Here is a 55,994-nt window from a genome sequence, read left to right as displayed (position 1 = left end):
CAACAGGGGGCTGCGTTTTTATTTCTTCACGGTCCAGTGAACGGTTTCACCCGCCAGGAAGGGCACCAGGGTGTCATTAGGCAGGGAAATGCTGTCCACAACGGTCGTCTCTTCACGCACCAGTTCAACGTAGCTCTCATTGACCGGCAGACCGTAGAAGCGCGGGCCGTTCAGCGAGCAGAAAGCCTCAAAGTGCTGCAGAGCGTTCATTTCTTCAAACACCGTGGCGTAGCTGCCGAGGGCGGTCGGGGCGTTAAAGCAGCCGGCGCAGCCACAGCTGGCTTCCTTACGGTGGCGCGCGTGCGGTGCGGAGTCGGTGCCGAGGAAGGCGCGGCTGAAGCCGCTGGCGACCAGCTCCCGCAGAGCCTGCTGATGAATATTGCGTTTAAGTACCGGCAGACAGTACAGGTGAGGGCGAATGCCGCCCACCAGCATATGGTTGCGGTTGAACATCAGATGCTGCGGGGTGATGGTAGCAGCCAGCAATTCATTACCGTCACGCACGTACTCGGCGGCGTCTTTGGTGGTGATATGTTCAAAAACCACTTTCAGGCCGGGCAGGCGCTGGCGCAGGGGCTCCATCACCGTCTCAATAAAGCGCGCTTCACGATCGAAAATATCAATCTCGGCGTGAGTGACTTCGCCGTGAACGAGCAACGGCATCCCCAGTTTTTCCATCCGCTCCAGCACTGGCATAATGGCGTCGGTGCTGGTGACGCCGTGGCTGGAGTTAGTAGTGGCATTGGCCGGGTAGAGCTTGGCGGCGGTGAACACCCCTTCGTTAAAGCCGCGTTCCAGCTCCGCTGGGTCGAGAGAGTCTGTCAGATAGCAGGTCATCAGCGGGGTAAAATCATGCCCGGCCGGCACGGCGTCCATAATGCGCTGGCGGTAAGCGATAGCCGCCGCGACGGTGGTGACAGGCGGCACCAGATTCGGCATCACGATCGCCCGGCCATAAAACTCACTGGTATAAGGCACGACGGTTTTCAGCATATCGTCATCGCGCAGATGGATATGCCAGTCGTCTGGGCGGCGGATTTTCAATACCTGGGATTGTGCTGTCATGGAAGGCTCCGGCTAATAGGTTCAGTCATCAGGGCTGTTTTTTGCCGGGCACTAAGGATAAGCGTAAACGTTTTCCTTTGCACTCATTTCCGTAAAAAATTCAGGGCGCCGTAGCGCCCTGGAGATTAATTGGTAAAGGGGATGACAATCTCGCCTGGCTTCACCTCTATACCTTTGGCGTATTTCTTCGCCAGCGCTTCGCCGGTGCTGGCGTCCTCACGCAGGACATAAGCCGGCTGCTGGCTGAAGTAGCTGCGCAGAGACTGATTCAGGTAGGGGAGCAGGGCCTGAATAACCGACTGCAGCTTCTCCGGCGCCACTTTGGCATCGACCACTTCCATTTCCTGCAGGAAGATGGCGCCTTTCTCTCGGTCAAAGGTTGGCAGCGCTTTGAGCTTCAGATCGATCGTCGCTTTCTGCGTGCCGAACAGGGAGTTAAGATCGACGTTGGCGATCCCACTCAGGGTGACTTTGCCCGGCTCCTCGCGCCCGATAGCGCTGGTCAGGTTCTGCAGTTCGATATGGGCGTCGGCAACGCCTTTCAGACCAATATCTTTGGCGAAATGGTTTCGCTTCTGCAGGGCCTGGTTAATCTCCTGCTCGCTTACCGTGTATTGGGTCAGCTGATTACAGCCACTCAGCAGGCCGCTGACAATTAGCGCGGCGGCGATCAATATCTTTTTCATGGGGTTCCTCAAGCTCATACCTTCCTTCATCCTGACACAAAGCATCATGACCTGTCAGCACCCATCGCGCCAGCAGAATAGGCTGAAAGCAGGAGAAACCGCCGCCGCGCGCATCAGGTGCGCGGCTCCAGCATACCGGAGGCAGAGCGTTTCGGACTGAATTGCCACCATAGCGCCAGGAAGGTGATAACCCCGATGGCGCCGAGCATCAGCCACGGCAGTTCGGGCTGGCCGACGGCTTTCCCGGCATCAAACAGCCAGCCGCCGCCCGCGTAACCCAGCGCGCCGCCGAAGGCGAGCCCCAGACGGCTGAAACCCATATAGCTGCCACGCGCCCGGGCGTCCGCCAGCGAAGCGCCCAGCGTCTCGCGGGCGGGTTCGGCAATGATAGAGCCGATGTAAAACAGGCAAATCAGGGTAAACAGCTGCTGTAAACTGCTGGTCATCCCGATGGGGAGCATGGCCAGGGTCATCACCAGCAGACCGGCCATCAGCCGGTGCTCAAGGCGGAAGCGTTTTTCGCTCCAACGGGCAATAGGATAGAGCAGGGTGAGCGAAATGGTGGCTTCGATGGCGTACATCCATTTCACGGCGGCCGGCGAGCCGGCGATGTCATTCACCATGATCGGCAGCATCAGCATCACCTGCACCGCCAGCATATAATAGCCGGTCAGCGTCAGGACATAGGTGACGAAGCGTTTGTCCCGCAGCACCCGGCCCAGACCCTCGCGAATCGGCGTTTTCACCGTCGAGAGCTTCCATGCCGGCAGATACCAGGCGTTAAACGCGGCGCAGGCGATAAATAGCGCGGCGCCGGCGCTGCACACCAGGCGAAAATTATACTGCAGCAGCCAGCTGCCCAGCAGCGCGCCAATCACCGCGCCGGCGCTATCCTGCATCATCAGGATGGAGAAAAAGCGGCCGCGCTGATGCGGACGCACCAGCTTAACCACCAGCGCCGCCCGCGGCGGATCGAACAGTGTACCGCCGAGTCCGGAGAGTATGCACGAGAACCACAGCACCCACGGCTCATGGGCGACGGCCATCGCCGCGAAACCGCCGGCACGCATCAGCATACCGGTGACGATCATCGGTTTCGCGCCGAAGCGGTCGGCGATGGCGCCGCCAAAGATGCCTAATCCCTGCTGTACCAGCTGGCGCAGGCCGAGCGCAATGCCGACCATCAGCGCTGCCCAGCCCATCTGATCGACAAAGCGGATGGAAATCAGCGGAAAAACGACAAAAAAGCCCAGCACGACCAGCATGTTATCGACTAACAGGAAATATTTACCCAGGCTCCTTGCCTGCGAGACGCGGGACATTTCCCCTCCAGGGAAAAATAGAGATAAGCGAGGATATTCTGCGGGCAATCTGCTGCTTTTCCCAGCACCCTTGCGACAATATTTTTTTATCAAAAAGCAAGATCGATTGAGCCTATTCATCGAAAAGAGGAGATGGCGCAGAAAATGGTATGTTGCTGTTTTCACACTATCGTGCAGGAAAGGTATAGTGATGAAAGCAAGAGTGAAGTCAGGGGGACTGAAAAAGGAAATGTTTGGCTATCGCAGTAACGTGCCGAAGGTGCGTTTGACGACGGACCGGCTGGTGGTGCGCCTGGTTCACGATCGTGACGCCTGGCGTCTGGCCGATTATTACGCCGAAAATAAAGCGTTCTTAAAACCCTGGGAGCCGGTTCGTGACGACAGCCACTGCTATCCCTCCGGATGGCAGGCGCGTCTGTCGATGATCGCTGAGTTTCATAAGCAGGGGTCAGCTTTTTATTTCGCGCTGCTCGACCCTGAGGAAAAAGAGATCATCGGTGTGGCGAATTTCTCCAACGTGGTGCGCGGATCTTTCCATGCCTGTTATCTTGGCTATTCCATTGGCGAGAAGTGGCAGGGGCAGGGGCTGATGTTTGAAGCGCTGACGTCGGCGATTCGCTATATGCAGCGCACGCAGCATATTCATCGCATTATGGCCAACTACATGCCGCATAATCAGCGCAGCGGCGCGCTGCTGGCGCGGTTGGGGTTTGAAAAAGAGGGTTACGCCAAAGATTATCTGCTGATTGACGGGCAGTGGCGTGACCATGTACTGACGGCGCTAACGACGCCGGACTGGTCTGCGGGACGTTAAGGAGAGAGGATGAAATATCAGTTAACTGCGCATGAAGCGCGCGTCATTGGCTGCCTGCTGGAAAAGCAGGTCACCACCCCCGAGCAGTATCCGCTGTCGGTAAATGCTGTGGTGACCGCCTGCAATCAGAAAACCAACCGCGAGCCAGTGATGTCGCTGAGCGAAAGCGAGGTCCAGGCCCTGCTGGATACGCTGGTGAAACGGCACTATCTGCGCACGGTCAGCGGATTCGGTAATCGCGTCACCAAGTATGAACAGCGCTTTTGCAACTCTGAATTTGGCGATCTGAAGCTTAGCGCCGGCGAGGTTGCGGTGGTCACGACGCTGCTGCTGCGCGGTGCTCAGACGCCGGGCGAACTACGCAGCCGGGCGCAGCGGATGTATGAGTTCAGCGATATGGCGGAAGTGGAAAGCGTGCTGGAAGGGCTGGCGACGCGCGAAGATGGCCCCTTCGTCGCCCGGCTGCCCCGGGAGCCGGGAAAACGGGAAAGCCGCTATATGCATCTGTTTTGCGACGATATGGACACGCTGATCACCACAGTGGAAGCTCTCGCGCCGCTGGACGATGACGGCGATCTGCGCGCCAGGGTTGAAGCGCTGGAGGGCGAGGTGGCGGAGCTGAAAGCGCGCCTCGATTCGCTGTTACACCATCTGGGAGACTAAAACGTGGGGACAAGATTGCGCATTGGGGTGGTCGGCTTAGGCAGCATTGCGCAGAAAGCGTGGCTGCCGGTGCTGGGGGCGGCGGAAAGCTGGACGCTGCAGGCGGCCTGGTCGCCGGGTAAAGAGAAGGCGCTGCGGATCTGCGAAACCTGGCGGATGCCATACGCTGATTCCCTCGATGCCCTGGCGGCACAGTGCGATGCGGTCTTTGTCCATACCTCGACGGCTTCACATTATGAAGTAGTGAATCACTTACTGAATGCCGGGGTTCATGTTTGTGTGGATAAACCATTGGCGGACAAGCTGAGTGAGGCGGAGACGCTGGTCGAGCTGGCGGCGCGACGTCGACTGACGTTGATGGTCGGTTTTAATCGCCGCTTCGCGCCGCTCTATCGGGAGCTGAAGGGGCGGCTGGGCGAGGCGGCCTCGCTGCGGATGGATAAGCATCGTAGCGATAGCGTCGGCAACGATCTGCGCTTTACGCTGCTTGATGACTATCTGCATGTGGTGGATACCGCGCTATGGCTGGCCGACGGTCAGGCACGTCTGCGCGGCGGCGCGCTGAAGATCACCCCGCAGGGCGAAATGCTCTATGCCGAACATCAGTTCAGTTCGCCCCGGCTGCAGGTCACCACCAGCATGCATCGTCGCGCAGGCAGCCAGCGCGAGTGGGTGCAGGCGGTCACGGATGGCGGGCTATATGCCGTCAGCGAGATGCGCGAATGGCAGGAGGAGTGCGGTCATGGCGTGGTCCAGCGCCCGGTTGCCGGCTGGCAAACCACCCTTGAGCAGCGCGGCTTTGTCGGCTGCGCGCGCCATTTTATCGAATGCGTGCAAAATCAGACAGTTCCTGAAACTGCAGGCGAACAGGCGCTGCTGGCTCAGCGGATCGTTGAGAAACTGTGGCGCGACGCCATTAGCGAATAATCCATTGTAACAACTGACAGTAGTAATTCATGTTGAACCCGGTAGACTATCGCCACTTTCCAGCGCCCGCATTTGCGGGCGTTTTACTCCAGGGTTTGGAATAACAGCGTAATGAACCTTTTAAAATCACTGGCGGCAGTCAGTTCGATGACCATGTTTTCGCGCGTGCTGGGCTTTGCCCGCGATGCGATTGTGGCGCGTATTTTTGGCGCCGGGATGGCGACCGATGCCTTTTTTGTCGCCTTCAAACTGCCTAACCTGCTGCGGCGTATTTTTGCCGAAGGCGCCTTCTCACAGGCGTTTGTGCCGATCCTTGCCGAATATAAAAGCAAGCAGGGCGAAGATGCCACCCGCGTGTTTGTCTCATACGTCTCCGGGCTGCTGACCCTGGCCCTGGCTATCGTTACCGTTATCGGGATGCTGGCGGCGCCGTGGGTAATCACCATTACTGCGCCCGGCTTTGCCGATACCGCCGATAAGTTTGCGCTAACCACCCAGCTGCTGCGTATTACCTTTCCCTATATTTTGCTGATCTCCCTGGCTTCGCTGGTGGGGGCGATCCTCAATACCTGGAACCGCTTTTCGGTGCCGGCCTTTGCGCCGACGTTCCTCAACGTCAGTATGATTGGCTTTGCGCTGTTTGCCGCGCCGTATTTCCATCCGCCGGTGCTGGCGCTGGCCTGGGCGGTGACGGTCGGCGGCGTGCTGCAGCTGGCTTACCAGCTGCCGCATCTGAAGAAGATTGGCATGCTGGTCCTGCCGCGAATTAATCTGAAAGATGCCGGCGCGATGCGAGTGGTGAAGCAGATGGGGCCGGCGATCCTTGGCGTGTCGGTAAGCCAGATCTCCCTTATCATCAATACCATTTTCGCCTCATTCCTCGTGTCGGGCTCGGTGTCGTGGATGTATTATGCCGACCGCCTGATGGAGTTTCCCTCCGGCGTGCTGGGCGTGGCGCTCGGCACTATCCTGCTGCCATCGCTGTCAAAAAGCTTCGCCAGCGGTAACCATGACGAGTATTGCCGGCTGATGGACTGGGGACTGCGTCTCTGTTTTCTGCTGGCGCTGCCGAGCGCGGTGGCGCTGGGGATCCTCGCCAAACCGCTGACCGTGGCTCTGTTCCAGTACGGCAAATTCAGCGCCTTTGACGCGGCGATGACCCAGCGCGCGCTGGTGGCCTATTCCGTGGGGCTGATGGGCCTTATCGTGGTGAAAGTGCTGGCGCCGGGCTTCTATTCCCGTCAGGACATCAAGACCCCGGTCAAGATTGCTATTATCACCCTGATTATGACTCAGGTAATGAACCTGGCGTTTATCGGCCCGCTGAAGCATGCGGGTCTGTCGCTGTCCATCGGCCTGGCGGCCTGCCTGAACGCCGCGCTGCTCTACTGGCAGCTGCGTAAACAGAAAATTTTCACCCCGCAGCCGGGCTGGTTGGCCTTCCTGCTGCGTCTGATTATTGCAGTGCTGGTTATGGCCGCGGCGCTGCTGGGCGTCATGCATCTCATGCCTGAGTGGTCGCTGGGGACGATGCCGTTCCGTCTGATGCGTTTGCTGGCGGTGGTTATCGCCGGGGTGGTAGCCTATTTCGCCACGCTGCTGGTGCTGGGCTTCCGCGTGAAAGAGTTTGTCCGTCGCACGGCGTAAGCGGTTGTGTGGGTAGAAAAACCCCGCTTCGCCGCAGGCGAAGCGGGGTTTTTTTATGATGCGCTGCGTTCGGCAGCGAGGATGCGGGCATTCTCCAGCAGGCGGATCGCCAGGGCTAGCGCGCCAGTGATCACTGCCAGCGTGACCACTCCGTTCCAGCCGGCCAGCACGTACAGCTTACTGCCCAGCACCGACCCCAGCGACATCCCGATAAACACCACGGTGAACAGCAGGGCGTTGAGGCGGCCGCGGGCCTGTGGCTCAAGGCCATATACCAGGTTCTGATGCGCCACCAGGCTTGACTGCAGGCCAAGGTCAAAGCCAATCGCCGACAGGGCAATCAGCGCCAACTGAGCGTGCACTGGCAGCAGCGGCAGCATAAACATCAGGGCAAAGGAGAGGGTGACCAGCGCCGCACCCATCTGTGTCACCTTACCGGCGCCAAATTTATCGGCCAGACCGCCGGCAAGCGGCGCGGCCAGCGCCCCGGCGGCCCCGGCGATACCGAAACCGCCCGCTACTGCGCTGCCCATGTGATAGTGTTCGGAGAGCATCACCGCCAGCGTCGACCAGAAGGCGCTAAAGGCGATGGAGAGCGCGCCCTGAGCTAGCGCGGCGCGGCGTAATGCCGGGTAACGCTGCCACAGATGCGCCATCGAGGCCATCAGCTGCGGATAGCTCAGCGTCGAGTGCACAGCGAAGCGCGGCAGGACGCGCCACATTACCAGGCCAATCAGCGCGACGCTGACCGCCGCCGCCTGATACATCACCCGCCAGCCGAATACGGCGCCCACCACGCCGCTGACCGTCCGGGAGAGCAGGATCCCCAGCAGCAGCCCGGTCATCACCGTGCCCACCATTTTTCCCTGCTTGCCCGCCGGGGCGAGGATCGCCGCCGCCGGGACGATATCCTGCGCCATGGTCGCCGCCATACCGATCAGCAGACTGACCACCAGCAGTGAGCTGAGCTGGCCGGTGAGGCTGCACAGGAGCAGCAGGAGCGCCAGCAGCGCGCTTTTCACCAGGATCAGCCGGCGGCGATCGTGGCGGTCGCCGAGCGGGAGCAGGAACAGAATGCCGAGCGCATAACCCGCCTGCGTCAGGGTAGGGACCAGACCCATACCTTCTACAGTCAGGTGGAGATTGGCGCCCATCAACGGCAGCAGCGGCTGCGCGTAGTAAATAGAGGCGACGCTAAAGCCGGCGCCGAGTGCGAGAATGAAGATAATCCAGCCTGCGTCGCGGGTGGAAAGGGAAGTCGGTGTCATGTTCAATGCCTCATAGATGCGATGGGGCTATTTTTCCCTGAACGCGGCTGGCGCGGTAGCTGGGCTGGTGGTAAAACGGTTATACGTAGCACGTATAGGCAAAAGGAAAATGAAAAGACAAGAGCGTATAGACCGCATTGAGCTGATGCGCACCTATATCCGCATCGTAGAGGCCGGATCGCTCTCCGCCGCCGCAGGGCAGATGGACACTACCCAGGCGACCGTCAGCCGCCGCCTGCAGTCCCTTGAAGGGCTGCTGGGGGTTAAGCTGATCCTGCGCACCACCCATGCGATGAAGCTCACTGACGATGGCGAACGCTGTTATCGTCACGCCCGTCAGGTGGTGGACGCCTGGCTGGCGCTGGAGGATGACCTGCGTATTGCCGACGATCGGCCGGTGGGCGTTCTGCGAGTGCGGGCGCCCCACGCGTTTGGCCAGCAGCAGCTGCTGGCGCCGCTGGTGGCATTTCTACAGCGCCATCCGCAGCTGTCGGTGGAGTGGATGCTAAACGATAATACCGTCGACTTCCTCAGCGATAATATCGACTGCGCTATTCGCGTGGGGGCGGAGGTGGATCCAGCAACGGTATCCGTACTGCTGGCGGAAGTGCCGCGCTGCGTAGTGGCTTCTCCTGAGCTGCTGGCGAAGTATCCGCCGTTAACCTCGCTGGAGGCGTTATCGGGCCTGCCATGGATCGCCATTAATACCTTTTATCAGCATGAGGTACGGCTCAGGCATCAGGCAAGCGGGCAGATTGTCTCTACAGCGATTACTCCCTGTCTGAGCACTGACAGTCTTTACGTCGCGCGCAACACCGCGCTGGCGGGGCTGGGGGTGGCGATGGTGTCCAGCTGGACGGTCGTGGAGGATATTGCCGCCGGACGGCTGATTGAGCTGTTCCCGCAGTGGCGACCCGCCTCGCTGCCGGTTCATCTGGTTTATCCCTGGGCGCGCTATTACCCGACACGCCTGCGTAAGTTCCTCGACCTGATGCGGGAGATCATGCCGGATCTCGCCGGGATGCAGCGTCCGCAAAGCGCATAAAAAAACCGGCCAAAGGCCGGTTTTTTTATTAAGCACGCTTACTCGACGGGCTGTGGGCGAGTCGGTTCAGCGGTGGCTTTATGGGTCGCGCTATGACCACCGGCGGCGCCTTTACCTTCAAAGGCGAACGGCGGGCGCACCCAGGTGCTGTGACGCGGTGCTTCCGGGACATAGTCCGGAGCTGGCGCACGGGTCATTGGCGCGGTGGCATGGCGATGACCCGCCACTACGACCGGCTTGCTCACCGGGGGCTCGGCTTTGACCGGTTCGTCAGGGGCCGCTTCGATCACTGGCGCTTGCTCCACGGTTTCTGCGGCCGGGGCGATGGTTTCCACTGGCGCTGCAACGACAGGCGTCGTTTCCACCGCTTCAGGTTCTACCACCACCGGCTCGGCGTCGAGCGTCACTGGCGCGATAGCCTGAGGCGCTTCGACAGCCGGTGCTTCGGTGACCGGCTCCTGAGGCGCTGGCTCGACGGCTGCTGGCGCGGCAACTTCCGCAGCATCAACGACCAGCGGCTCGGCGGCCGCTACCGGCTCGACGACTACCGGCTCAGCGGTTACTGGTTCCATGGTAGCCGGCTCGACGGTGACCGGCGCAGCGGTAACGGTTTCAACGACGGCAACCGGGGCCGCTACGGCCTCGACAGTTTTCGCGACGCTGGCGTCCTGAACCTGAACCTCTTCCGGCTGCTGATCCTGCGGACGAACCACCGGGTAGCGGATCCAGACTTTACCGGAAGCCATTTCCGGCGATGCGCAGGCTACGGTCAGCGGCATAGGCGACTGGGTCGGATAGCGTTCGTCACGATAGCGACGACGACGCTGACCGCTGACGCGCAGGTGACGCGGGGAGCGACGTGAGCGACGCGGCATACCGTTCGCTTCACGGGATTCGCCATTTTCGTCCTGGTCCGCCACGCTCTCCACCCCTGCCGGCAGCTCGGCTTTCACCGGCTCGCTTTGCGGAGCGATAACTTCAGCCACTACGGCTTCTGGCACGATCTCGGCAACTGGCTCGACGACAGCGGACTCAACGCGCACTTTCTGTGCCAGCTGGCGCGGTTTACGACGCGGCAGAGTTTGTACACGCTCTTCCTGCTCCGTCTCCTGCACAACCGGCTCTTCGCGAGTCTGCGCTTTGGCTTCCTGCTGCGCCTGACGTTTGTCGTCATTGCGGCGGCGGGTGCGTTCGCGGCGCGGCTGCTGCTCGTCACGGGATTTCGCTTTCTCCGCGTCGTCGCCTGAGGTTTGGCGAACATCACGGGCTTCCACGTTCTGCGACGGCTTCTCGCGACGGTTGCGACGGTTCTCTTCACGCGATTCGCGCGGTTCACGGCCCTCGGCATTGTCCGCACGGGTGTCGCGATTGTCACGGTTATCGCGGTTGTCACGATTGTCGCGGTTATCACGGCGGTCGTTGCGGTCGCGGCGGTTGTTGGCCCGCGGTTTACGACGCTCCTGCTGACGCTCCGGTTTTTCTTCCGCTTTCTTCTCGATCTGAACTTCAGCCGGTTTGGCCTCTTCGGCGCCAGAGAAGATATTCTTCAGCGCGCTGAAGAAGCGTGAGAGCAGGCCAGGCTGCGCCGGTGCGGCGGCCGCGACCGGTGCCGCTGCGGCGACAGGCGCGGCGGCAGGCTCTTCGAGCATCGGGGCTGGCGGCGCATCTGGCATGACAAAAGCGGCCAGGGCCGGCTGTTCCGGACGTTTCCGCTCCGCCGGCTCATCGTCGCCTGGCAGCGCCATCTCTTCTTCATGCAGCTTCGGCAGCAGATAGCTCAGCGTTGAGGTTTCTTCACCTTTGCGCACGCGCAGGACGGAGTAGTGCGGCGTTTGCATTTCGTCGTTTGGCACGATAATAACGCGCACATCGCCCTGACGGGATTCGATAGCGCTCACTGCGGCACGTTTTTCGTTCAGCAGATAGGAGGCGATCGGTACCGGAACAATGGCGTGGACTTCTTTGGTATTCTCTTTCAGCGCTTCTTCTTCGATCAGACGCAGAATAGAGAGCGACAGCGATTCGTTATCACGCACGGTGCCGGTGCCGGAGCAGCGCGGGCAGACGTGGTGGCTGGACTCGCCCAGCGACGGGCTCAGGCGCTGACGGGACATCTCCAGCAGGCCGAAGCGCGAAATATGGCTGATCTGAATGCGCGCCCGGTCCTGACGGACGGCTTCGCGCAGACGATTCTCCACGGCGCGCTGGTGGCGAACCGGGGTCATATCGATGAAGTCGATAACGATCAGGCCGCCGAGGTCGCGCAGACGCAGCTGGCGGGCAATTTCGTCAGCCGCTTCGAGGTTGGTATTGAAGGCTGTCTCTTCGATATCGCCGCCGCGGGTGGCGCGGGCGGAGTTGATATCGATCGCGGTCAGCGCTTCGGTGCTATCGATAACGATAGACCCGCCGGAAGGCAGGCGCACTTCGCGCTGGAAGGCGGACTCAATTTGCGATTCGATCTGATAATGGCTGAACAGCGGGATTTCACCGGTGTACAGTTTTATTTTGCTGCTGAAATCCGGACGACCCAGCGCGGCGATATGCTGGCGCGCCAGCTCAAGCACTTTCGGGTTATCGATCAGGATTTCGCCGATGTCCTGGCGCAGGTAGTCACGGAAGGCGCGGACAATGACGTTGCTTTCCTGGTGGATCAGGAACGGCGCCGGACGGCTTTCCGCGGCTTTCTGAATCGCTTCCCAGTGCTTCAGGCGGAAGCTCAGGTCCCACTGCAGGGCTTCGGCGGATTTGCCGACGCCAGCGGTGCGAACGATCAGGCCCATGCCGTCCGGAAGCTCCAGGCTCGCCAGCGCTTCTTTCAGTTCGGTACGGTCGTCGCCCTCGATACGGCGGGAAATTCCCCCGGCGCGCGGGTTGTTCGGCATCAGTACCAGATAGCTGCCCGCCAGGCTGATAAAGGTGGTGAGCGCAGCGCCTTTGTTGCCGCGTTCTTCTTTATCAATCTGCACGATAACTTCCTGACCTTCCCGCAGTACGTCTTTGATATTAGGACGACCATGCGCATTGTAGTTGGCGGGGAAGTATTCGCGGGCGATTTCTTTGAGGGGGAGGAAACCATGACGCTCGGCGCCGTAATCAACAAACGCGGCTTCAAGGCTGGGTTCAATGCGGGTGATTTTGCCTTTGTAGATGTTCGCTTTTTTCTGTTCGTGCCCGGGGCTTTCGATATCCAGGTCGTACAGGCGCTGCCCATCAACAAGGGCGACGCGCAACTCTTCCTGCTGAGTTGCGTTGATTAACATTCTTTTCATCGTAACTTACTCATTATTCTTACATTGACGACTAAGCTGCGGGCAGAGTAATGCCTTTCCGGGGGAAAACCGATGGCCTCGTGTCTGGTTCACGTCGCCAACCTCACGGTTGTCGCGCGCTTAAGAGGCGCAGAGTGTCGGTCGCCTGTGTTTCAAACGGAAACACAGCACAATTATTCAGGGGAACAGCCTGGGATGTATCACCAGAGAATATTCCATTTATACTCGTCGTCTTTCGCGTTGCAGGCATGGTGGCTTAACCTGCTCACCTCGATCTGGCGATCCAGATGAGCTCCCGGGAGTCCCGGAGTTGACGCCTTCCTGCGACTTGAAATCCATAGAGCCTGTACCGGTAAGGACTGCAACCCGCAGCCCGCTAACTGTCTGAAAGATCACAACGTCTTACGCCATTGCTGCGTGGGCGATCGGTCAGACAAAATTGGTCATTCCGCTAATGTCTTGTTCTAACAAGATGCAATACGGAAAACGGTCTCATTATTCCATTGCTAACCTTGTTATAGCAAGTTGACTTTCACCTTTTATCACCCGGTTACTCACAGTTTTATCACCTGCCCATACAGATTGTTCTAATAACAAACAAAATGGCGGTCAGGTAAACCGTGAAAACAGGATAATGATAAATATAAGCATATAAAAATGAGTGGCGCTAATGCGTCCGGCTATTTAGAATCGCGCACCATGAAAACTGAGACCCCAACCGTAAAAATGGTTGCCATTGCTGCTGATGAAGCGGGGCAACGTATCGACAACTTTTTGCGTACGCAATTGAAAGGCGTACCGAAGAGCATGATTTATCGCATCCTGCGTAAAGGCGAGGTGCGGGTAAACAAAAAGCGCGTGAAGCCGGAGTATAAGCTGGAAGCGGGCGATGAAGTCCGTATCCCGCCGGTACGCGTGGCGGAGCGTGAAGAAGAGGCGGTATCGCCGCACCTGCAGAAAGTGGCCGCGCTCTCTGAGGTGATCCTCTATGAAGACGATCATATTCTGGTGCTCAATAAGCCTTCTGGTACCGCGGTACACGGCGGCAGCGGCCTGAGCTTCGGCGTGATTGAAGGGCTGCGCGCCCTGCGCCCGGAGGCGCGCTTCCTTGAGCTGGTGCATCGTCTCGACCGGGATACCTCCGGCGTGCTGCTGGTGGCGAAAAAGCGCTCAGCGCTGCGTTCGCTGCACGAGCAACTGCGCGATAAAGGCATGCAGAAAGATTATCTGGCGCTGGTGCGCGGCCAGTGGCAGTCGCATACCAAAGTGGTCCAGGCCCCGCTGTTGAAGAATATTCTGCAGAGCGGGGAGCGCATCGTTCGCGTGAGTCAGGAAGGCAAGCCGTCGGAGACGCGCTTTAAAGTGGAAGAGCGTTACGAATTCGCCACGCTGGTGCGCTGCAGCCCGGTCACCGGCCGCACGCATCAGATCCGCGTTCATACCCAGTATGCCGGCCATCCTATCGCTTTTGACGACCGCTATGGCGACCGCGAGTTCGACAAGCAGCTGTCCGCTACCGGCTTAAACCGCCTGTTCCTGCACGCGGCGGCGCTAAAGTTTACCCACCCGGGGAGCGGGGAGGTGATGCGCGTTGAGGCGCCGCTGGACAACCAGCTGAAGCACTGTTTACAGGTGCTACGGAAGAGCAAATAAGCGCAACGGCGGAATCAGTTCCGCCGTTTTTTTTGCCTCAGCCTAACAGTGGGTTGTAGTTTTCACGGCGCAACATCTGACAGAGCGCGATTAAGGGTAAACCGACCAGGGTGTTCGGGTCGCGGCCTTCCAGCCGTTCGAACAGCGTAATGCCCAATCCTTCGCTCTTGAAACTCCCGGCGCACTGCAGCGGGTTCTCTTTGCGCACATAGCCTTCTATCTCTTTATCACTGAGATGGCGAAAGTGAACGTCAAAGGGTTCGCATTCGGTTTGCAGATGGCCGCTGGCAGAGTTGTACAGCGCCAGTCCGGTATAAAAGGTAATGATTGACCCGCTGGCCTTTCTTAACTGCCTGCGGGCATTTTCCTCGGTGTGCGGTTTGCCGGTGATTTCACCGTCCAGCACGCAAACCTGATCGGAGCCTATAATAAGGTGATTAGGGAAGCGTGTGGCCAGACTTTGCGCTTTGGCCTGCGCCAGCCGGGTGACAAGCTGACGTGCGGATTCATCAGGCCGGGGCGTTTCGTCGACGTCAGGCGCGGCACATTCAAACGGTAAACCCAGTTTTTCCAGCAGCATGCGCCGCCAGGGAGAGGTTGACGCGAGGATAAGATCAGACATATTTTTTCATCCACATATAGCGCTTCGCAGAGCATCATCTTAAACTATGCGCCGCAATGTGTGCGAATAAATGGCAAAAGGCAACCTGAGGCTGCCTTTTTCTTTGACTCTATGACATTACAAAGTTAATATGCGCGCCCTATGCAAAAGGTAAAATTACCCCTGACTCTTGATCCGGTACGCACGGCTCAAAAACGCCTTGATTACGAAGGCATCTATGCCCGCGATCAGGTTGAACGTGTAACCGATTCTGTAGTCAGCGTGGACAGCGATGTGGAATGCAGCATGTCGTTCGCTATCGATAACCAGCGTCTCGCCGTTATTACTGGCGATGCAAAGGTAACGGTAACTCTCGAATGCCAGCGTTGCGGGAAACCGTTCTCCCATCACGTCCACACCACGTATTGTTTTAGCCCCGTCAGAAATGACGAACAGGCCGAAGCACTACCGGAAGCGTATGAGCCGATTGAGGTTAACGAATTCGGTGAAATCGACCTGCAGGCAATGGTCGAGGATGAAATTATCCTCTCCCTGCCCGTAGTTCCGGTGCATGATTCTGAACACTGTGAAGTGTCCGACGCGGACATGGTCTTTGGCGAACTGCCTGAAGAGGCACAAAAACCAAACCCATTTGCCGTATTAGCCAGCTTAAAGCGTAAGTAATTGAGGAGTAAGGTCCATGGCCGTACAACAGAATAAACCAACCCGTTCCAAACGTGGCATGCGTCGTTCCCATGACGCGCTGACCGCAGTCACCAGCCTGTCTGTAGACAAAACTTCTGGTGAGAAACACCTGCGTCACCACATCACTGCCGACGGTTTCTACCGCGGTCGCAAGGTTATCGCTAAGTAATCACGCGATACTCGCAGGATTTCCCGTTGCAGGCCATGGCGGGCGTGTGCGTCCCTGGAAACTCGGTTAACCCGGTCGCTGGGGGCATTTATGCCCGGATTGTTGCGTCTGCAGCGTGAATATTCGCGGGTGCCAGCGTGATGAAGCTTAGTGAGGACTCCCCGGGCAACTGGGGAATCACCGAACCGGGCAGCGACGATACCTTGACACGTCTAACCCTGGCGTTAGATGTCATGGGGGGCGATTTCGGCCCATCCGTGACGGTGCCTGCAGCACTGCAGGCACTGAACTCTAATTCGCAACTCACACTTCTTTTAGTCGGCGATCCCGACGCCATCACGCCATTACTCGCCAAAGCTGACTTCGAACAACGTTCGCGTCTGCAGATCATTCCTGCGCAGTCAGTTATTGCCAGTGATGCGCGACCCGCACAGGCTATCCGCAGCAGTCGCGGAAGCTCAATGCGCGTGGCGCTGGAGCTTGTGAAAGAAGGGCGGGCGCAAGCCTGCGTCAGCGCTGGCAACACCGGCGCGCTGATGGGGCTGGCGAAACTGCTGCTCAAACCGATCGAAGGTATTGAGCGGCCGGCGCTGGTGACGGTTTTACCGCACCAGCAGAAGGGCAAAACCGTGGTGCTGGATCTCGGCGCCAACGTCGATTGCGACAGCACGATGCTGGTGCAGTTCGCGGTAATGGGCGCGGTGCTGGCGGAAGAAGTGGTCGGCATTGCCAACCCCCGCGTCGCTTTGTTGAACATCGGCGAAGAAGAGATGAAAGGCCTCGGCAGCATCCGCGATGCTGCCGCAGTGCTCAAAACGCTGCCTTCCCTCAACTACATCGGCTATCTTGAAGCCAATGAACTGTTGACCGGAAAAACCGATGTGCTGGTTTGTGATGGATTCACGGGCAACGTCACATTAAAAACCATGGAAGGTGTTGTCAGAATGTTCCTTTCACTGCTGAAATCTCAGGGAGAGGGCAAAAAACGGTCGTGGTGGCTGCTGTTACTAAAACGTTGGTTACAAAAAAGCCTGGCGAGGCGATTCAGTCACCTCAACCCCGACCAGTATAATGGCGCCTGTCTGTTAGGATTGCGCGGTTCCGTGATCAAGAGTCATGGTGCTGCCAATCAACGCGCCTTTAGCGTCGCGATAGAGCAGGCAGTGCAGGCGGTGCAGCGGCAGATCCCTCAGCGGATCGCCGCGCGCCTGGAATCTTTATACCCAGCTGGTTTCGAGCTGCCGGAAAGCGACAGTGACGTGAACGCCCGACAGCAAAGCGGGACGAATGGCCACGATTGACGCCGCGGCGGTTGAACGAGGCGGGTATATCACCCAAGAGTGACTGAGCGTACATGTATACGAAGATTATTGGTACCGGCAGCTATCTGCCCGAGCAAGTGCGTACAAACGCCGACCTGGAAAAAATGGTAGAAACCTCTGACGAGTGGATTGTCACCCGCACAGGTATCCGTGAGCGTCGTATTGCCGCAGCGCATGAAACAGTTGCTACGATGGGCTTTGAAGCCGCAAAGCAGGCGCTGGCGATGGCGGGCGTGTCCGCGGAGCAAATTGGTCTGATTATCGTTGCGACCACTTCCGGCACGCACGCGTTTCCGAGTTCTGCATGCCAGATCCAGTCAATGCTGGGCGTTAAGGGTTGCCCGGCGTTTGATGTCGCCGCCGCCTGCGCCGGTTTCACCTATGCGCTAAGCGTCGCCGATCAGTATGTGAAGAACGGCGCGGTAGATTATGCGCTGGTTGTTGGCGCCGATGTGCTGGCGCGCACCTGCGATCCGGCGGATCGCGGAACGATTATTATTTTCGGAGACGGCGCCGGCGCGGTTGTACTGGGCGCCTCCGAAGAGCCGGGCATTATCTCGACGCATCTGCATGCCGACGGCAGCTATGGCGAACTGCTGACCCTGCCGAACGCCGATCGTGTCGATCCGGAAAACCCGATCTATCTGACGATGGCCGGCAACGAAGTCTTCAAAGTGGCGGTCACCGAGCTGGCGCACATCGTTGATGAGACGCTGGCAGCGAATAATCTTGAACGTTCAGCGCTGGACTGGCTGGTGCCGCATCAGGCTAACCTGCGTATTATCAGCGCGACGGCGAAGAAACTGGGTATGTCGATGGATAACGTCGTTGTGACCCTCGACCGCCATGGCAACACCTCCGCGGCGTCAGTCCCTTGCGCGCTGGATGAGGCCGTCCGCGATGGCCGTATTCAGCGCGGTCAGCTGATTTTGCTGGAAGCCTTTGGTGGCGGTTTCACCTGGGGTTCCGCGCTGGTTCGTTTTTAGTATAAGGATTTAAACATGACGCAATTCGCATTTGTGTTCCCGGGGCAGGGCTCTCAGGCCGTAGGCATGCTGGCCGAAATGGCTGCCGCCTGGCCGGTCATTGAAGAGACCTTCGGTGAAGCTTCCGCAGCGTTGGGTTACGATCTGTGGGCGCTGACGCAACAGGGCCCGGCAGAAGAACTGAATAAGACCTGGCAGACTCAACCGGCGCTGCTCGCCGCCTCCGTGGCGCTGTACCGCGTCTGGCAACAGCAGGGCGGCAAAGCGCCAGCGCTGCTGGCGGGTCACAGCCTCGGCGAATACTCCGCGCTGGTATGCGCGGGCGTTATCGGTTTCGCTGATGCCGTTCGCCTGGTTGAGCTGCGTGGTAAATTCATGCAGGAAGCCGTACCGGAAGGTACCGGCGCCATGTCCGCGATTATCGGTCTGGACGACGCCGCTATCGCCAAAGCCTGTGAAGAGTCTGCCGAAGGGCAGGTGGTCTCTCCGGTGAACTACAATTCTCCGGGCCAGGTGGTTATCGCCGGGTACAAAGAGGCCGTTGAACGCGCTGGCGCCGCCTGTAAAGCCGCCGGTGCCAAACGCGCGCTGCCGCTGCCGGTGAGCGTGCCGTCCCACTGCGCGCTGATGAAGCCAGCCGCAGAAAAACTGGCGGTAGAGCTGCAGAAAATCACCTTCAACGCGCCGACGATTCCGGTGGTGAATAACGTCGACGTGAAGTGCGAAACCGCGCCGGACGCCATTCGCGACGCGCTGGTGCGCCAGCTGTACAGCCCGGTGCAGTGGACCAAAACCGTTGAGTTTATGGCTGCCGAGGGCGTATCGCACCTGTATGAGGTTGGCCCGGGTAAAGTCCTCACCGGCCTGACCAAACGTATTGTTGACACCCTGACCGCTTCCGCGCTTAACGAGCCGGCGGCGATGTCTGCGGCGCTTGAGCAATAAAAGAGGAAAACCATGAGTTTTGAAGGAAAAATCGCGCTGGTTACCGGTGCAAGCCGCGGTATTGGCCGTGCTATCGCTGAAACGCTCGTCGCCCGTGGCGCGAAAGTTATCGGTACTGCGACCAGCGAAAGCGGCGCGCAGGCGATCAGCGACTATTTAGGCGCCAATGGTAAAGGTCTGATGTTGAATGTGACCGACCCGGCATCTATTGAATCTGTTCTGGAAAATGTGCGCGCAGAGTTTGGCGAAGTGGATATCCTGGTGAATAATGCCGGGATCACTCGCGACAATCTGTTAATGCGTATGAAAGATGACGAGTGGAACGATATTATCGAAACCAACCTGTCATCGGTTTTCCGTCTGTCAAAAGCGGTAATGCGCGCTATGATGAAAAAGCGTCATGGACGTATTATCACTATCGGTTCTGTGGTTGGTACCATGGGAAATGCGGGTCAGGCCAACTACGCCGCGGCGAAAGCGGGTCTGATCGGCTTCAGTAAATCACTGGCGCGTGAAGTTGCGTCCCGCGGTATTACTGTAAACGTTGTTGCTCCGGGCTTTATTGAAACGGACATGACGCGTGCGCTGACCGATGAGCAGCGTGCGGGTACGCTGGCGGCAGTTCCTGCGGGGCGCCTTGGCACCCCAAATGAAATCGCCAGCGCGGTTGCATTTTTAGCCTCTGACGAAGCAAGTTACATCACTGGTGAAACGTTGCACGTCAACGGCGGAATGTACATGGTCTGACCGAGATTTGTGCAAAACGTTCAGGAACCGCGCACTTCGCACGGTTCTCTGTGCGGTTTTGTGCGAAAAGATTTGCGTTCTTAGGGCAAACGGCCTCAAAATAGCGCAAAATCGTGGTAAGACCTGCCGGGATTTAGTTGCAAATTTTTCAACATTTTATACACTACGAAAACCATCGCGAAAGCGAGTTTTGATAGGAAATTTAAGAGTATGAGCACTATCGAAGAACGCGTTAAGAAAATTATCGGCGAGCAGCTGGGCGTTAAGCAGGAAGAAGTTACCAACAATGCTTCCTTCGTTGAAGACCTGGGCGCTGATTCTCTTGACACCGTTGAGCTGGTAATGGCTCTGGAAGAAGAGTTTGATACTGAGATTCCGGACGAAGAAGCTGAGAAAATCACCACCGTTCAGGCTGCCATTGATTACATCAACGGCCACCAGGCGTAAGTGAACATCTCCAGGCGGTCATTCGACCGCCTGAGTTTTATCTTTTTTTTGTCCCACAAGAATCTATTTTCCCTCCCTGGAGGACAAACGTGTCTAAGCGTCGTGTAGTTGTGACCGGACTGGGCATGTTGTCTCCTGTCGGCAATACCGTAGAGTCTACCTGGAAAGCTCTCCTTGCCGGTCAGAGTGGCATCAGCCTGATCGACCATTTCGATACTAGCGCCTATGCAACGAAATTTGCTGGCTTAGTAAAGGATTTTAACTGTGATGACATTATCTCGCGCAAAGAACAGCGCAAGATGGATGCCTTCATTCAATATGGAATTGTCGCTGGCGTTCAGGCCATGCAGGATTCTGGCCTTGAAGTGACGGAAGAGAATGCAACCCGTATTGGCGCCGCTATCGGCTCCGGTATTGGCGGTCTCGGCTTGATCGAAGAAAACCACAGTTCGCTGGTTAACGGCGGACCGCGCAAGATCAGCCCATTCTTCGTTCCTTCCACAATTGTTAACATGGTGGCCGGACATCTGACCATCATGTTTGGTCTGCGTGGGCCAAGCATCTCTATCGCGACCGCGTGTACTTCAGGCGTGCACAACATCGGCCAGGCCGCGCGCATCATCGCCTATGGCGATGCCGATGCGATGGTGGCAGGCGGCGCGGAAAAAGCCAGCACCCCGCTTGGCGTGGGCGGCTTCGGCGCGGCGCGTGCGCTCTCCACGCGCAATGACAACCCGCAGGCGGCGAGCCGTCCGTGGGATAAAGATCGTGACGGCTTCGTGCTGGGAGACGGCGCGGGTATGGTGGTGCTGGAAGAGTACGAGCATGCCAAAAAACGCGGCGCCAAAATCTACGCCGAGATCGTTGGCTTCGGCATGAGCAGCGATGCTTACCACATGACGTCACCGCCGGAAGATGGCGCGGGCGCCGCGCTGGCAATGGTGAATGCTATTCGCGATGCGGGCATCGAACCGGGCCAGATCGGCTACGTCAACGCCCACGGCACCTCGACGCCGGCTGGCGATAAAGCGGAAGCGCAGGCGGTTAAGTCTGTCTTCGGTGATGCGGCGAGCCGCGTACTGGTGAGCTCTACCAAATCCATGACCGGGCATCTGCTGGGTGCGGCAGGGGCGGTAGAGTCGATTTACTCTATCCTGGCGCTGCGCGATCAGGCGGTTCCGCCGACGATCAACCTCGACAACCCGGATGAAGGCTGCGACCTCGACTTCGTTCCACACGAAGCGCGTCAGGTTTCCGGTATGGAGTACACCCTGTGCAACTCCTTCGGCTTTGGCGGCACTAACGGTTCGCTGATCTTCAAAAAAGTGTGACAGGGCTTGCCCCGGTACTGCTTTAACAAAAGGCCCGTTTGTCGGGCCTTTTTTATTCAGCTTTCTCCCCTTGTTCTCTGCTCTGGGTCCTGACACACTGACCGACCAGTGAAAAGGAGTCCTTTATGTTCTTGATAAACGGCGTTGTACAGGACACGTTGGCAGCGAACGATCGCGCCATCCAGTTTGGCGACGGCTGTTTTACCACCGCCCGCATCCAGCAAGGGCAGGTTGCGCTACTGGACGCCCATCTGCAGCGTTTACAGACAACCTGTGAAAAATTACATATCCCATTTAACGACTGGCTGACGCTGAGCGAAGAGATGCAGCGTCTGGCTCGGCCGCACGCGCAGGGCGTGCTCAAGGTGACTCTCACCCGCGGCGTTGGGGGAAGGGGATACAGTGCGGCGGGCTGCGTGTCGCCCACTCGCATTCTCAGCTTCTCTCCATACCCGGCGCATTATGCGCGCTGGCGGGAGGAGGGCATTACTCTGACCCAGAGTCCGGTGCCCCTGGGGCGCAACTCCTGGCTTGCCGGCCTGAAGCACCTTAATCGCCTTGAGCAGGTGCTGATCCGCTCTCATCTTGAGCAGACGGACGCCGATGAGGCGCTGGTCCTTGACAGTGACGGGTGGCTTACGGAATGCTGTGCCGCGAATTTATTCTGGCGTCAGGGACGTGATGTATTTACTCCGCGACTCGATTATGCCGGGGTCAACGGCATTATGCGGCAGCGCTGTATCGCGCAGCTGGCACCATCGACGTTTCGCGTTGTCGAAGTGACAGCGCGTCCCGAGACGTTGCGGGAGGCCGATGAAGTGCTGATCTGCAATGCGCTGATGCCGCTGGTGCCGGTTCGCCGCTGGGAGGAGACCACCTGGTCCTCGCGTGAGCTTTACCATTTTTTAGCCCCTTTGTGTGAGCTGTCTGGTTAGTATGAAGAAAATGTTACGTTTTATCCTGTTGCTGGTCGTGCTGTTGGGCATCGCCGCGGCGGCAGGCATGTGGAAGGTACGCCAGCTGGCGGACAGCAAGCTGCTGATTAAGGAAGAGACCATCTTTACCCTCGAAGCTGGCACCGGCCGGCTGGCGCTGGGCCAGGATCTCTATCGCGAGAAGGTGATCAATCGCCCGCGCGTTTTCCAGTGGCTGCTGCGGGTGGAACCTGAGCTGTCTCACTTCAAGGCCGGGACCTATCGCTTCACGCCGCAAATGACGGTGCGCGAGATGTTGCAGCTGCTGGCCAGCGGCAAAGAGGCGCAGTTTCCGCTGCGCTTTGTCGAAGGCATGCGCGTCAGCGACTACCTGCACCAGCTGCGCGATGCCCCGTACGTGAAGCACACGCTTGAAGACGATAGCTACGCGACGGTGGCTAAGGCATTAGGTCTTGAGCATGCCGACTGGGTAGAGGGCTGGTTCTGGCCGGATACCTGGATGTACACCGCCAACACCAGCGATATCGCCATCCTCAAGCGCGCGCATCAGAAAATGGTCGCCGAAGTGGCGAAGGTCTGGGAAGGACGGATGGAGAATCTGCCCTATGCCGATCAGAACCAGCTGTTGACCATGGCCTCGATTATTGAAAAAGAGACCGCGGTAGCGGAAGAGCGCGACCGCGTCGCGTCGGTATTTATCAACCGCCTGCGCATCGGTATGCGCTTGCAGACCGATCCGACCGTAATCTACGGGATGGGCGCAGGATATACTGGTAAGTTAACGCGTAAGGATCTCGAGACGCCGACCGCATACAATACTTATACCATCAGCGGTTTGCCGCCGGGCCCTATCGCGGTGCCGGGCGAGGCCTCGCTGAAGGCGGCCGCCCATCCGGCGAAAACGCCATATCTTTATTTCGTCGCCGACGGGAAAGGGGGCCATACGTTTACCACAAACCTGGTCAGTCATAACCGTGCGGTGCAGGATTATCTGAAAGTACTTAAGGAAAAAAATGCGCAGTAACTATATCGTCATCGAGGGGCTGGAGGGCGCCGGGAAGACCACCGCACGTCAACTGGTGGTGGAGACGCTGCAGTCGGCGGGTATTCACGATATGGTGTTTACCCGCGAGCCGGGGGGCACAATCCTTGCCGAAAAACTGCGTAGCCTGGTGCTGGATATCCAGTCCACGGGCGATGAAGTGATTAACGATAAAGCGGAAGTGCTGATGTTTTACGCGGCGCGCGTCCAGTTGGTGGAGACCGTGATTAAGCCCGCGCTGGCCCGCGGCCAGTGGGTGATCGGCGATCGTCACGATCTGTCGACGCAGGCCTATCAGGGCGGCGGCCGGGGAATTGACCGCACGATGCTGGCGACGCTGCGCGACGCGGTACTCGGTGATTTTCGCCCCAATCTGACGCTGTATCTCGACGTCACGCCGGAAGTGGGGCTGCAGCGCGCCCGGGCCCGCGGCGAGCTGGATCGCATTGAGCAGGAGTCCATGAACTTTTTCAACCGTACCCGCGCGCGCTATCTTGAGCTGGCCGCCGCCGATCCTTCTATCCGCACGGTTGACGCAACTCAGCCGCTGGATGCCGTGGCGCGCGACATTCGCGCCACGATCGCCCAGTGGATGGCGGAGCAAGCGGCATGAAATGGTATCCGTGGCTGCGCCCCTCGTTCGAGCAACTGGTCGGTAGCTATCAGGCCGGACGAGGCCACCACGCCTTACTGTTACAGTCCCTGAACGGGATGGGCGGCGAGGCGTTGATTTACGCGCTGTGCCGCTTCCTGATGTGCCGCCAGCCCGAAGGACATAAAAGCTGCGGCCACTGCCATAGCTGTCAGCTGATGCAGGCCGGCACGCACCCCGATTACTATGCGCTCAGCCCCGAGAAGGGCAAGAGCGCGCTGGGTATTGACGCGGTGCGCGATGTCAATGAAAAGCTCTATGAACATGCACGCCTTGGTGGGGCAAAAGTGGTCTGGATTAGCGATGCTGCCTTGCTGACCGATGCCGCCGCCAACGCGTTGCTGAAAACGCTGGAGGAGCCCCCGGAGAATACCTGGTTCTTCCTCGCCTGCGAGGAGCCGGCGCGTCTGCTGACCACTCTGCGCAGCCGCTGTCGCCTGCATCATCTGGCGCCGCCGTCTGAGCCTTATGCTCTGGCCTGGCTGGAGCGTGAGGTGAGCCTGCCGCAGGAGTCATTGTTGACCGCGTTACGCCTGTGCGCCAGCGCGCCGGCTGCGGCGCTCGAACTGTTACAGGAACCGCTGTGGACGGCGCGGCAGCAGTTGTGTCAGGCGCTGGCGGCTACCCTGGCGAGCGGTGACTGGCTGGCGCTGCTGCCGATACTCAATCATGAACAGGCGGCGGTTCGCCTGCACTGGCTGGCGTCGCTGCTGGTCGATGCGCAAAAACGACAGCAGGGGATTACCCTGGTGAGTAACCCTGACGTCTGGCCGCTGCTGGAGCAGCTGGCGCACAGCCTGCCCGCCGCCCGGCTGCAGGCGATTGCCCATGACGTCTGTACCTGCCGCGAGCAATTGCTCAACGTTGTCGGTGTCAACCGCGAACTGCTGCTTACCGAGCGCCTGCTGCGCTGGGAACATTACCTGCAACCCGGGACGGTTTTACCCGTCTCCCACCTCTGAGTGAGACATTATGTTTTTAGTCGACTCCCACTGCCATCTTGATGGTCTGGATTATCAAACTCTACACAAAAACGTCGACGACGTGCTGGCAAAAGCGGCCGCACGCGATGTGAAATTTTGCCTCGCCGTCGCCACGACGCTGCCTGGCTACCGCAGTATGCGCGAACTGGTGGGGATGCGTGACAACGTCGTCTTCTCGTGCGGCGTACACCCATTAAACCAGGACGAGCCTTGGGAGGTAGAGACTCTGCGCGCGCTGGCAGCGGAAGAGGGCGTCGTGGCGATGGGGGAGACCGGTCTGGATTATTTTTATACCCCGGAAACTAAAGCCCAACAGCAAAGCTCGTTCCGCGACCACATTCGTATCGGCCGTGAGCTCAATAAGCCGGTGATCGTCCATACCCGTGACGCGCGTGCCGATACTCTGGCTATTTTGCGCGAAGAAAAGGTGACGGATTGCGGTGGCGTACTACACTGTTTCACTGAGGACAGGGAGACAGCGGGCAAGCTGCTCGATATGGGGTTCTATATCTCGTTTTCCGGTATCGTCACTTTTCGTAACGCCGAGCAGCTGCGTGATGCGGCGCGCTACGTGCCGCTGGATCGCCTGCTGGTTGAAACCGATTCGCCGTACCTGGCGCCGGTCCCCCACCGCGGCAAAGAGAACCAGCCGGCGCTGGTCCGTGACGTTGCCGAGTATATGGCGGTACTGAAGGGGGTGTCGCTTGAGCAGCTGGCTCAGCAGACCACCGACAATTTTGCCACCCTGTTCCACATCGACCCCGCCCGTTTGCAACCTGCTTGATCTGCTTATTATTTTAAGGCTCGTAATTAATAGCCAAAGCGAGTAAAGTTCACCGCCACAAAAGTGGCGGTGAAGGTTTTTTAGCAACATCTGGATACAATTTATGTAAGTTGATGTAAATTTTTACCGGAAGGCTGATTGAAACGTGATAGCCGTCAAACAATCATCCCGTTAATTATTTTACTCTGTGTAATAAATAAAGGGCGCTTAGATGTCCTGTCCACGGCACGGTTCTCCCCCCGGGCCAATGCGTGAAAGCGTAAAAAAGTACCAAATACTCAGGAGCACTCTCAATTATGTTTAAGAATGCATTTGCTAACCTGCAGAAGGTCGGTAAATCGCTGATGCTGCCGGTATCCGTACTGCCTATCGCAGGTATCCTGCTGGGCGTCGGTTCCGCTAACTTCAGCTGGCTGCCAGCCGTGGTCTCCCACGTTATGGCAGAAGCAGGCGGTTCAGTTTTCGCCAATATGCCGCTGATCTTCGCTATCGGTGTGGCCCTCGGCTTCACCAATAACGACGGTGTATCCGCACTGGCTGCAGTCGTGGCTTACGGCATCATGGTGAAAACCATGGCGGTTGTTGCGCCGCTGGTGCTGCATTTACCTGCTGACGAGATTGCGGCAAAACACCTTGCTGATACCGGCGTGCTTGGCGGTATTATCTCCGGTGCTATCGCCGCCTACATGTTCAACCGCTTCTATCGCATCAAGCTGCCAGAATATCTCGGCTTCTTTGCGGGCAAGCGTTTTGTGCCGATTATCTCTGGTCTGGCCGCTATCTTCACCGGCGTGATCCTCTCCTTCATTTGGCCGCCGATCGGCTCCGCGATCCAAACCTTCTCCCAGTGGGCTGCTTATCAGAACCCAGTGGTGGCGTTTGGTATCTACGGTTTCATCGAACGTTGCCTGGTGCCGTTTGGTCTGCATCACATCTGGAACGTTCCTTTCCAGATGCAGATCGGCGAATACACCAACGCGGCTGGTCAGGTGTTCCACGGCGATATCCCGCGCTACATGGCAGGCGACCCGACGGCGGGCAAACTGTCTGGCGGCTTCCTGTTCAAAATGTATGGTCTGCCGGCAGCGGCTATCGCGATTTGGCACTCTGCTAAACCGGAAAACCGCGCCAAAGTGGGCGGTATCATGATCTCCGCCGCGCTGACCTCGTTCCGGACCGGTATCACCGAGCCGATCGAGTTCTCGTTCATGTTCGTGGCGCCGATCCTGTACGTTATCCATGCCATTCTGGCGGGCCTGGCGTTCCCGATCTGTATCCTGCTGGGTATGCGTGACGGTACCTCGTTCTCTCACGGCCTGATCGACTTTATCGTGCTGTCCGGTAACAGCAGCAAGCTGTGGCTGTTCCCGATTGTTGGTATCTGCTATGCGATCGTGTACTACGTCATTTTCCGTGTGCTGATTAAAGCCCTGGATCTGAAAACTCCGGGTCGTGAAGACACCACCGAAGAGAGCAAAGCTGGCGCCACCAGCGAGATGGCTCCGGCTCTGGTCGCCGCTTTCGGCGGTAAAGAGAACATCACCAACCTCGACGCATGTATTACTCGTCTGCGTGTTAGCGTGGCGGATGTAGCGAAAGTTGACCAGGCTGGCCTGAAAAAACTGGGCGCCGCTGGCGTGGTAGTGGCAGGTTCTGGCGTACAGGCCATCTTCGGTACCAAGTCCGATAACCTGAAAACTGAAATGGATGAGTACATCCGTAACAGTTAAGACGTAGTATCGGGGAGACTAAGGCAGCCAACTGGCTGCCTTTTTTATGCGCTAAAGTCGGTGCCCCACAAGCGATAACCCTGAAAACAGTCCACCATATGCTTATTCCCTCAGCAGCTAAGTCTATAGTTGAATAAGAAAAAGAGCTTTCAGGTTGAAAGAGAGGGAGAATGTCGCTCATACTCTTAGCGGAACCTGTGCGTCCGCGTTTATCTGCAGAAGCAGGCCAGCGCACGGGATAAAACTTATAAGGAATCAGTCATGGCAGAAGAAACGATTTTCAGCAAAATCATTCGCCGGGAGATCCCGTCGGATATTGTCTATCAGGATGAGCTTGTGACCGCTTTTCGCGACATCTCCCCGCAGGCGCCCACCCATATTCTGATTGTCCCGAATGTTCTGATTCCTACCGTAAATGACGTCACCGCTGAACATGAGCTGGCGCTGGGCCGGATGATGACCGTCGCGGCGAAGATCGCCCGCGATGAAGGTCTTGCCGACGATGGCTATCGGTTGATCGTCAACTGCAACCGCCACGGCGGCCAGGAAGTGTACCATATCCATATGCATCTGCTGGGCGGTCGTCCGCTTGGCCCGATGCTGGCGCACAAAGGCTAATGTCATGCTCAGGACCCTTTTGGGCGCGTGTCTGGCGGCGGGGCTACTCGCCGGGTGTAGTTCACACCCGGAGATCCCGGTTTCTGACCAGCAGGCGCTGGTGATGGAGTCGAGCGTGCTGGCGGCGGGGATCAGCGCCAGCGAGCCTGCCGTCGTGGCGACAGAGATTCAGGCTACCGCCTCCTCAACGCTATATAACGAGCGCCAGCAGCCGGTTACCGTGCACTATCGTTTTTTCTGGTATGACGCCCGAGGGCTGGAGATGCATCCGCTGGACGCGCCGCGCACCATCGTGGTACCGGCCCGCTCCTCGGTCACGTTATATGGCAGCGCCAATATCCTGGGGGCGCATAAGGCCCGCCTTTATCTTTATCTGTAAGGGGTAATTATAATGATGAAAATGTGTCGCTATGCGTTAATCACAGCACTGGCGATATTCCTCGCAGGCTGTGCGGGGTTGCGGGAGCAGCCCGCGCCGGTAGAAGAGGCCAAACCGCAGCCGCAGCAGCCTGCGCAGCCGCAGCCCACGGTGCCGACCGTACCGGCGGTGCCCTCTGTCCCGGCGCAGCCTGGGCCGATTGAGCATCAGGATCAGCAGTCGGGTCAGCCGGCGCCGCGCGTGCGTCATTATGACTGGAACGGCGCGGTTCAGCCGCTGGTGGGGCAGATGTTGCAGGCGAGTGGGGTCAATGCCGGCAGTATTCTGCTGGTTGACAGCGTGAACAACCGCACCAACGGTTCGCTGAATGCTGGAGAAGCCACCACTGCGCTACGTAGTGCGCTGGCCGGTAACGGCAAATTTACCCTGGTATCGGCGCAGCAGCTGGCGGTCGCCAAGCAGCAGCTGGGCCTGTCGCCGCAGGACAGCCTCGGCAGCCGCAGCAAAGCCATGGGCATCGCCCGCAACGTGGGCGCGCAGTATGTGCTTTACTCCAATGCCACCGGCAACGTCAACGCGCCTGAGCTGAAAATGCAGCTCATGCTGGTGCAAACCGGTGAGATTATCTGGTCAGGTAAAGGTGCTGTTCAGCAACAATAAGCTAACGCGCGACGAGCTCTTGTCGCGCTTCTTTCCCCATTATCATCCTGTCGCCTCGCTGAGCCAGAGTGGCCTCAGCGGCGGCAGTGTGATTATCAGCGACGGCGACCGGCGGCACGTGCTGCGTCAGCCGCACGATCCGTCTGCCGCCACTTACTATTTTCGCCGTCAGTATCACGCACTCCGCCGACTGCCTGCCAGGCTGGCGCCAACCCCGCTGTTTTACTCACCCTGCTGGATGGTGGTGGAGTATTGCGCAGGGGAGGTGAAAAGCGAGTTACCGGCCTCCCCGCAGCTGTCAGGCTTATTGTATGATTTGCATCAGCAACCGCGGTTTGGCTGGCGGGTTAGCCTCACACCACTGCTGGCCCAGTACTGGCAGAGGTGCGATCCGGCGCGGCGCAAGCCGCGTTGGCTGCGCTGGCATCAGCGGCTGCGCCGCCAGGGCGAGCCCCGTCCCCTGCGGCTGGCGCCGCTGCACATGGACGTCCATGCCGGCAATATTATTCATAATGAGTCCGGCCTGAGGCTGATCGACTGGGAATATGCCGGCGATGGCGATATCGCGCTGGAGCTGGCCGCGGTGTGGATCACGCCTGGCGAGCGCCGTCGGCTGGTAGAAGCGTATGCCCGGCGGGCGGCCATCGACGCGCAGCTGCTTTGGCGGCAGGTTGTACTCTGGCGCCCGTGGGTACTGCTGTTGATGGCGGGCTGGTATGAAATGCGCTGGCGGCAGAGCGGGGACCGGCAATTTATCACGCTGGCAGATGAAACATGGTGTCAGTTAGACAACGAACGTAAAGGATAAGAGAGGTCAGTGTGGGCCCAGTGATGTTGGATGTCGAAGGGTATGAGCTGGATGCGGAAGAGCGAGAAATTCTGGCGCATCCGCTGGTGGGAGGGTTGATCCTCTTTACCCGAAATTATCACGATCCGGCGCAGCTGCGCGAGCTGGTGCGCCAGATCCGCGACGCATCCCGGAACCACCTGGTGGTGGCGGTCGATCAGGAAGGGGGGCGGGTTCAGCGTTTCCGCGAAGGGTTTACCCGTTTACCGGCGGCCCAGTCTTTCGCCGCGCTGCTGGGGATGGAAGAGGGGGGCAAACTGGCCGCCGAAGCCGGCTGGCTGATGGCCAGCGAAATGATCGCCATGGATATCGATATTAGTTTTGCGCCAGTGCTGGACGTCGGCCATATCAGCGCCGCAATCGGCGAACGTTCTTATCATGAAGATCCACAGAAAGCGCTGACGATGGCGCGTCACTTCATTGACGGGATGCACGCCGCGGGCATGAAAACCACCGGCAAACACTTCCCGGGTCACGGGGCGGTGACTGCCGATTCGCACAAAGAGACGCCGTTCGATCCGCGGGCGGCATCGGTTATCCGCGACCATGATATGGCGGTGTTCAAAAGCCTTATCGCCGAGCAGCGTCTGGATGCCATTATGCCGGCGCATGTGATTTACCCGGAGCTCGATCCGCGTCCGGCCAGCGGCTCGGCGTACTGGCTGAAAACGGTGCTGCGCGGCGAACTGGGCTTTGACGGGGTGATTTTCTCCGACGATCTGTCGATGGAAGGGGCGGCGATCATGGGCAGCTATGCCGAACGCGGTCAGGCATCGCTCGACGCCGGTTGCGATATGATCCTCGTCTGCAATAATCGTAAAGGCGCGGTCAGTGTGCTGGATAACCTGTCGCCGATCAAAGCAGAGCGTGTTACGAAATTGTATCATAAAGGTTCCTTTTCCCGTCAGGAGTTAAGGGATTCAGCCCGTTGGAAAACGGTGAGTGCCCAGCTGGAGCAGCTTCATGCGCGCTGGCAAGAGGCGAAGTCCGCGTAACGCTCTACGGGGCGTTGTTGTCTGGTGAGGATGCGATGATTATCTATTTACACGGTTTTGACTCGAACAGCCCCGGTAACCATGAGAAGGTGATGCAGCTGCAGTTTATCGACCCGGACGTGCGGTTGATTAGCTACAGCACGCGGCATCCCAAGCACGATATGCAGCATTTGCTGAAAGAGGTCGATAAAATGCTGCAGCTCACTGCCGATGACCGGCCGCTGATCTGCGGCGTCGGCCTTGGCGGCTACTGGGCGGAGCGGATTGGTTTTCTGTGCGATATCCGCCAGGCGGTGTTCAATCCAAACCTGTTTCCGCATGAGAACATGGAAGGCAAAATCGACCGACCGGAAGAGTATGCTGACATCGCCACCAAGTGCGTGACCAACTTCCGCGAGAAGAACCGCGATCGCTGCCTGGTGGTGCTTTCCCGCCAGGACGAGGCGTTGGACAGCCAGCGTTCCGCCGATCTCCTGCACCACTATTATGAAATTATCTGGGATGAAGAGCAGACCCATAAGTTTAAAAATATCTCGCCGCATCTGCAGCGGCTGAAAGCGTTTAAAACCCTCGGCTAACTGCTTTTCCCTTGTTCCCAAACCCGCGTCGGGTTCACCACGCGGGTTTTTTCATGTCTACACTTATTGGTTTCGCTGAAAAAATACGCGACAAAACTTGATGCACATCAATTTTGGTATGACCAATGCACCGTTCATGGTATTCTCGACAGTGCTGAATGGTTTCATTAACGTAACTTGTTGTTAAATAAAGGCTATTTCAATAACTTTTATTTAACAATTGGTTAATAATTTTAGGGGTACACATGACTACGCCATTGAAAAAAATCGTAATTGTGGGTGGCGGCGCTGGCGGACTGGAACTGGCAACTCAGCTGGGGAGAAAGTTAGGGCGCCATAAGAAAGCGAAAATCACCCTGGTGGACCGTAACCACAGCCATCTGTGGAAGCCGCTGCTGCACGAAGTGGCCACCGGTTCTCTGGATGAAGGCGTTGATGCGCTGAGCTATCTGGCCCATGCCCGCAACCACGGTTTCCAGTTCCAGCTGGGCTCGGTGGTTGATATCAACCGCGAAGGGAAAACCATCACCCTCGGCGAGCTGCGCAATGAAAAAGGCGAGCTGATGGTGGCTGAGCGTAAACTGCCGTACGACACGCTGGTCATGGCGTTGGGCAGTACCTCGAATGACTTTAATACCCCTGGCGTAAAAGAGAACTGCATTTTCCTCGACAACCCGCACCAGGCGCGTCGCTTCCATCAGGAAATGCTCAACCTGTTCCTTAAATACTCTGCTAACCTCGGCGCTAACGGTAAAGTAAATATCGCCATCGTCGGCGGTGGCGCCACCGGCGTGGAGCTCTCCGCTGAGTTGCACAATGCGGTGAAACAGCTGCACAGCTACGGCTACAAAGGGCTGACCAACGAAGCGCTGAACGTCACGCTGGTCGAGGCGGGTGAGCGCATTCTGCCTGCGCTGCCGCCGCGCATTTCCGGGGCAGCGCATAATGAGCTGACTAAGCTGGGCGTACGGGTTCTGACGCAGACCATGGTCACCAGCGCGGATGCGGGCGGCCTGCACACTAAAGATGGCGAATATATTGAGGCGGATCTAATGGTCTGGGCGGCGGGGATCAAAGCGCCAGATTTCATGAAAGAGATCGGCGGCCTCGAAACCAACCGTATCAATCAGCTGGTGGTCGAGCCGACGCTGCAGACTACCCGCGATGCGGATATTTTCGCCATCGGCGACTGCGCCTCCTGCGCCCGTCCGGAAGGCGGCTTTGTGCCTCCGCGGGCCCAGGCGGCGCACCAGATGGCTACCTGCGCGCTGAACAACATCCTGGCGCAGATGAAAGGCAAACCGCTGAAGGCATACACCTATAAAGACCATGGCTCGCTGGTGTCGCTGTCAAATTACTCCACCGTCGGCAGCCTGATGGGTAACCTGATGCGCGGTTCGATGATGGTGGAAGGGCGCATTGCGCGCTTCGTGTACATCTCCCTGTACCGTATGCACCAGATTGCTCTGCATGGTTACTTCAAGACCGGCCTGATGATGCTGGTCGGGCGCATCAACCGCATCATTCGCCCGCGCCTGAAGCTGCACTAATCGCTGTCGCGACCCGGAGGCGCGCTCTGAGGGCGCCTCCGGGCTCTTCTGCTGGAACCGCAGAGATCCCCCTCGGAATCCTCTGAATCCCTTTGATTTGCAGCGAATTCTCGCACTTTTCATCCGCTATCTGATTTGCGCCCTCCCGGCTCCGGTTGCAAAATTGTATCAACAGCAACAAAGGAGGAACTCCCGTGAATAAATCTATGTTGGCGGGTATAGGGATAGGCGTGGCTGCCGCGCTGGGCGTTGCAGCTGTCGCTGGTCTCAACGTGTTGGATCGCGGCCCGCAGTATGCGCAAGTGGTCTCCAGTACACCGATTAAAGAAACCGTGAAAACGCCGCGTCAGGAATGCCGCAATGTCACGGTGACTCATCGTCGTCCGGTACAGGATGAAAACCGCATCGCCGGTTCGGTGCTGGGCGCGGTGGCGGGCGGGGTGATTGGCCACCAGTTTGGCGGCGGTCACGGACGCAGCGTGGCGACGGTTGTAGGTGCGCTGGGCGGCGGCTATGCAGGCAACCAGATCCAGGGCGCGATGCAGGACAACGATACTTACACCACCACCCAGCAGCGCTGCAAAACGGTGTATGACAAATCCGATAAAATGCTCGGCTACGATGTGACCTATAAGATAGGCGATCAGCAGGGGAAAATCCGCATGGATCACGATCCCGGCAGCCAGATCCCGCTGGACAACAACGGCCAGCTGGTCCTGAACAACAAAATCTAAAAACAGATTTGTGTAGTGATTAGCCCCTCAATCGCTCAGGCTGAGGGGCTTTTTTTATCAGAAGGTTAAGGCGTAGTTCAGACCAAAGGTGCGGCCACGACCTTTGTACTCATACAGCGATGAACTGCCGTAGGTTGGGCTGTAGAGCAGCGGCGCGCGCTGGCCCCAGATAGTGACATAGTCTTCGTTAAGCAGGTTTTCGATACTGAAGGTCAGTTTCCCCACCGGCAGCGCGTAACTACCGATAAAATCGACGGTGTTATAGCCTTCCAGCTTGTTGCCGGCGGCATCGCTGAGGTCAAATACCTGCTGACTCTGCACGCGCAGGCTCCACGGATCCGGCGCCCAGCCCACCCAGGCGGTGGCTTTAGACGGCGAGGCGAGGGTGACGTCCCATTTTTGCCAGCGGCCGTCGGTCTGCACCTGGGATTTCAGCACGTTAAAGTTACCGCCGACGCTCCAGTCGCTATCCGGAATAAAGTAGTCGACCGCCCCCTCAACGCCGTAAATACGCCGTTTGTCGGACTGAACGTCGATGGTCATGTCGGTGCGGTTGACGACAATGGTCTTATCCGAGGTCGAGTAGTACGCCGCCAGCTGGGTGCGCAGGTTATCGCCAGTGTAGCGCCAGCCCAGCTCGTACGAGTTAACTTTGATCCCCTGCAGCGGCGAGTCATCGACGTTGACGCTGGAGATCAGCGGCAGATGACCATTCACCGCAGCGCCATATTTACCGATGCCATAGTATTTACCAGGGTCCGGTAGCTCGACACCCTGCGAGAAGTTAAACCAGGTTTGTTGACGCTCGGTCAGGTGGGCCACGATCCCGGCGTTAAACAGGAAATTGTCATAATCGGTTTTGCCGCCTTTGATGGCGTCGGCGGAGCGCGCTTTGCCGTTGGCGATATCCTGCTGCTGGGCGTAGCCGACAAAGTCGTCGACCCGGTTTTCGGTCCACTGGTAGCGTACCCCGCCGCTGACGGTAAAGATATCGTTCAGATCGTAGCTGGACTGCAGGAATGGCGCGACATTGGAAATACTGTATCCCGGGTAGCGGCCGGTTGTGTAGATCGATTCGTTGTGCAACCCGCCGGAGGCCATCGATTGTGGCAGATCGAAGAACATTTGGTTGGCATTAAAGGTCTCATGATCGGCGTCGAGACCCCAGGTGAGATCCCACCCCGCCAGCGGTTGGCTGTTGAGGGTCAGCTTGGCCCCATACTGATCGGTATCCTGCTGCGACGAGGAGAAGCTACTGACCTGACCTTTCGTGAGCGTCGGGAACGGATAGAAGGTGAGGGACTCATCGCGATAGTACACCTGGCTCACCAGATTCTGGCCGAAAAAGTCGGCATCGGAGTACTGGAGGCTGATCAGATGGCGTTCGGTGCCGGGGATACGGTCGGAATTGAGCCCGTCGGTGGTATACGCTTTGCCGCCGCTGGTGACCGCGGACATGTTCTTCCCGAGCCACAGACCGTAGTCATCATCGCCCTGGCTTTTATAATACTGGGTGACCAGCTGCAGCTGGCGGTTATCATCGATCTCAATCGTCCCCGTCCCCATCACGTCGAGGCGGTCAGAGTGCTGGAGCCCCGTTTGGGTATTATCGAGGATCAGCGCATCGTTATTGCCGTCGTACCAGCCGCCGAAACGCTGATAGGCTACCGACAAGCGGCCGGATGCGTGGTCTGTTCCGCCGCTGACGGCCGCCGCGACGCGCTCATCATGATCGTTGCTGTTCGCAAAACCGCTCTTGCTGCCCACCTCGAGATCGACCTGACGATCCTGCTGCCCCTTTTTGGTAACGATGTTGATAAGCCCGCCGGTACTGCCCCCGCCGTACAGCGAGGTCGCTCCGGAGATCACTTCGATATGTTCGATGTTGAATGGATCGATGGCGTCGAGCTGGCGGCTGTCGGTGCGTGAGGAGTTGAGCCGGACGCCGTCAATCAGCACGACGATCGCGCGCCCGCGCATGTTCATCCCATAGTTGGTCCGCCCCTGGCTGCTGACGTCGATGCCGGGGATCAGCTGCGCCAGCACGTCTTTGAACTCTTTCCCGCCCTGGACCTGCTGCTCAATCTCCTGGCCCTCAATGACCCAGGTGGTTTGGGCCATTTCGGCCACGGTGCGATGGGTGCGGTTTGCGCTAACGATGATGCTGTCTTCATCAGACTGAGCCGCCAGCGCAGGCAGCGTGCTGGCCAGCAGCAGAGGGTGGAGCACCCAGAGGCGCTTTTTCATATCCATTCCTTTTATGAGCAAGTTGCTTTGTCGTTGTTATGGGCCGGCGTCGGCCGGTATTCGTTACAATGCGAAACATCTGGAAAAACTCAAAAAAGGATTTTGCACATAATGAATATCGCAATCAATATCATTTGCGTTTATCTTGCGCGAGAAAAGATAATAAAAATCAATCTATTTTGTGGGGATAAAGCCAACAGGAGAGCGGATCCGGCGGCAGAATACCGCCGGAAGCAGGGCGCATCAGGACTCGAGGACCTGCGGCCAGAGACGGAGAGTGGTATCGGTGATTTGCATCAGCTTGTCGAAATCCGCGCCTTCCCGGGCGCTAATCGACATCCCCTGCAGAACGCAGTTAAGAAATTGCGCCAGCTGCGCGACATCGCGGCCCGCGGGCAGTTCGCCCTGCGCCTGCCGCTGCTGCAGAAACTGGGTTAGCGCCTGCTCCTGCATCGCATGGCGGGATTTGATGGTATTGGCGATATCCGTCGAGGAGGCGGCCAACGCGGCGGAGGTATTGATGATAAAGCAGCCGGCCGGCGTCTCTTTGCTGGTAAAGCAGGTGGCGACCGCCGTGAAGTAGTCACGCAACGCGCGATCGACGGATTTTCCCTCGGCAAACAGCACGGCTTCGTGCTTCGCGGCAAAGCGCGAAATGTAACGATCCAACACTGCGCGGAATAGGCCTTCTTTATTCACAAATTCCGCATACAGGGTGGGGGCTTTTGCTCCTGTCGCCTCGACCAGATCGGCGAGCGAGGTCGCCTCATAGCCGTGCTGCCAGAAGAGTGTCATGGCTTTGTCCAGCGCCGCATCCCTGTCGAACACCTTCGGTCGGCCACGGCTTTTTTTGGCGCAACTTTGAACGTCAGTTGTCATGGTGCCGTTGTACCTATGTTGGTTTGGTGAAAGGCCATTATAAAAATAAACGATCGCCGGGGCCAGCGCTGTCGGTTTAAAAATAAATAATTCATATATGTATGAAATTTAAGCATTTTATAAATAGTTAAACGATCGTTATAAAAATGCATTGACGTGTGACATAGATCACATTATTATTTACCTATCGATCGTTAAGTTAATGCTTGCGACCCTACTATAAAATTCATCTGCACAGGTATAATAATCATGAAAACCGTTAATACTCTGGCTATTGCCGCCGTTTTAAGTTCCCTTTCTTTCGCCAGCTTTGCCGCTGTAGAGGTGCAGTCCACCCCTGCAGGACAGCATAAAGTAGGCACCATCTCTGCTTCTGCCGGGACTAACCTGGGCTCGCTGGAAGACCAGCTGGCGCAGAAAGCGGATGAGATGGGCGCCACTTCATATCGTATTACTTCGGTAACCGGTCCGAATACCCTTCACGGTACCGCCGTTATCTACAAGTAAGCCCGATGCGTCGCTGCCCGGCCCCCTTCACCGGACGGCGATGAGTAAGACCCTGTTGTACCCCTGTTTGACCCTTGCCAACAAAAAACCCGCCATCAGGCGGGTTTTTTGTTTTATGCAGCGTAAGACTACAGCGACTGCGGTCCAGGCTCAGCATGACGGGTGACGTCAATCGGCATGCCCGAGCGATAATTCATCGCGCGCTCCATCACCGTCCCGTCGGTCTGCGGCGCCTGTTTGAACGCAGTCATGGCCGCATTAAGCGTAATGGGCAGGGTCTGCGGGTCGTCATCGATATGCTCAGACAGCGGCTGATGGACCTCAACCAGACGGCGGCCATCCGGCTCAACCGACGCCTTGATCGGCGTGTTGATAATGTTCACCTTCGTGCCCGGCGAGATAGTGTTGTACAGCGCCTTGATATCGTTATCGCGCAGACGAATGCAGCCGGAACTGACGCGCATACCGATGCCGAAATCGGCATTGGTGCCGTGCAGGAGATAGACTCCGCCATAGGCGGCGAGGCGGATGGCGTGATGGCCCATCGGATTGTCAGGACCAGCAGGCACTACCGCCGGCAGCTCAATCCCCATAGCCTTGTAGCGCGCGCGAATGTTGGCGGTAGGTGTCCAGGTCGGATTGGCCCGTTTGTCGGACACGGTTGTGACCATCGTCGGTGTGATGGTGGTTCCGCCCAGCTGACCGATGCCGATTGGGTAGACGGTCACTTCATTCTTGCCCGGCGGGTAATAATAGAGGCGCAGTTCGGCGAGGTTAATCACCAGCCCTTCGCGCGGCGCATCGGGCAGCAGCGTCTGCAGGGGGATGGTCAGCACGCTGCCGGCGCGCGGAACATAGGGGTCAACCCCGGGATTGGCCTGCAGCAGGGCCAGGAAGCCGACATTATACTTCTTGGCAATCGCTTCCAGCGAACCGCCGTCATCCTGTACCACATGAAACTGATTCTGACCCACCAGCCGGCTGCCCGGCGGGGGAAGGGGCCAGGTGTTAGCGCGCGCGGGCAGGGCCAGCGCGGCGACTAACGCGACTAGCGTCAGCCAAAGCGTCACGGGGAAACGGTTTCTCATTACCATAACTCCAAAATATGTAAGTGGTTATTTTTATACGCAAAGCAGATGAGATTATGGCGTGAGTCTGTGTGGGGAAATCCAGGCGGATTGCAAAATGTTTGTAAAGATTGCGAGGTATGTGGGAAGGGAGATACGGCAGCGGGGCCGTATCTCCTGCCAGTCAGGCGACGGCGTTCTCTTCCAGCTGGCGCATAAACTGGCGAACCCAGTCCATCCGCGTTTTACGCTCCTCCAGGTCCTGCATGAACTTCAGGCGCGTGGGACCGTCCAGGCGGAAGTGCTGGGGCTGCTTTTGCAGCAGGCCGATCAGCCACACCGGATTGACGTTGTTTTTCTCGTTAAATTCGATCACGCCGCCTTTTTCGTTGCTTTCCAGCTTGCGGATCCCTAACTTTTGCGCCTGCTGACGCAGACGGGCGATATCCAGCAGGTTGCGGGCGGCATCGGGCAGGCGGCCAAAACGATCGATCAGCTCGACTTTGATCTCCTCCAGATCCTGTTCGTTTTTGGCGCTGGCAATGCGCTTATAGAATGACAGGCGCGTATTGACGTCAGGGATGAAATCATCAGGCAGCAGGGAAGGCATGCGCAGTTCAACCTCCGTCTGCTGACTGGTGAGATCTTCCAGCGAGGGTTCACGCCCGGCTTTCAACGCATCGACTGCGTTCTCCAGCAACTCCATATACAGGGAGAAACCGATGGTTTCCATCTGACCGCTCTGATCTTCCCCAAGCAGTTCCCCGGCCCCGCGAATCTCCAGATCGTGGGTTGCCAGCGCAAAGCCGGCGCCGAGATCTTCCAGCGACGCAATGGCCTCGAGGCGCTTTTGCGCATCGGTGGTCATCGCTTTCGGATGCGGCGTCAGCAGCCAGGCATAGGCCTGGTGATGCGAACGGCCAACGCGGCCGCGCAGCTGGTGCAGCTGGGCGAGGCCAAAATGGTCGGCGCGTTCGATGATGATGGTGTTGGCGGTGGGAATGTCGATCCCGGTTTCGATGATGGTGGTGCACACCAGCACATTGAAGCGTTGATGATGGAAGTCATTCATCACCCGCTCCAGTTCGCGCTCCCTCATCTGACCGTGACCGATGGCGATCCGCGCCTCCGGCACCAGCTCCGCCAGCTTGTCGGCGGCTTTCTGGATGTTCTCAACGTCATTAAACAGATAGTAGACCTGGCCGCCGCGCAGCGTTTCGCGCAGGATCGCCTCGCGCACCACCAGGGCGTCATATTCGCGAACGAAGGTCTTCACCGCCAGGCGGCGCGCCGGCGGCGTGGCGATGATCGACAGATCGCGCATCCCGCTCATCGCCATGTTCAGCGTCCGCGGGATCGGCGTGGCGGTGAGGGTCAGGATATCGACATCGGCGCGCATCGCTTTGATACGCTCTTTATGCCGCACGCCAAACCGGTGCTCTTCGTCGACGATCAGCAGCCCGAGATCGCGCAGCTTCACCTCGCTCTGCAGCAGCTTGTGGGTGCCGATCAAGATATCGATTTTGCCTTCCGCGGCCTGCTCGAGGATCTGCGCCTGCTCTTTAGCACTGCGGAAGCGGGAGAGCATTTCGATGCGTACCGGCCAGTTGGCGAAACGATCGCGGAAATTGTCATAGTGCTGCTGAGCCAGCAGGGTGGTCGGCACCAGCACCGCCACCTGCTTGTGGTTCTCCACGGCGAGGAAGGCGGCGCGCATGGCCACTTCGGTCTTGCCGAAGCCCACATCGCCGCACACCAGGCGGTCCATGGCCAGCGGCTGGCACATATCGCTGAGGACGGCGTTGATCGCCTGCGCCTGATCCGGCGTGGTTTCAAATGGGAAACCGTCGCAGAACAGCTGATACTGTTCGCGGTCGTGTTTAAAGGCAAAACCCGCCTTCGCCGCGCGCTGGGCGTAGATATCCAGCAGCTCGGCCGCCACGTCGCGTACTTTCTCAGCCGCTTTTTGTCGCGCCCGGGTCCAGGCATCGCCGCCCAGCTTGTGCAGGGGGGCGTTTTCTTCCGCCCCGCCGGCGTAGCGGCTGATAAGATGCAGGGACGATACCGGAACGTATAGCTTGGCATCGTTGGCGTAGGTTAGCATCAGATATTCGCCGGTGATGCCGCCGGCTTCCAGGGTAGTCATGCCCGCGTAGCGGCCCACGCCGTGTTCCAGGTGAACGACCGGCTGGCCGATATGCAGTTCGGCGAGGTTGCGAATCAGAGTGTCAGGGTTAATGGTGCGGCGCGAATCCTGACGACGGCGCGCCACCCGCTCGCCGAGCAGGTCGCTCTCGCAAATCAGCGCCAGGCCGCGCTGGCTGTCGATAAACCCGTGCTCGGCGGCGCCAATCATCAGATAGCGGCCGTTGCCGGTGGCTTCCTCCAGACGCAGCACATGTTTTGGCGCAACTTTAATCCGCGCCAGCATTTCGCTCAGCGCTTCACGGCGGCCTTCGCTTTCCACCGAGAAGATCACCGGACCGGTAAAGGACTCGAGGAAGCGGCGCAGATTATCCAGCGGCGCTTTGTTCTGCGCCTGGACGGCGAGGTCCGGCAGCGTCTGGTAGCCCAGATTAGTATTCGCCGCTTTGTCCGCCAGACGTTCGGTTTTCAGCTGCACGCGCGGCCATTTTTTCAGTTCGCTGAATAGCTCATCGCTGCGCAGCCACAGCAGCTCAGGCGGCAGGAGCGGGCGCATCGGGTCGACGCCGCGGTTTTCAAAGCGGGCGCGGGCTTCATTCTGGAATCGCTCCGCGCTGGCCTCGAGATCGCCGGTGTTGACGATCAGCGTGCTGGCCGGGAAATAGCTGAATAACGGCGGCAGCGGCTCGCTGAAGAACAGCGGTTGCCAGTATTCGATACCGGCAGGTAGCGTCCCTTTACTGACCTGCTGATAGATGTGTTCGGCATCGCGCTTCACCTCAAAGCGGTCGCGCCACTGGCTGCGGAACAGCTCAATAGCGGTCTGGTCGGAGGGGAACTCGTGCGCCGGCAGCAGGTTAATGGCCGCCACTTCCTCCAGCGTGCGCTGGCTGTCAACGTCGAACAGGCGCAGGCTGTCGATTTCATCGTCAAAGAAATCAAGGCGGTAGGGCTGATCGCTACCCATCGGGAACAGGTCGAGCAGCGCGCCGCGGGTAGCATATTCGCCGTGCTCCATCACCTGATCGACATGGCGGTAGCCGGCCCCCTCCAGCTGATCGCGCAGCGCATCGCGCGACAGGCGCTGGCCCTTTTTCATCACCAGCGCGTGGCCGTGAAGGAAGCTGTGCGGACAGACGCGCTGCATCAGGGTGCTGACCGGAACGATCAGTACGCCGCGCTGCATGGTGGGTAACTGGTAAAGGGTGGCAAGACGGGAGGAGATGATGTCCTGATGCGGCGAGAAGCTGTCGTAAGGGAGCGTTTCCCAGTCCGCCAGCCCCATCACCATGCTGTCGGTGAACTGCCTGATCTCGTCGTTCAGACGCAGCGCGTTTTGCATGTCAGGCGCCACCAGCACCACCGGGCCCTTGTGGCGTTCGGCCATCTCCGCCACCAGGGTGGCGCAGGCTGCGCCGGTCAACTCGCCAAGCTGGCGCTGATCGCCGGCTTTCACCGGCAATGAGTATCGATATTGTTCAGGCATAGACGGTTTCATGGTCTCTTAGGGATTCGCTCTGCCGATATGGAGGGCAACTCGCTGATATTCAATAGTGAGATTATCCGCGATTGGTCTGGATTCGCCAACCCGAATTGCCATCGCGTGTTGGGTGAAGAAAGGTCAGCGCTGTCGATAAGCGTAAAGATAAATAAGTAAGTACTTATCTATCCGTTTGTATTTACTTGGTTTTTAGGTTTATTGCTAATAAAGTCGTCATGTATCAGTCGTTTACGCTGCCCCTAATCGCTTATATACTCGGGCATCGGCTATCAGCAACCAGATGGATGACATGTACCAACCTGCCGCACTCTTTATCGGCCTACGCTATATGCGCGGGCGCGCAGCCGACCGCTTCGGTCGTTTCGTCTCCTGGCTCTCAACTATCGGTATTACGCTTGGCGTAATGGCGCTGGTGACGGTCCTGTCGGTGATGAACGGCTTTGAACGCGAGCTGCAAAACAACATCCTGGGGCTGATGCCACAGGCCATTCTTAGCGCCAAACAGGGTTCGGTGAACCCTCAGCAACTGCCGGAGCGCGAAGCGAAACTTAATGGGGTAACCCGCGTAGCGCCGATCACCACCGGCGACGTGGTGCTGCAGAGCGCGCGCAGCGTGGCGGTCGGGGTTATGCTGGGCATTGATCCGGCGCAGAACGATCCCCTGACTCCATACCTGGTGAACGTCAAACAGAGCGATCTGCAGGCGGGCAAATATAACGTTATTCTCGGCGAGCAGCTGGCGGGCCAGCTGGGGGTTAATCGCGGCGATAAAATTCGCGTGATGGTTCCTTCCGCGAGTCAGTTTACGCCGATGGGCCGCGTGCCGAGCCAGCGTCTGTTCACGGTCATCGGCACCTTCGCCGCCAACAGCGAAGTCGATGGCTATCAGATGCTGACCAACATCGACGACGCCTCCCGTCTGATGCGCTATCCGCTGGGGAATATCACCGGCTGGCGCCTGTGGCTGGATAAACCGCTGCAGGTCGACACCCTGAGTCAGCAGACGTTGCCGCCGGGAACTCAGTGGCAGGACTGGCGCGAGCGCAAGGGCGAACTGTTCCAGGCGGTGCGCATGGAGAAAAATATGATGGGCCTGCTGCTGAGCCTGATCGTCGCCGTCGCGGCCTTCAACATTATTACCTCGCTGGGGATGATGGTGATGGAGAAGCAGGGCGAAGTGGCGATCCTCCAGACCCAGGGGCTGACGCCGCGGCAGATTATGGCCGTCTTTATGGTGCAGGGGGCCAGCGCCGGGATCGTCGGCGCGCTGCTGGGAGCGGTGCTTGGCGCCCTGTTGGCCAGCCAGCTGAATAATTTAATGCCGATCATCGGCGCCTTCCTTGACGGCGCGGCGCTGCCGGTGGCGATTGAGCCGCTGCAGGTCATTGTTATCGCCCTGGTGGCGATGGTGCTGGCCCTGTTGTCTACGTTGTACCCTTCCTGGCGCGCTGCCGCCACCCAACCCGCTGAGGCTTTACGTTATGAATAAGATCCTGCTGCAATGCGACAACCTGTGCAAACGCTATCAGGAAGGCAATGTGCAAACCGATGTCCTGCACAATGTCAGCTTCAGCATTGGTGAAGGCGAGATGATGGCTATCGTCGGCACCTCCGGCTCTGGCAAAAGTACGCTGCTGCATCTGCTCGGCGGCCTGGATACGCCCACCTCTGGCGACGTGATTTTCTCCGGTCAGCCGATGAGCAAGCTATCCACCGCCGCGCGCGCCGACCTGCGTAACCGCGAGCTGGGCTTTATCTATCAGTTCCACCATCTGCTGCCGGACTTTAGCGCACTGGAAAACGTGGCGATGCCGCTGCTGATTGGCAAAAAGAAGCCGGCGGATATTGAACGCCAGGCGAAAGCGATGCTGCAGGCGGTCGGGCTTGAACACCGCAGCCATCACCGTCCGTCGGAGCTCTCCGGCGGCGAGCGCCAGCGGGTGGCGATTGCCCGCGCGCTGGTGAATAAACCGCGGCTGGTGCTGGCGGACGAGCCAACCGGTAACCTCGACGCTCGCAACGCCGACAGCATCTTCCAGCTGCTGGGCGAACTGAACGTCGCGCAGCGCACCGCGTTTCTGGTGGTGACCCACGACCTGCAGCTGGCGAAGCGCATGAGCCGCCAGCTGGAGATGCGCGATGGCCGTCTGACCGCCGACCTGACCCTGATGGGGGCCGAGTAATGGCGTCTCCGTTATCGTTACTGATTGCATTGCGTTTCAGCCGCGGCCGGCGGCGCGGCGGCATGGTGTCGCTGATCTCGGTGATCTCCACCATCGGCATTGCGCTGGGGGTGGCGGTGCTGATCGTCGGCCTCAGCGCGATGAACGGCTTTGAGCGCGAGCTGAATAACCGCGTGCTGGCGGTGGTACCGCACGGCGAAATCGAACCCGTGAATCAGCCGTGGAATAACTGGCAGGAAGCGCTGGCGAAGGTGCAGAAGGTGAAGGGGATTGTCGCGGCAGCGCCCTATATTAACTTCACCGGCCTGGTGGAGAGCGGCAGCAATATGCGCGCCATCCAGGTGAAAGGCGTCGACCCGCAGCAGGAGAGCCAGCTCAGCGCGCTGCCTACCTTTGTGCAGAATAACGCGTGGGCCGGATTCAAGGCTGGCGAACAGCAAGTGATCCTGGGCAAAGGGGTCGCCGATGCCCTGCACGTGAAGCAGGGGGACTGGGTGTCGATCATGATCCCTAATGCCGACGCCGACCATCAGCTGCTGCAGCCAAAACGCGTCAGGCTGCATGTGACCGGAATTTTACAGCTGAGCGGCCAGCTCGATCATAGTTTTGCCATGATCCCGATGCAGGATGCGCAGCAGTATCTGGAGATGGGCAGCAGCGTGACCGGCATCGCCATCAAGGTCACCGACGTTTTCCATGCTAACAAGCTGGTACGCGACGCCGGCGAGGTGACCAACAGCTACGTCTACATCAAGAGCTGGATCGGCACCTATGGCTATATGTATCGCGACATCCAGATGATCCGCGCCATTATGTACCTGGCGATGGTGCTGGTGATCGGCGTGGCCTGCTTTAACATCGTCTCGACGCTGGTGATGGCGGTCAAAGACAAAAGCGGCGATATTGCGGTGCTGCGCACGCTTGGCGCAAAAGACGGCTTAATTCGCGCGATTTTCGTGTGGTATGGTTTATTAGCCGGATCGGTAGGCAGCCTGTTTGGGGTGGTGATCGGCGTGATCTGCGCGTTGAACCTGACGTCGATCATCAACGGCATCGAATACCTGATTGGGCATAAATTCCTCTCCGGCGACATCTATTTTATTGACTTCCTGCCGTCAGAATTGCACTGGCTGGACGTCTTTTATGTGCTGGTGACAGCACTGTTGCTGAGTTTGCTGGCCAGCTGGTATCCCGCCCGCCGCGCCAGCCGCATCGACCCGGCGAGGGTGCTGAGTGGCCAGTAATTTATCGTCATCGTCGGCCTGGCTGACGACACAAGAGGAATTGCTGAAATGTATTATGGATTTGACATTGGCGGCAGCAAGATAGCGCTGGGCGTATTTAATCAGGAGCGGCGACTGCAGTGGGAAAAACGCGTCGCTACGCCGAAAAGTAGTTATGAGGATTTTCTCCAGGCGGTAGAGGCGCTGGTCCGCGAGGCCGATGAGCGCTTCGACCAGCAGGGTTCGGTCGGGATCGGTATTCCGGGAATGCCGGAAACGGCGGACGGCACGCTGTATGCCGCTAACGTGCCAGCCGCCAGCGGCCGGCCGCTGCGCGCTGACCTCAGCGCGCGGTTGGGGCGCGATGTGCGTCTCGATAATGACGCCAACTGTTTCGCGCTGTCGGAAGCGTGGGACGATGAGTTTACGCAATACCCGCTGGTGATGGGATTGATCCTCGGCACCGGCGTGGGCGGCGGCCTGGTGTTGAACGGTAAATCGATTACCGGACATAGCTATATCACCGGCGAGTTCGGTCATATTCGCCTGCCGGTGGATGCCCTGGAGGTGGTTGGGCGCGATTTTCCGCTGCTGCGCTGCGGCTGCGGCCAGCTGGGCTGTATTGAAAATTATCTCTCCGGTCGCGGTTTCGCCTGGCTGTACGAACATTTTTATCAGCAACCGCTCTCCTCGCCGGAGATTGTGGCGCAGTGGCAGCAGCACGATCCGCGCGCGCAGGCGCACGTTGAGCGCTATCTCGATCTGCTGGCGGTGTGTCTGGGGAATATACTGACCATTGTCGACCCGGATTTGCTGGTGCTCGGCGGTGGATTATCTAACTTTACGGCCATTAGCGAAGGGCTGGCGCAACGATTGCCGCGCCATCTTCTGCCGGTCGCCAGGGTTCCGCGCATTGAGCGCGCGCGCCACGGCGATGCCGGGGGAATGCGCGGTGCGGCCTTCCTTCACCTGACCCATTAATCACAGAGGTAGCTATGCAGTCGCGCCGTTTACATCGATTGAGCCGTTTTCGTCGCAATAAACGTCGGTTGCGTGACCGTCTGCGTCAGCGGATTTTCTTTAGGGAGGACAGGATGAAGCCTGAAGCGATGGCAAAACCGAGAGTGGTGGTGTTAACCGGCGCGGGCATCTCGGCAGAGTCGGGGATCAAAACCTTCCGCGCGGCCGATGGCCTGTGGGAAGAGCATCGGGTGGAAGATGTGGCGACGCCGGAAGGCTTCGCCCGCGATCCGGCGCTGGTGCAGGCGTTCTACAACGCCCGTCGTCGTCAGCTGCAGAGTCCGGAAATCGCGCCGAACGCGGCGCATCTGGCGCTGGCGCGTCTGGAGGATCTGCTGGGCGACCATTTTCTGCTGGTCACCCAGAATATTGATAATCTGCACGAGCGCGCCGGCAACCGCCGGGTGATCCATATGCACGGCGAGCTGCTAAAGGTGCGCTGTTCGTGGAGCGGCCAGGTGCTGGAGTGGACCGGCGACGTCACCGCCGAGGACAAGTGCCACTGCTGCCAGTTCCCGGCGGCGCTGCGTCCGCATGTGGTCTGGTTTGGCGAAATGCCGCTGGGGATGGATGAGATCTACAGCGCGCTGGCCGACGCAGATATTTTTATCGCCATCGGCACCTCCGGCCATGTCTATCCGGCGGCTGGCTTTGTGCACGAGGCGCGACTGCACGGCGCCCATACCGTTGAACTGAACCTGGAGCCCAGCCAGGTGGGCAGCGAGTTTGCCGAGAAGCACTACGGGCTGGCAAGCGAAGTGGTACCCGCCTTTATCGATAAGCTGCTACAGGAAAACGCGCTGTAAACTGAAGCCGCCTGCCGGTAGCCAGGGCGCAGCCCACGGCCGCCGGCAGCGCTGCTGACAAGGATGTCACGTCATGACAGGAGTCAGACCATGCATAATCCGCTGGTTATCGAAGCGATCATGTTGATCGCGGCCATTATCGTTGGCGTCTGGAGCCAGCGCGCTTTACCGCTACACGCCGATAGCCGACCGATCCTCTTCCTGCTATGTCTGTTCCTCGGCACTGGCAGCGCATTGTGCCTGCTGCTGGATATCTTAGCCCTGCTGTTGACCGGTCAGGTCGCGACGGGCGGTGTGCGAATATACGGCCCGTTGCTGCTGCTGGTGGTGCTGTGGAAACCTCTCAACTGGGTTGTCGGCATCATTGAAGATTTTGTGCAGCGGCGAGCCGAAAAAGGGAAGGGCAAAGGCCAGCGCGACGGCGGTCAACGCTGATCCGCCGCCTGCGCCGTGGCTTATTTATAGCGCCTTTTGCATATTAATGACCGAACGGGCGTTCGAGGCGCTGGTAGCCAGCACATCGATAACCCCGGTGCGTAATGCCCCCAGGATCGCCGTCGCTTTCGTACTTTCGGAGGCGATAGCGATGACGCAGGGAATGGCCCGCAGCTGTTCGAGACTTAAGCCAATGACCCGGTCATTCATCACCGTATCGACGGGTTTGCCCTGAATATTGAAAAAGCTGTACCCCGCCAGATCGCCCACCACCCCCTGTTCCTGACGCGCGGTGGCAATTTCCTGCGGCGTAAACCAGCCGAGCTGCACCATAAAGCTGTTTTCATTCATATCGCCGAGGCCGATGATCGCCACGTCAGCTTTGCTGGCCTGTTCGAGCGTGGCCTTAATCAGGCGGTTTTGCATAAAGGCCGCGCGCAGCTCCGGGGTTTCCACATAGGCCGGGGCGTAAAGCGTTTCGCTGAAGCCGTTAAATTTGCGCGCCAGATTCCGGCTGATGTGGTCGGCGTCAATCAGCTGATTGTCACGCTTGGTTCCGCCGATGCCGCAGATAAAGCGGCAGTGGCGCTCAGGAAACACGCCAACGTGATTCGCCACCGCGGCCACATTGCGCCCCTGACCAACGGTGACGGTCATATCGTTTTTTAACACCCCGGCAAGGTAGTTACTGACCAGGGCCGCCACCTGCTGGCGCTGTTCATCTTCATCATGGTGATCCAGGGCAATTAGCGCGCGCTTAATGCCAAAGTGCGAAATAAACTGCTGCTCAATCTGGGAGCTGAAGACCGGATGGTATTTGACGCTGATCTCAACAATCCCTTCCTGGCGCGCTTTTTTCAGCAGGCGCCCGACTTTGATACGCGAAATGCCGAATCGTTTGGCGATCTCTTCCTGCGTTTGTTCCTGATCGTAATAAGCCACCGCAATTTCAGTGAGCAGGGCGTAATCTGAGTCTTGTTCAATCATGGCCTGGAATTTCCATCTCTGGTGTCCCTTTTATATTACTGCGCCTGCAAAATAAATTCCTGTGTAACGCGTTGAACAATGTCGCAATAGCCTTGCGCGTCCCAGGCCGCGCGGCCGATAAACAACCCATTGATCTCCTGCTGGCGCAGCAATTCCACCGCGTTTTGCAGCGTTACGCTGCCGCCATAGAGCAGCGGGATACGGGTTCCCGTCTCGTGACCAAACCGCTCGCAAAGCGCCTGACGTAGCGCCTGATGTATGACGCCCGCCTCCTGCGGTGAGGCGGGCATACCATGTTCGCCAATGGCCCACACCGGTTCATACGCAATCAGGGTCCGCAGCGCCTGCTGGTGGCTCAGGCCATACAGGGCGATCTTCATCTGCCGCACCACGCTTTCACGCGACACCTGCCAGCGTTTCTCCTCGGCGCTATCGCCAATACAGATCAGCGGGCGCAGGCCATGACCTAAGGCGCTATGCACTTTTCGATTAATCGCGGCATCGCTTTCATTAAAGGCGGCACGTCGTTCTGAATGTCCCAGCTCAACAAGCGTGGCGCCGGTTTCTGCCAACATGGCCGCCGAGATTTCCCCGGTCCAGGCGCCCTGATCCGCTTCATGCATATTCTGCGCGCCGGTCAGAAGCGGTAACTGATGCGTTTGCAGAAAATGGCTGACGGGTTGGATCGCGGTGAAGGGGGGAATGACGAAGGGCTGAATAGCAGGGTGACAGCCCTCCGGCATCCGCGCTGCCAGCGTTTCGCACCAGGCCATGGCCTGCGACAGCGGCTTGTTCATTTTCCAGCTGGTTCCTAACCATATCGGGGTCATCATTGCTTCTCCTCTTAATAAAATCAAATACTTGCCAGAAACTGGGCCATACCCTGTATTGAGGTTGAACTTTTTATCACTGCATGAACATATGTTAGATCACATTTTTCGATGAAAAAAATCTATGAATTTTTTTATGTGATCTTCATCACTCATGGCGGCTCATTCATCAGGTAATGTTTTGAGCATATGATTTGGCATTGAACATATGAACAATCAACTGAAAAAATGAGAGGCGCATGATGTCAGCAGAGAAAAAACCCGTTGTGGCGATTACCATTGGCGATCCGGCAGGGATCGGCCCGGAGATCACCGTGGCCACCATGATGGACAAAAGCGTGTATGACGAGTGCAAACCGTTCCTGATCGGCTCGGTACCGATTATCAGCCGGGCGATGAAAATCATGGGCTGCGATTTTGCTATCCATAAAATTGCCCATCCGCAGGAGGCCCGTTTCAGCTGGGGGACGTTGGATGTTCTGGAAACTGGCGACTACGATTGCGACAGTATCGAATGGGGCAAGGTGCAGAAACTGGCGGGGCAAATGTCGCTGGACTATGTGATGAAGTCGATCGAGCTGGGTAAAGCGGGGCTGATCGACGTGGTCTCTACTGCACCAATTCATAAGGAAGCCATCAAGCTGGCAGGATGTAAGCTCCCGGGCCATACCGAAATCTATCAGGTGGAAACCCAATCTGATTACGGTCTGACCATGTTCCACGTCCACAACCTGCGCGTCTTCTTCGTGAGCCGTCATATGGCGCTAAAAGCAGCCTGTGACTATGCCAACAAAGCGCGAGTGCTGGCCTGCGTTCAGCAGATCCACCATGAATTTACCGCCCTGAACATCAAAAATCCGCGCATTGCCGTGGCCGCCCTGAACCCGCATGGTTCCGACAATGGTCTGTTTGGTCACGAAGAGGCTGACAATCTGATCCCGGCGGTGAAAGCGGCCCAGGAGATGGGGATCAACGCTATCGGGCCGGTTCCGGCCGATTCCGTGTTCCATCTCGGCAAACAGGGGCGCTACGACGCCATTCTCTCGCTGTATCACGATCAGGGGCATATTGCCTGCAAAACCCTCGACTTTGAACGTTCGATCACCATTACCTTCGGCCTGCCGTTTATGCGCAGCTCCGTCGACCATGGGACGGCGTTTGATATCGCCGGTACCGGTAAGGCGGGTACCGTCAGTATGCTGGAGTCGACGCTGGTGGCGGCCCGTTACTGGAAAATGAAGCATCAATAATCGCTGAGGTTCATGCGAATCACGAGGACAGAGAAATGGAAAAACATCTGTTGATTAGCAAGGGCTGTAAGGGCTGGGGCGGGCCGCTGACTATCACGCCAGGTCAGGGGAAAAAGATTGCGTACATCACCGGGGGGATCCGTCCCCCGGTCGTCGACCGCCTGAGCGAACTGACCGGCTGGCCTTCCATTGATGTATTCAAGAATGGCGAACCGCCGGCGGAAGAGATTGGTTTAATGGTCATCGACTGCGGCGGCACGTTGCGCTGCGGACTCTATCCGAAGCGGGGAATTCCCACCATTAACCTGCATCCCACCGGTAAAAGCGGCCCGCTGGCGGAATTTATACACGAAGGGATCTACGTCTCCGGCGTGACGCCAGCCTGCATTGAGATGGTCTGGCCGCAAGGGGAAGGCGGAAAGCTTGGGATCGTGGCTGACGATCTGACCGGGGCAACTACCGTCGGGGTGCTGCTGGCGCGCAGTGGTTTAAAAACCGCCGCGTTTTTCGATACCGAATCCTTCGCCCGCAATGAGGTAGAGTATCCGGCGATGGTGGTCAGCAGCGACAGCCGCCCATTGCCGAAAGCGGAGGCCCAGCACAAAGTGAGCGCTGCGGTGAAACAGCTGCAGGCTCGCGGCGCGCATTACTTCACCAAGCGGATTGATACCACGCTGCGCGGCGGCATCGGATTTGAAATCGACGCCATGCTGGAACAACTGCCGCAGGAGACGGTGGCGGTTGTGGTGCCGGCGATGCCGCAGTCACGGCGTATTCTCGTCGGCGGTTACTCGGTGATTGATTCGGTAGCCCTGTCGCGGACCGATGTGGCTCGCGATGTACGTACCCCGGTCACCGAGTCGTGGGTGCCGGGACTGTTGGCGGCGCAGACCCATCATCAGGTCGGGCATATCGCGCTGACATCGGTGATGAAAGGCGAAGGGCAAATCCAGCAGGATTTACAGGAACAACAACAGCGCGGCGTGCGGGTGATAGTGGTCGATGCGATAACCATCGACGATGTCGATGCCATCGCCGGGGCGGTAGTGGCCCTGAACTGGAACGTGCTGGCCGTCGATCCGGGGCCCTTTACCGAACGGCTGGCGGTTCGTCGCGGCCTGATGCGCGAAGCGCGGAGCAGCGCGCCCGCGAGCCTGACAGCGGACGGCCAGCGCGGCTCGATTTTGATCGTTGCCGGCAGCGCAACGCCAGTAACCAAAAAACAGCTCCAGTATTTGATCGCTAATGATGCCCGGGTCTGCCATATCCCGGTGGATGCCGAGCTGTTGGTTGACCGGAAAAACGCCGCTGAGATTGAAGTCAATCGCGTGGTGCAGCATGCCCGACAGTGCGTTCCGGCGCAGCACAACGCGCTCTTTGTTTTTGAGTCCGCCTTGACCGGGCGGTTGCTAAACCTTCAGGAAGAGGAGCAGCGATTTGGTCTGGCCCACGGTGAGGCTGCGCAAAATATTAACCACGGATTGGGCAGTATTGTGCGCGAGGTGCTTAACTGTGCGTCGGGTGAAATTAAAGGATTGTATATGACCGGTGGTGACACCATGGTCAATGTACTAAAAGAGCTGGGCGCCACCGGAATAGAAATGATTGACTATGTCATCCCGCAAACCGATATGGTGCGGATCATTGGCGGCGATTATGCCGGCTTAATTTGCGTCGGGAAAGGAGGGTTAACCGGACCGGAAGATATTATTAGCATCATTGTTGACCGAGTTTATCAGGAAGCACAGCAATAACCCAGTAATCTAATAACTAATAAACGACGTAATGGTCGTCAGGGTAGTATTGCGTCGTTATCTCTGTTAAATCTTAATTTAAGAGTTACCCTATGAATATTAATATACTTGAAAAAATGAATAAGGTGCCCGGTGGGTTAATTATTATTCCACTGCTGGTGGCTATATTAATTAATACTTTCGCGCCCCAGGTGCTCAGCATTGGCGGCCCGACCACCGCCTTATTTAAAGTCGGTTCCAGCGCCATGATGGGCATATTTTTGCTCATTTGCGGAACCTCGATCAATATCCGTCAGGCCGGGTTGCCGCTCTATAAAGGCGCCGTGCTGCTGTTTCTCAAATGTCTGGCCGGGGCACTGGCGGTATGGGTTGCGGGAACGTTGTTTGGCCCGAGCGGTTTTCTCGGAATATCGACCCTGGCGCTGATTGCCTGCCTGACCAGCTCGAACAGCTCCCTCTATATCGCATTGTGCAGCAACTATGGCGATGCCAGTGATGCCGGGGCGATCTCCGTATTCTGCATCAAGGATGGTCCGTTTGTTACAATGATGGTGCTGGGCGTCAGCGGCCTGGCCAATATTCCCTTCGCCGCGCTGCTGTCGATGCTGATCCCACTGCTGATTGGCATGCTGTGGGGCAATCTGGACGAACGCTTTAAACAGTTATGCGCTGCGGCGCAGCCGCTGGTGATCATTATTATGTCGTTCGCCATCGGCGCCAACTCCAGTATCAATACGGTGTTCACCGCCGGGCTGTCCGGGATCCTGTTGGGGATTATCTCCGCGCTAACCGGGATTGTGTTCTACTTTATCTACAACCTGTTTTTGAAGAAGAAAAGCGCGCTGGGCGCCGCGCTGGGAACCACCGCCGCCAGCTCGGCGCTGACGCCGGCGATGGTTGCCCAGGCGGATCATTCGCTGGCGATGTACGTGGATGCCGCCACCGCGCAGCTGGCGACGGCGAGCATTATCACCATGATCACCGCGCCGATACTGGTCGCCTGGTTTGATAAACGGCTGAAAAAGCGTGCGCCAGCCGCTGAACCGCTGAAAGAGGTGAAAAGTGAAGAGAGCGTGACATTATCTTCCCCTGCCGCCAAAGGACACAAATAGTATGAGCGTGCCGTTGTATTCATTACGGATTACCGCCGTCGGGGAATATGTTGAGTGTTCTTTGCAGGAGCTGCGGCTTATTTTATTCTCCGATGCCGTTCCCGACGATATTGCGAGTTATTGCGCTGTACACCAGGCCAGCGAACTGACCGCCGAGTTATCGCCTGGTCAGCAAATGAAATTAAATGATAAAAATTATCGGGTGACCGCGGTAGGCCGTGTGGCAACGGCAAATTTACGACAGCTTGGCCATATCACGCTAAATTTTGATGGCGCAGATATCGCTGAATTACCCGGGACGGTACACCTTTACGGCGAACCACCACAAATTATTCAGCCTGGCGACCAAATTTCGTTTTACCTGAATTGTCATTAAGACGTACTGTTAAATTAAGGAAATAACCATGAAAACAATCGCTATTGGTGCGGATGATGCCGCCTATGCTTTTCGCGATGCCATCGTCGCTTATTTGAATGGGTTGGGAATTAACGTCGCGGATTACAGCAGCGATAAACGCCAGGGGAGTACCGTTTATCCGGATGTTGCCCATGCGGTGGCGATGTCGATTAAACAGGGCGAACACGAGCGTGGGATCCTGATCTGCGGTACCGGCATTGGGATGAGTATTGTGGCCAATAAAGTCCCTGGGGTCCGCGCCGCACAGTGTCACGATACCTTCTCCGCCGAGCGAGCGCGTAAAAGTAACAACGCGCAGATTATTACCCTCGGCGCGCGGGTGATTGGCGCTGAGCTGGGCAAAAAAATTATTCAGGCGTGGCTTGAGTCCGAATATGAAGGCGGCGGATCCGCGCCCAAAGTGGAACGTATTGATTATTACGAACACCAGCATGCCAGAGATTAATCTCCGCAGTCGTAAGATAAGGAACAGATGATGAGCCAGTTAGACGAACTGAAAAAATACACCACGGTTGTTGCTGATACCGGCGATATTGAATCGATTAAAAAGTTTGCACCCCAGGATGCGACCACCAACCCCTCGCTGGTGCTGAAGGCCGCGCAGCTGCCGCAGTATCAGCCGCTGATTGCCGATGCGATTGGCAAGGCACGCCGCCAGGGAGGCAGCGCAGAAACGCAATTGATTAACGCCTGCGATCAGGTGGCAGTGGATATCGGCAGCGAGGTGCTGCGCCATGTGCCCGGGCGTATCTCCACCGAAGTGGATGCTCGCTTTGCCTGGGATCGCGGGATGTGCGTCGCGAAGGCGCGCAAGCTCATCCAGTTATATGAAAAAAATGGCATTGGTCCCGAGCGGATTCTAATTAAGCTCGCCGCCACCTGGGAGGGCATTCGCGCTGCCGAAGAGTTGGAGCAGAGCGGTATAAACTGCAACCTGACGCTGCTGTTCTCTTTCGCTCAGGCCCGGGCGTGCGCCGAAGCGGGCGTCTTTCTCATCTCGCCCTTTGTGGGCCGCATCTACGACTGGTATCAGAAGCACCAGCCGCAGTCAGCCTATCAGGTGGACAGCGATCCGGGCGTGGTCTCTGTGCGCCAGATTTATCAGTATTACAAATCTCATGGCTATGACACGGTGGTAATGGGTGCCAGCTTCCGTCGTATTGAGCAGATCCAGGCGCTGGCGGGCTGCGATCGCCTGACTATCTCTCCGGCACTGCTGGACGAGCTGGCGGCCAGCGAAGGAGTGTTGACCCGCCAGTTGACCCCCGGCTGCGTGACGGAAACCCGTCCCAGCCCAATGACGCAGGCGGAGTTCCTCTGGCAGCATCATCAGGATCCCATGGCAGTGGAAAAACTAGCGGAAGGGATCCGACTGTTTGCTGTCGATCAGGTGAAACTGGAACAACAGATTCAGCAGATGTTGTAATCCGCGGGGATAAAGACTGATGAAAACGACAAATACCACTCGCCGCCAATGCGCCAACGCGCTGCGCGCCCTGAGCATGGACGCTGTACAGAAAGCCAAATC

Annotated in this window: 56 protein-coding genes; 43 read left to right on the top strand and 13 right to left on the bottom strand. The window is 58.1% G+C overall.

Translation table 11 applies throughout. The annotated features are described in order from the left end of the window. Window positions 1-18: 18 nt before the first annotated feature. The 3 genes from pyrC to mdtH form a co-directional block, all read right to left on the bottom strand. Window positions 19-1,065, bottom strand: a complete 1,047-nt coding sequence (gene pyrC / locus HMPREF3140_RS23970; protein WP_004140728.1) for a dihydroorotase — start codon at window positions 1,063-1,065, stop codon at window positions 19-21. Between the two features lie 125 nt (window positions 1,066-1,190). Beyond that, the gene (locus tag HMPREF3140_RS23965) at window positions 1,191-1,751 is read right to left on the bottom strand and encodes a lipoprotein (RefSeq protein ID WP_004150824.1); all 561 of its coding nucleotides are present in this window, start codon (window positions 1,749-1,751) and stop codon (window positions 1,191-1,193) included. A 113-nt stretch (window positions 1,752-1,864) separates the two neighbouring features. After that, window positions 1,865-3,073: a multidrug efflux MFS transporter MdtH gene (gene mdtH / locus HMPREF3140_RS23960; RefSeq protein WP_070553139.1), complete on the bottom strand. Its 1,209-nt coding sequence runs from the start codon at window positions 3,071-3,073 to the stop codon at window positions 1,865-1,867. Between the two features lie 229 nt (window positions 3,074-3,302). On the opposite strand from mdtH, the gene rimJ reads away from it, so the two are divergent. From rimJ to murJ, 4 genes are all read left to right on the top strand, one after another. After that, complete coding sequence (gene rimJ / locus HMPREF3140_RS23955; protein ID WP_002899099.1) at window positions 3,303-3,887, top strand: ribosomal protein S5-alanine N-acetyltransferase; 585 nt, start codon at window positions 3,303-3,305, stop codon at window positions 3,885-3,887. 9 nt (window positions 3,888-3,896) lie between these two features. Continuing rightward, window positions 3,897-4,550, top strand: a complete 654-nt coding sequence (locus HMPREF3140_RS23950) for a YceH family protein (RefSeq protein ID WP_004176583.1) — start codon at window positions 3,897-3,899, stop codon at window positions 4,548-4,550. Between the two features lie 15 nt (window positions 4,551-4,565). Beyond that, the gene (locus tag HMPREF3140_RS23945) at window positions 4,566-5,477 is read left to right on the top strand and encodes a Gfo/Idh/MocA family protein (RefSeq protein WP_004140718.1); all 912 of its coding nucleotides are present in this window, start codon (window positions 4,566-4,568) and stop codon (window positions 5,475-5,477) included. A gap of 111 nt (window positions 5,478-5,588) precedes the next feature. Further along, window positions 5,589-7,124, top strand: coding sequence for a murein biosynthesis integral membrane protein MurJ (gene murJ / locus HMPREF3140_RS23940; RefSeq protein WP_002899104.1), 1,536 nt, complete (start codon window positions 5,589-5,591; stop codon window positions 7,122-7,124). Between the two features lie 53 nt (window positions 7,125-7,177). Here murJ and HMPREF3140_RS23935 read toward each other — a convergent pair whose 3' ends face one another. Further along, window positions 7,178-8,392, bottom strand: coding sequence for an MFS transporter (locus HMPREF3140_RS23935; RefSeq protein ID WP_004176581.1), 1,215 nt, complete (start codon window positions 8,390-8,392; stop codon window positions 7,178-7,180). Between the two features lie 16 nt (window positions 8,393-8,408). Here HMPREF3140_RS23935 and HMPREF3140_RS23930 point away from each other — a divergent pair, with 16 nt between their 5' ends. Then, complete coding sequence (locus HMPREF3140_RS23930) at window positions 8,409-9,437, top strand: LysR family transcriptional regulator (RefSeq protein ID WP_014907853.1); 1,029 nt, start codon at window positions 8,409-8,411, stop codon at window positions 9,435-9,437. A gap of 38 nt (window positions 9,438-9,475) precedes the next feature. On the opposite strand, the gene rne is transcribed toward HMPREF3140_RS23930, so the two are convergent. After that, complete coding sequence (rne, locus tag HMPREF3140_RS23925) at window positions 9,476-12,709, bottom strand: ribonuclease E (protein WP_032411242.1); 3,234 nt, start codon at window positions 12,707-12,709, stop codon at window positions 9,476-9,478. Between the two features lie 699 nt (window positions 12,710-13,408). Between rne and rluC the strand changes: the two genes are divergently transcribed. Further along, entirely contained in the window at window positions 13,409-14,362 is a 954-nt protein-coding gene (rluC, locus tag HMPREF3140_RS23920; RefSeq protein WP_002899271.1) for a 23S rRNA pseudouridine(955/2504/2580) synthase RluC, read from the top strand. Window positions 14,363-14,399: 37 nt separating this feature from the next. Here the strand turns inward: rluC and HMPREF3140_RS23915 are convergent, their stop codons facing one another. Next, window positions 14,400-14,984, bottom strand: coding sequence for a Maf family protein (locus HMPREF3140_RS23915; protein WP_002899273.1), 585 nt, complete (start codon window positions 14,982-14,984; stop codon window positions 14,400-14,402). A 141-nt stretch (window positions 14,985-15,125) separates the two neighbouring features. Here HMPREF3140_RS23915 and yceD point away from each other — a divergent pair, with 141 nt between their 5' ends. The 22 genes from yceD (at window position 15,126) to HMPREF3140_RS23805 (ending at window position 34,102) form a co-directional block, all read left to right on the top strand. Further along, on the top strand, window positions 15,126-15,647 hold the full coding sequence (gene yceD, locus HMPREF3140_RS23910) for a 23S rRNA accumulation protein YceD (RefSeq protein ID WP_002899276.1): 522 nt from the start codon (window positions 15,126-15,128) through the stop codon (window positions 15,645-15,647). Window positions 15,648-15,663: 16 nt separating this feature from the next. Then, on the top strand, window positions 15,664-15,837 hold the full coding sequence (gene rpmF / locus HMPREF3140_RS23905) for a 50S ribosomal protein L32 (RefSeq protein ID WP_000290724.1): 174 nt from the start codon (window positions 15,664-15,666) through the stop codon (window positions 15,835-15,837). A gap of 203 nt (window positions 15,838-16,040) precedes the next feature. Further along, on the top strand, window positions 16,041-17,138 hold the full coding sequence (plsX, locus tag HMPREF3140_RS23900) for a phosphate acyltransferase PlsX (protein ID WP_004224085.1): 1,098 nt from the start codon (window positions 16,041-16,043) through the stop codon (window positions 17,136-17,138). Between the two features lie 53 nt (window positions 17,139-17,191). Continuing rightward, a complete protein-coding gene (locus HMPREF3140_RS23895) occupies window positions 17,192-18,145 on the top strand; it encodes a beta-ketoacyl-ACP synthase III (RefSeq protein ID WP_002899288.1) in 954 nt (317 codons plus the stop codon). Between the two features lie 15 nt (window positions 18,146-18,160). Further along, window positions 18,161-19,090, top strand: a complete 930-nt coding sequence (gene fabD / locus HMPREF3140_RS23890; protein ID WP_032411244.1) for an ACP S-malonyltransferase — start codon at window positions 18,161-18,163, stop codon at window positions 19,088-19,090. A gap of 12 nt (window positions 19,091-19,102) precedes the next feature. Then, on the top strand, window positions 19,103-19,837 hold the full coding sequence (fabG, locus tag HMPREF3140_RS23885; RefSeq protein WP_002899294.1) for a 3-oxoacyl-ACP reductase FabG: 735 nt from the start codon (window positions 19,103-19,105) through the stop codon (window positions 19,835-19,837). A 210-nt stretch (window positions 19,838-20,047) separates the two neighbouring features. After that, entirely contained in the window at window positions 20,048-20,284 is a 237-nt protein-coding gene (acpP, locus tag HMPREF3140_RS23880) for an acyl carrier protein (protein ID WP_000103754.1), read from the top strand. Between the two features lie 89 nt (window positions 20,285-20,373). After that, complete coding sequence (gene fabF, locus HMPREF3140_RS23875; protein WP_002900666.1) at window positions 20,374-21,615, top strand: beta-ketoacyl-ACP synthase II; 1,242 nt, start codon at window positions 20,374-20,376, stop codon at window positions 21,613-21,615. A 125-nt stretch (window positions 21,616-21,740) separates the two neighbouring features. Next, complete coding sequence (pabC, locus tag HMPREF3140_RS23870; protein WP_009484237.1) at window positions 21,741-22,550, top strand: aminodeoxychorismate lyase; 810 nt, start codon at window positions 21,741-21,743, stop codon at window positions 22,548-22,550. 1 nt (window position 22,551) lies between these two features. Beyond that, complete coding sequence (gene yceG / locus HMPREF3140_RS23865) at window positions 22,552-23,574, top strand: cell division protein YceG (protein ID WP_032411245.1); 1,023 nt, start codon at window positions 22,552-22,554, stop codon at window positions 23,572-23,574. After that, entirely contained in the window at window positions 23,564-24,205 is a 642-nt protein-coding gene (gene tmk, locus HMPREF3140_RS23860) for a dTMP kinase (protein ID WP_002900674.1), read from the top strand. The genes yceG and tmk overlap by 11 nt, the downstream gene beginning before the upstream one ends. Then, window positions 24,202-25,206, top strand: coding sequence for a DNA polymerase III subunit delta' (gene holB / locus HMPREF3140_RS23855; protein ID WP_004147932.1), 1,005 nt, complete (start codon window positions 24,202-24,204; stop codon window positions 25,204-25,206). The genes tmk and holB overlap by 4 nt, the downstream gene beginning before the upstream one ends. Before the next feature lie 10 nt (window positions 25,207-25,216). Next, window positions 25,217-26,011, top strand: a complete 795-nt coding sequence (locus HMPREF3140_RS23850; RefSeq protein WP_009484238.1) for a metal-dependent hydrolase — start codon at window positions 25,217-25,219, stop codon at window positions 26,009-26,011. Between the two features lie 296 nt (window positions 26,012-26,307). Further along, a complete protein-coding gene (ptsG, locus tag HMPREF3140_RS23845; RefSeq protein ID WP_070553137.1) occupies window positions 26,308-27,741 on the top strand; it encodes a PTS glucose transporter subunit IIBC in 1,434 nt (477 codons plus the stop codon). A 261-nt stretch (window positions 27,742-28,002) separates the two neighbouring features. Next, entirely contained in the window at window positions 28,003-28,359 is a 357-nt protein-coding gene (gene hinT / locus HMPREF3140_RS23840; protein WP_002900681.1) for a purine nucleoside phosphoramidase, read from the top strand. 4 nt (window positions 28,360-28,363) lie between these two features. Then, complete coding sequence (locus tag HMPREF3140_RS23835) at window positions 28,364-28,738, top strand: YcfL family putative periplasmic lipoprotein (RefSeq protein WP_002900683.1); 375 nt, start codon at window positions 28,364-28,366, stop codon at window positions 28,736-28,738. A 21-nt stretch (window positions 28,739-28,759) separates the two neighbouring features. Further along, window positions 28,760-29,398, top strand: a complete 639-nt coding sequence (lpoB, locus tag HMPREF3140_RS23830; protein ID WP_014342994.1) for a penicillin-binding protein activator LpoB — start codon at window positions 28,760-28,762, stop codon at window positions 29,396-29,398. Then, window positions 29,379-30,206: a thiamine kinase gene (gene thiK / locus HMPREF3140_RS23825; protein ID WP_014907847.1), complete on the top strand. Its 828-nt coding sequence runs from the start codon at window positions 29,379-29,381 to the stop codon at window positions 30,204-30,206. The genes lpoB and thiK overlap by 20 nt, the downstream gene beginning before the upstream one ends. A 23-nt stretch (window positions 30,207-30,229) precedes the next feature. Next, window positions 30,230-31,240: a beta-N-acetylhexosaminidase gene (gene nagZ, locus HMPREF3140_RS23820; protein ID WP_004147935.1), complete on the top strand. Its 1,011-nt coding sequence runs from the start codon at window positions 30,230-30,232 to the stop codon at window positions 31,238-31,240. Between the two features lie 35 nt (window positions 31,241-31,275). Further along, window positions 31,276-31,818 carry an alpha/beta hydrolase YcfP gene (ycfP, locus tag HMPREF3140_RS23815; RefSeq protein ID WP_002900775.1) on the top strand — a complete coding sequence of 181 codons (543 nt, stop codon included), beginning with the start codon at window positions 31,276-31,278 and terminating at the stop codon, window positions 31,816-31,818. A 245-nt stretch (window positions 31,819-32,063) separates the two neighbouring features. Then, complete coding sequence (locus HMPREF3140_RS23810) at window positions 32,064-33,368, top strand: NAD(P)/FAD-dependent oxidoreductase (RefSeq protein ID WP_070553135.1); 1,305 nt, start codon at window positions 32,064-32,066, stop codon at window positions 33,366-33,368. 194 nt (window positions 33,369-33,562) lie between these two features. Further along, window positions 33,563-34,102: a glycine zipper 2TM domain-containing protein gene (locus HMPREF3140_RS23805; protein WP_002900781.1), complete on the top strand. Its 540-nt coding sequence runs from the start codon at window positions 33,563-33,565 to the stop codon at window positions 34,100-34,102. A gap of 57 nt (window positions 34,103-34,159) precedes the next feature. On the opposite strand, the gene HMPREF3140_RS23800 is transcribed toward HMPREF3140_RS23805, so the two are convergent. After that, on the bottom strand, window positions 34,160-36,349 hold the full coding sequence (locus HMPREF3140_RS23800; protein ID WP_004150817.1) for a TonB-dependent siderophore receptor: 2,190 nt from the start codon (window positions 36,347-36,349) through the stop codon (window positions 34,160-34,162). A gap of 68 nt (window positions 36,350-36,417) precedes the next feature. On the opposite strand from HMPREF3140_RS23800, the gene HMPREF3140_RS28990 reads away from it, so the two are divergent. Then, window positions 36,418-36,540 (top strand): hypothetical protein, encoded by a 123-nt coding sequence (locus HMPREF3140_RS28990; protein ID WP_009484243.1) that lies wholly within the window; start codon window positions 36,418-36,420, stop codon window positions 36,538-36,540. 52 nt (window positions 36,541-36,592) lie between these two features. Here the strand turns inward: HMPREF3140_RS28990 and HMPREF3140_RS23790 are convergent, their stop codons facing one another. Both HMPREF3140_RS23790 and HMPREF3140_RS28985 read right to left on the bottom strand, forming a co-directional pair. Next, window positions 36,593-37,228 (bottom strand): TetR/AcrR family transcriptional regulator, encoded by a 636-nt coding sequence (locus tag HMPREF3140_RS23790; RefSeq protein ID WP_004140640.1) that lies wholly within the window; start codon window positions 37,226-37,228, stop codon window positions 36,593-36,595. After that, window positions 37,225-37,380, bottom strand: coding sequence for a hypothetical protein (locus tag HMPREF3140_RS28985; RefSeq protein WP_004147941.1), 156 nt, complete (start codon window positions 37,378-37,380; stop codon window positions 37,225-37,227). The genes HMPREF3140_RS23790 and HMPREF3140_RS28985 overlap by 4 nt, the downstream gene beginning before the upstream one ends. A gap of 97 nt (window positions 37,381-37,477) precedes the next feature. Between HMPREF3140_RS28985 and bhsA the strand changes: the two genes are divergently transcribed. Beyond that, window positions 37,478-37,735: a multiple stress resistance protein BhsA gene (gene bhsA, locus HMPREF3140_RS23780; protein ID WP_002900788.1), complete on the top strand. Its 258-nt coding sequence runs from the start codon at window positions 37,478-37,480 to the stop codon at window positions 37,733-37,735. Window positions 37,736-37,863: 128 nt separating this feature from the next. Here bhsA and ldtC read toward each other — a convergent pair whose 3' ends face one another. Further along, on the bottom strand, window positions 37,864-38,823 hold the full coding sequence (gene ldtC, locus HMPREF3140_RS23775) for a L,D-transpeptidase LdtC (RefSeq protein WP_002900790.1): 960 nt from the start codon (window positions 38,821-38,823) through the stop codon (window positions 37,864-37,866). A 163-nt stretch (window positions 38,824-38,986) separates the two neighbouring features. Next, window positions 38,987-42,433 carry a transcription-repair coupling factor gene (gene mfd / locus HMPREF3140_RS23770; RefSeq protein ID WP_070553133.1) on the bottom strand — a complete coding sequence of 1,149 codons (3,447 nt, stop codon included), beginning with the start codon at window positions 42,431-42,433 and terminating at the stop codon, window positions 38,987-38,989. A 39-nt stretch (window positions 42,434-42,472) separates the two neighbouring features. Here mfd and HMPREF3140_RS28980 point away from each other — a divergent pair, with 39 nt between their 5' ends. From HMPREF3140_RS28980 to HMPREF3140_RS23735, 7 genes are all read left to right on the top strand, one after another. Continuing rightward, window positions 42,473-42,604 (top strand): hypothetical protein, encoded by a 132-nt coding sequence (locus HMPREF3140_RS28980; protein WP_004140630.1) that lies wholly within the window; start codon window positions 42,473-42,475, stop codon window positions 42,602-42,604. A gap of 133 nt (window positions 42,605-42,737) precedes the next feature. Then, window positions 42,738-43,937 carry a lipoprotein-releasing ABC transporter permease subunit LolC gene (gene lolC, locus HMPREF3140_RS23760; protein WP_004176566.1) on the top strand — a complete coding sequence of 400 codons (1,200 nt, stop codon included), beginning with the start codon at window positions 42,738-42,740 and terminating at the stop codon, window positions 43,935-43,937. Continuing rightward, window positions 43,930-44,631, top strand: a complete 702-nt coding sequence (lolD, locus tag HMPREF3140_RS23755) for a lipoprotein-releasing ABC transporter ATP-binding protein LolD (protein ID WP_002900798.1) — start codon at window positions 43,930-43,932, stop codon at window positions 44,629-44,631. The genes lolC and lolD overlap by 8 nt, the downstream gene beginning before the upstream one ends. After that, entirely contained in the window at window positions 44,631-45,875 is a 1,245-nt protein-coding gene (gene lolE / locus HMPREF3140_RS23750; RefSeq protein ID WP_002900801.1) for a lipoprotein-releasing ABC transporter permease subunit LolE, read from the top strand. The genes lolD and lolE overlap by 1 nt, the downstream gene beginning before the upstream one ends. A 48-nt stretch (window positions 45,876-45,923) precedes the next feature. Beyond that, entirely contained in the window at window positions 45,924-46,835 is a 912-nt protein-coding gene (nagK, locus tag HMPREF3140_RS23745; RefSeq protein WP_004140619.1) for an N-acetylglucosamine kinase, read from the top strand. Window positions 46,836-46,849: 14 nt separating this feature from the next. Then, a complete protein-coding gene (gene cobB, locus HMPREF3140_RS23740; RefSeq protein WP_004176563.1) occupies window positions 46,850-47,680 on the top strand; it encodes a Sir2 family NAD+-dependent deacetylase in 831 nt (276 codons plus the stop codon). 90 nt (window positions 47,681-47,770) lie between these two features. Continuing rightward, on the top strand, window positions 47,771-48,115 hold the full coding sequence (locus tag HMPREF3140_RS23735; RefSeq protein WP_004183647.1) for a hypothetical protein: 345 nt from the start codon (window positions 47,771-47,773) through the stop codon (window positions 48,113-48,115). Window positions 48,116-48,139: 24 nt separating this feature from the next. On the opposite strand, the gene HMPREF3140_RS23730 is transcribed toward HMPREF3140_RS23735, so the two are convergent. Then, window positions 48,140-49,102, bottom strand: a complete 963-nt coding sequence (locus tag HMPREF3140_RS23730) for a sugar-binding transcriptional regulator (protein WP_004140612.1) — start codon at window positions 49,100-49,102, stop codon at window positions 48,140-48,142. 35 nt (window positions 49,103-49,137) lie between these two features. Continuing rightward, a complete protein-coding gene (locus HMPREF3140_RS23725) occupies window positions 49,138-49,932 on the bottom strand; it encodes a triose-phosphate isomerase (RefSeq protein WP_032412980.1) in 795 nt (264 codons plus the stop codon). Between the two features lie 242 nt (window positions 49,933-50,174). On the opposite strand from HMPREF3140_RS23725, the gene pdxA reads away from it, so the two are divergent. The 6 genes from pdxA to tal all read left to right on the top strand — a co-directional run bounded on the left by pdxA (window position 50,175) and on the right by tal (window position 55,892). Continuing rightward, window positions 50,175-51,182: a 4-hydroxythreonine-4-phosphate dehydrogenase PdxA gene (gene pdxA / locus HMPREF3140_RS23720; RefSeq protein WP_004179336.1), complete on the top strand. Its 1,008-nt coding sequence runs from the start codon at window positions 50,175-50,177 to the stop codon at window positions 51,180-51,182. 35 nt (window positions 51,183-51,217) lie between these two features. Next, on the top strand, window positions 51,218-52,936 hold the full coding sequence (locus HMPREF3140_RS23715; protein ID WP_032411251.1) for a four-carbon acid sugar kinase family protein: 1,719 nt from the start codon (window positions 51,218-51,220) through the stop codon (window positions 52,934-52,936). Between the two features lie 92 nt (window positions 52,937-53,028). Beyond that, window positions 53,029-54,048, top strand: a complete 1,020-nt coding sequence (locus tag HMPREF3140_RS23710) for a 2-keto-3-deoxygluconate permease (protein ID WP_004190951.1) — start codon at window positions 53,029-53,031, stop codon at window positions 54,046-54,048. 1 nt (window position 54,049) lies between these two features. Beyond that, on the top strand, window positions 54,050-54,424 hold the full coding sequence (locus tag HMPREF3140_RS23705; RefSeq protein WP_032411255.1) for a PTS glucitol/sorbitol transporter subunit IIA: 375 nt from the start codon (window positions 54,050-54,052) through the stop codon (window positions 54,422-54,424). A 28-nt stretch (window positions 54,425-54,452) separates the two neighbouring features. Beyond that, a complete protein-coding gene (gene rpiB, locus HMPREF3140_RS23700; RefSeq protein WP_004140598.1) occupies window positions 54,453-54,911 on the top strand; it encodes a ribose 5-phosphate isomerase B in 459 nt (152 codons plus the stop codon). Between the two features lie 30 nt (window positions 54,912-54,941). Further along, window positions 54,942-55,892 carry a transaldolase gene (gene tal, locus HMPREF3140_RS23695; RefSeq protein ID WP_004147958.1) on the top strand — a complete coding sequence of 317 codons (951 nt, stop codon included), beginning with the start codon at window positions 54,942-54,944 and terminating at the stop codon, window positions 55,890-55,892. Window positions 55,893-55,994 lie beyond the last annotated feature (102 nt).

This window comes from Klebsiella sp. HMSC16A12, assembly GCF_001808265.1.
Classification (GTDB): domain Bacteria; phylum Pseudomonadota; class Gammaproteobacteria; order Enterobacterales; family Enterobacteriaceae; genus Klebsiella; species Klebsiella pneumoniae.
This window is presented reverse-complemented; position numbering and strand designations above follow the sequence as displayed.

Bases quoted from the DNA above. Each gene is read 5' to 3' on its own strand.
- pyrC (WP_004140728.1), bottom strand. From the start codon at position 1,065: ATGACAGCACAATCCCAGGTATTGAAAATCCGCCGCCCAGACGACTGG.
- HMPREF3140_RS23965 (WP_004150824.1), bottom strand. From the start codon at position 1,751: ATGAAAAAGATATTGATCGCCGCCGCGCTAATTGTCAGCGGCCTGCTG.
- mdtH (WP_070553139.1), bottom strand. From the start codon at position 3,073: ATGTCCCGCGTCTCGCAGGCAAGGAGCCTGGGTAAATATTTCCTGTTA.
- rimJ (WP_002899099.1), top strand. From the start codon at position 3,303: ATGTTTGGCTATCGCAGTAACGTGCCGAAGGTGCGTTTGACGACGGAC.
- HMPREF3140_RS23950 (WP_004176583.1), top strand. From the start codon at position 3,897: ATGAAATATCAGTTAACTGCGCATGAAGCGCGCGTCATTGGCTGCCTG.
- murJ (WP_002899104.1), top strand. From the start codon at position 5,589: ATGAACCTTTTAAAATCACTGGCGGCAGTCAGTTCGATGACCATGTTT.
- HMPREF3140_RS23935 (WP_004176581.1), bottom strand. From the start codon at position 8,392: ATGACACCGACTTCCCTTTCCACCCGCGACGCAGGCTGGATTATCTTC.
- HMPREF3140_RS23930 (WP_014907853.1), top strand. From the start codon at position 8,409: ATGCGATGGGGCTATTTTTCCCTGAACGCGGCTGGCGCGGTAGCTGGG.
- rne (WP_032411242.1), bottom strand. From the start codon at position 12,709: ATGAAAAGAATGTTAATCAACGCAACTCAGCAGGAAGAGTTGCGCGTC.
- rluC (WP_002899271.1), top strand. From the start codon at position 13,409: ATGAAAACTGAGACCCCAACCGTAAAAATGGTTGCCATTGCTGCTGAT.
- HMPREF3140_RS23915 (WP_002899273.1), bottom strand. From the start codon at position 14,984: ATGTCTGATCTTATCCTCGCGTCAACCTCTCCCTGGCGGCGCATGCTG.
- yceD (WP_002899276.1), top strand. From the start codon at position 15,126: ATGCAAAAGGTAAAATTACCCCTGACTCTTGATCCGGTACGCACGGCT.
- rpmF (WP_000290724.1), top strand. From the start codon at position 15,664: ATGGCCGTACAACAGAATAAACCAACCCGTTCCAAACGTGGCATGCGT.
- HMPREF3140_RS23895 (WP_002899288.1), top strand. From the start codon at position 17,192: ATGTATACGAAGATTATTGGTACCGGCAGCTATCTGCCCGAGCAAGTG.
- fabD (WP_032411244.1), top strand. From the start codon at position 18,161: ATGACGCAATTCGCATTTGTGTTCCCGGGGCAGGGCTCTCAGGCCGTA.
- fabG (WP_002899294.1), top strand. From the start codon at position 19,103: ATGAGTTTTGAAGGAAAAATCGCGCTGGTTACCGGTGCAAGCCGCGGT.
- acpP (WP_000103754.1), top strand. From the start codon at position 20,048: ATGAGCACTATCGAAGAACGCGTTAAGAAAATTATCGGCGAGCAGCTG.
- pabC (WP_009484237.1), top strand. From the start codon at position 21,741: ATGTTCTTGATAAACGGCGTTGTACAGGACACGTTGGCAGCGAACGAT.
- yceG (WP_032411245.1), top strand. From the start codon at position 22,552: ATGAAGAAAATGTTACGTTTTATCCTGTTGCTGGTCGTGCTGTTGGGC.
- tmk (WP_002900674.1), top strand. From the start codon at position 23,564: ATGCGCAGTAACTATATCGTCATCGAGGGGCTGGAGGGCGCCGGGAAG.
- holB (WP_004147932.1), top strand. From the start codon at position 24,202: ATGAAATGGTATCCGTGGCTGCGCCCCTCGTTCGAGCAACTGGTCGGT.
- HMPREF3140_RS23850 (WP_009484238.1), top strand. From the start codon at position 25,217: ATGTTTTTAGTCGACTCCCACTGCCATCTTGATGGTCTGGATTATCAA.
- ptsG (WP_070553137.1), top strand. From the start codon at position 26,308: ATGTTTAAGAATGCATTTGCTAACCTGCAGAAGGTCGGTAAATCGCTG.
- hinT (WP_002900681.1), top strand. From the start codon at position 28,003: ATGGCAGAAGAAACGATTTTCAGCAAAATCATTCGCCGGGAGATCCCG.
- HMPREF3140_RS23835 (WP_002900683.1), top strand. From the start codon at position 28,364: ATGCTCAGGACCCTTTTGGGCGCGTGTCTGGCGGCGGGGCTACTCGCC.
- lpoB (WP_014342994.1), top strand. From the start codon at position 28,760: ATGTGTCGCTATGCGTTAATCACAGCACTGGCGATATTCCTCGCAGGC.
- nagZ (WP_004147935.1), top strand. From the start codon at position 30,230: ATGTTGGATGTCGAAGGGTATGAGCTGGATGCGGAAGAGCGAGAAATT.
- ycfP (WP_002900775.1), top strand. From the start codon at position 31,276: ATGATTATCTATTTACACGGTTTTGACTCGAACAGCCCCGGTAACCAT.
- HMPREF3140_RS23810 (WP_070553135.1), top strand. From the start codon at position 32,064: ATGACTACGCCATTGAAAAAAATCGTAATTGTGGGTGGCGGCGCTGGC.
- HMPREF3140_RS23800 (WP_004150817.1), bottom strand. From the start codon at position 36,349: ATGAAAAAGCGCCTCTGGGTGCTCCACCCTCTGCTGCTGGCCAGCACG.
- HMPREF3140_RS28990 (WP_009484243.1), top strand. From the start codon at position 36,418: ATGCGAAACATCTGGAAAAACTCAAAAAAGGATTTTGCACATAATGAA.
- HMPREF3140_RS23790 (WP_004140640.1), bottom strand. From the start codon at position 37,228: ATGACAACTGACGTTCAAAGTTGCGCCAAAAAAAGCCGTGGCCGACCG.
- HMPREF3140_RS28985 (WP_004147941.1), bottom strand. From the start codon at position 37,380: ATGCATTTTTATAACGATCGTTTAACTATTTATAAAATGCTTAAATTT.
- bhsA (WP_002900788.1), top strand. From the start codon at position 37,478: ATGAAAACCGTTAATACTCTGGCTATTGCCGCCGTTTTAAGTTCCCTT.
- ldtC (WP_002900790.1), bottom strand. From the start codon at position 38,823: ATGAGAAACCGTTTCCCCGTGACGCTTTGGCTGACGCTAGTCGCGTTA.
- mfd (WP_070553133.1), bottom strand. From the start codon at position 42,433: ATGCCTGAACAATATCGATACTCATTGCCGGTGAAAGCCGGCGATCAG.
- HMPREF3140_RS28980 (WP_004140630.1), top strand. From the start codon at position 42,473: ATGGAGGGCAACTCGCTGATATTCAATAGTGAGATTATCCGCGATTGG.
- lolC (WP_004176566.1), top strand. From the start codon at position 42,738: ATGTACCAACCTGCCGCACTCTTTATCGGCCTACGCTATATGCGCGGG.
- lolD (WP_002900798.1), top strand. From the start codon at position 43,930: ATGAATAAGATCCTGCTGCAATGCGACAACCTGTGCAAACGCTATCAG.
- lolE (WP_002900801.1), top strand. From the start codon at position 44,631: ATGGCGTCTCCGTTATCGTTACTGATTGCATTGCGTTTCAGCCGCGGC.
- nagK (WP_004140619.1), top strand. From the start codon at position 45,924: ATGTATTATGGATTTGACATTGGCGGCAGCAAGATAGCGCTGGGCGTA.
- cobB (WP_004176563.1), top strand. From the start codon at position 46,850: ATGCAGTCGCGCCGTTTACATCGATTGAGCCGTTTTCGTCGCAATAAA.
- HMPREF3140_RS23735 (WP_004183647.1), top strand. From the start codon at position 47,771: ATGCATAATCCGCTGGTTATCGAAGCGATCATGTTGATCGCGGCCATT.
- HMPREF3140_RS23730 (WP_004140612.1), bottom strand. From the start codon at position 49,102: ATGATTGAACAAGACTCAGATTACGCCCTGCTCACTGAAATTGCGGTG.
- HMPREF3140_RS23725 (WP_032412980.1), bottom strand. From the start codon at position 49,932: ATGACCCCGATATGGTTAGGAACCAGCTGGAAAATGAACAAGCCGCTG.
- pdxA (WP_004179336.1), top strand. From the start codon at position 50,175: ATGTCAGCAGAGAAAAAACCCGTTGTGGCGATTACCATTGGCGATCCG.
- HMPREF3140_RS23715 (WP_032411251.1), top strand. From the start codon at position 51,218: ATGGAAAAACATCTGTTGATTAGCAAGGGCTGTAAGGGCTGGGGCGGG.
- HMPREF3140_RS23710 (WP_004190951.1), top strand. From the start codon at position 53,029: ATGAATATTAATATACTTGAAAAAATGAATAAGGTGCCCGGTGGGTTA.
- HMPREF3140_RS23705 (WP_032411255.1), top strand. From the start codon at position 54,050: ATGAGCGTGCCGTTGTATTCATTACGGATTACCGCCGTCGGGGAATAT.
- rpiB (WP_004140598.1), top strand. From the start codon at position 54,453: ATGAAAACAATCGCTATTGGTGCGGATGATGCCGCCTATGCTTTTCGC.
- tal (WP_004147958.1), top strand. From the start codon at position 54,942: ATGAGCCAGTTAGACGAACTGAAAAAATACACCACGGTTGTTGCTGAT.